This window comes from Micromonospora sp. NPDC000316 (genome assembly GCF_042898885.1).
GTDB lineage: Bacteria > Actinomycetota > Actinomycetes > Mycobacteriales > Micromonosporaceae > Micromonospora.
The window spans coordinates 1-57,671 of the sequence record NZ_JBIAZG010000022.1 but is presented as its reverse complement, the minus strand read 5'-3'; the positions used below and the strand labels follow the sequence as shown (position 1 = coordinate 57,671).

Annotated in this window: 39 protein-coding genes, 6 pseudogenes and 1 riboswitch (1 of these 46 running past the window's edge); of the genes and pseudogenes, 20 read left to right on the top strand and 25 right to left on the bottom strand. The window is 68.0% G+C overall.

Features of this window, described 5'->3' with window-relative positions:
- Positions 1-1,448: the 3' portion of a hypothetical protein gene (locus ACFY2Q_RS27695; RefSeq protein WP_387135217.1), read on the top strand. 184 nt of this gene lie to the left of the window's left edge; only the last 1,448 of its 1,632 coding nucleotides appear in the window; its start codon lies beyond the left edge, outside the window; the stop codon is at positions 1,446-1,448.
- Between the two features lie 78 nt (positions 1,449-1,526).
- Here ACFY2Q_RS27695 and ACFY2Q_RS27690 read toward each other — a convergent pair.
- Positions 1,527-2,216 (bottom strand): annotated as a pseudogene (locus ACFY2Q_RS27690) (IS6 family transposase).
- A gap of 159 nt (positions 2,217-2,375) precedes the next feature.
- Here ACFY2Q_RS27690 and ACFY2Q_RS27685 point away from each other — a divergent pair.
- The gene (locus ACFY2Q_RS27685; RefSeq protein ID WP_387135215.1) at positions 2,376-6,383 is read left to right on the top strand and encodes a helix-turn-helix domain-containing protein; all 4,008 of its coding nucleotides are present in this window, start codon (positions 2,376-2,378) and stop codon (positions 6,381-6,383) included.
- Positions 6,384-6,799: 416 nt separating this feature from the next.
- Here the strand turns inward: ACFY2Q_RS27685 and ACFY2Q_RS27680 are convergent.
- Positions 6,800-7,060: pseudogene (locus ACFY2Q_RS27680) on the bottom strand (hypothetical protein); the annotation flags it as partial.
- A gap of 318 nt (positions 7,061-7,378) precedes the next feature.
- On the opposite strand from ACFY2Q_RS27680, the pseudogene ACFY2Q_RS27675 reads away from it, so the two are divergent.
- Positions 7,379-7,588: pseudogene (locus tag ACFY2Q_RS27675) on the top strand (transposase); the annotation flags it as partial.
- 48 nt (positions 7,589-7,636) lie between these two features.
- Here ACFY2Q_RS27675 and ACFY2Q_RS27670 read toward each other — a convergent pair.
- From ACFY2Q_RS27670 to ACFY2Q_RS27650, 5 genes are all read right to left on the bottom strand, one after another.
- Positions 7,637-7,897, bottom strand: coding sequence for a hypothetical protein (locus ACFY2Q_RS27670; RefSeq protein ID WP_387135212.1), 261 nt, complete (start codon positions 7,895-7,897; stop codon positions 7,637-7,639).
- Positions 7,897-8,658: an IS21-like element helper ATPase IstB gene (gene istB, locus ACFY2Q_RS27665; protein ID WP_013289162.1), complete on the bottom strand. Its 762-nt coding sequence runs from the start codon at positions 8,656-8,658 to the stop codon at positions 7,897-7,899. The genes ACFY2Q_RS27670 and istB overlap by 1 nt, the downstream gene beginning before the upstream one ends.
- Positions 8,655-10,082 carry an IS21 family transposase gene (gene istA / locus ACFY2Q_RS27660; RefSeq protein WP_387135209.1) on the bottom strand — a complete coding sequence of 476 codons (1,428 nt, stop codon included), beginning with the start codon at positions 10,080-10,082 and terminating at the stop codon, positions 8,655-8,657. The genes istB and istA overlap by 4 nt, the downstream gene beginning before the upstream one ends.
- Before the next feature lie 298 nt (positions 10,083-10,380).
- Complete coding sequence (locus ACFY2Q_RS27655; RefSeq protein WP_387135207.1) at positions 10,381-10,617, bottom strand: hypothetical protein; 237 nt, start codon at positions 10,615-10,617, stop codon at positions 10,381-10,383.
- A gap of 27 nt (positions 10,618-10,644) precedes the next feature.
- The gene (locus tag ACFY2Q_RS27650) at positions 10,645-11,856 is read right to left on the bottom strand and encodes an ISAs1 family transposase (RefSeq protein WP_387135204.1); all 1,212 of its coding nucleotides are present in this window, start codon (positions 11,854-11,856) and stop codon (positions 10,645-10,647) included.
- A 135-nt stretch (positions 11,857-11,991) separates the two neighbouring features.
- On the opposite strand from ACFY2Q_RS27650, the gene ACFY2Q_RS27645 reads away from it, so the two are divergent.
- Positions 11,992-12,531 (top strand): ATP-binding protein, encoded by a 540-nt coding sequence (locus tag ACFY2Q_RS27645; RefSeq protein WP_387135202.1) that lies wholly within the window; start codon positions 11,992-11,994, stop codon positions 12,529-12,531.
- 97 nt (positions 12,532-12,628) lie between these two features.
- Here ACFY2Q_RS27645 and ACFY2Q_RS27640 read toward each other — a convergent pair.
- Positions 12,629-13,127 (bottom strand): annotated as a pseudogene (locus ACFY2Q_RS27640) (transposase family protein); the annotation flags it as partial.
- Between the two features lie 518 nt (positions 13,128-13,645).
- On the opposite strand from ACFY2Q_RS27640, the gene ACFY2Q_RS27635 reads away from it, so the two are divergent.
- The 4 genes from ACFY2Q_RS27635 to ACFY2Q_RS27620 all read left to right on the top strand — a co-directional run bounded on the left by ACFY2Q_RS27635 (position 13,646) and on the right by ACFY2Q_RS27620 (position 17,596).
- Positions 13,646-14,131, top strand: a complete 486-nt coding sequence (locus tag ACFY2Q_RS27635) for a hypothetical protein (RefSeq protein WP_387135200.1) — start codon at positions 13,646-13,648, stop codon at positions 14,129-14,131.
- A gap of 728 nt (positions 14,132-14,859) precedes the next feature.
- Positions 14,860-15,228 (top strand): hypothetical protein, encoded by a 369-nt coding sequence (locus ACFY2Q_RS27630; RefSeq protein WP_387135198.1) that lies wholly within the window; start codon positions 14,860-14,862, stop codon positions 15,226-15,228.
- A gap of 1,019 nt (positions 15,229-16,247) precedes the next feature.
- The gene (locus tag ACFY2Q_RS27625) at positions 16,248-16,592 is read left to right on the top strand and encodes a hypothetical protein (RefSeq protein WP_387135195.1); all 345 of its coding nucleotides are present in this window, start codon (positions 16,248-16,250) and stop codon (positions 16,590-16,592) included.
- A 5-nt stretch (positions 16,593-16,597) separates the two neighbouring features.
- Positions 16,598-17,596, top strand: coding sequence for an IS3 family transposase (locus ACFY2Q_RS27620; protein ID WP_387135193.1), 999 nt, complete (start codon positions 16,598-16,600; stop codon positions 17,594-17,596).
- Between the two features lie 8 nt (positions 17,597-17,604).
- Here the strand turns inward: ACFY2Q_RS27620 and ACFY2Q_RS27615 are convergent, their stop codons facing one another.
- Complete coding sequence (locus tag ACFY2Q_RS27615) at positions 17,605-17,877, bottom strand: hypothetical protein (protein ID WP_387135191.1); 273 nt, start codon at positions 17,875-17,877, stop codon at positions 17,605-17,607.
- Between the two features lie 127 nt (positions 17,878-18,004).
- Here ACFY2Q_RS27615 and ACFY2Q_RS27610 point away from each other — a divergent pair, with 127 nt between their 5' ends.
- On the top strand, positions 18,005-18,826 hold the full coding sequence (locus tag ACFY2Q_RS27610; protein ID WP_387135188.1) for a transposase family protein: 822 nt from the start codon (positions 18,005-18,007) through the stop codon (positions 18,824-18,826).
- A gap of 136 nt (positions 18,827-18,962) precedes the next feature.
- Here ACFY2Q_RS27610 and ACFY2Q_RS27605 read toward each other — a convergent pair whose 3' ends face one another.
- From ACFY2Q_RS27605 to ACFY2Q_RS27570, 8 genes are all read right to left on the bottom strand, one after another.
- A complete protein-coding gene (locus ACFY2Q_RS27605; protein ID WP_387135186.1) occupies positions 18,963-19,454 on the bottom strand; it encodes a hemerythrin domain-containing protein in 492 nt (163 codons plus the stop codon).
- Between the two features lie 834 nt (positions 19,455-20,288).
- Positions 20,289-21,497 (bottom strand): iron-containing alcohol dehydrogenase, encoded by a 1,209-nt coding sequence (locus ACFY2Q_RS27600; RefSeq protein ID WP_387135184.1) that lies wholly within the window; start codon positions 21,495-21,497, stop codon positions 20,289-20,291.
- A gap of 125 nt (positions 21,498-21,622) precedes the next feature.
- The gene (locus ACFY2Q_RS27595) at positions 21,623-23,083 is read right to left on the bottom strand and encodes an NAD-dependent succinate-semialdehyde dehydrogenase (protein ID WP_387135181.1); all 1,461 of its coding nucleotides are present in this window, start codon (positions 23,081-23,083) and stop codon (positions 21,623-21,625) included.
- A gap of 299 nt (positions 23,084-23,382) precedes the next feature.
- Positions 23,383-24,459 (bottom strand): ABC transporter ATP-binding protein, encoded by a 1,077-nt coding sequence (locus ACFY2Q_RS27590; RefSeq protein WP_387135179.1) that lies wholly within the window; start codon positions 24,457-24,459, stop codon positions 23,383-23,385.
- Complete coding sequence (locus tag ACFY2Q_RS27585; RefSeq protein WP_387135177.1) at positions 24,459-25,526, bottom strand: ABC transporter ATP-binding protein; 1,068 nt, start codon at positions 25,524-25,526, stop codon at positions 24,459-24,461. Before ACFY2Q_RS27585 ends, ACFY2Q_RS27590 begins: the two co-directional genes overlap by 1 nt.
- The gene (locus ACFY2Q_RS27580; RefSeq protein WP_387135174.1) at positions 25,526-26,437 is read right to left on the bottom strand and encodes a carbohydrate ABC transporter permease; all 912 of its coding nucleotides are present in this window, start codon (positions 26,435-26,437) and stop codon (positions 25,526-25,528) included. The genes ACFY2Q_RS27585 and ACFY2Q_RS27580 overlap by 1 nt, the downstream gene beginning before the upstream one ends.
- A complete protein-coding gene (locus tag ACFY2Q_RS27575; protein WP_387135172.1) occupies positions 26,437-27,345 on the bottom strand; it encodes a carbohydrate ABC transporter permease in 909 nt (302 codons plus the stop codon). The genes ACFY2Q_RS27580 and ACFY2Q_RS27575 overlap by 1 nt, the downstream gene beginning before the upstream one ends.
- 38 nt (positions 27,346-27,383) lie before the next feature.
- Positions 27,384-28,769 (bottom strand): extracellular solute-binding protein, encoded by a 1,386-nt coding sequence (locus ACFY2Q_RS27570; protein WP_387135169.1) that lies wholly within the window; start codon positions 28,767-28,769, stop codon positions 27,384-27,386.
- Between the two features lie 437 nt (positions 28,770-29,206).
- Here ACFY2Q_RS27570 and ACFY2Q_RS27565 point away from each other — a divergent pair, with 437 nt between their 5' ends.
- The 5 genes from ACFY2Q_RS27565 (at position 29,207) to ACFY2Q_RS27545 (ending at position 35,077) form a co-directional block, all read left to right on the top strand.
- Complete coding sequence (locus ACFY2Q_RS27565) at positions 29,207-29,950, top strand: GntR family transcriptional regulator (RefSeq protein ID WP_387135166.1); 744 nt, start codon at positions 29,207-29,209, stop codon at positions 29,948-29,950.
- Between the two features lie 87 nt (positions 29,951-30,037).
- Positions 30,038-30,607, top strand: coding sequence for a DJ-1/PfpI family protein (locus ACFY2Q_RS27560; protein WP_387135163.1), 570 nt, complete (start codon positions 30,038-30,040; stop codon positions 30,605-30,607).
- Between the two features lie 19 nt (positions 30,608-30,626).
- Entirely contained in the window at positions 30,627-31,451 is an 825-nt protein-coding gene (locus ACFY2Q_RS27555; RefSeq protein ID WP_387135160.1) for an alpha/beta fold hydrolase, read from the top strand.
- 154 nt (positions 31,452-31,605) lie between these two features.
- Entirely contained in the window at positions 31,606-34,557 is a 2,952-nt protein-coding gene (locus ACFY2Q_RS27550) for an immunoglobulin-like domain-containing protein (protein WP_387135158.1), read from the top strand.
- A gap of 304 nt (positions 34,558-34,861) precedes the next feature.
- On the top strand, positions 34,862-35,077 hold the full coding sequence (locus ACFY2Q_RS27545; RefSeq protein WP_387135155.1) for a hypothetical protein: 216 nt from the start codon (positions 34,862-34,864) through the stop codon (positions 35,075-35,077).
- A gap of 140 nt (positions 35,078-35,217) precedes the next feature.
- Here the strand turns inward: ACFY2Q_RS27545 and bluB are convergent, their stop codons facing one another.
- Complete coding sequence (bluB, locus tag ACFY2Q_RS27540; protein ID WP_387135153.1) at positions 35,218-35,853, bottom strand: 5,6-dimethylbenzimidazole synthase; 636 nt, start codon at positions 35,851-35,853, stop codon at positions 35,218-35,220.
- A 29-nt stretch (positions 35,854-35,882) separates the two neighbouring features.
- Positions 35,883-36,083: riboswitch (cobalamin riboswitch) on the bottom strand.
- 305 nt (positions 36,084-36,388) lie between these two features.
- A pseudogene (locus tag ACFY2Q_RS27535) lies at positions 36,389-37,573 on the bottom strand (PLP-dependent aminotransferase family protein); the annotation flags it as partial.
- Positions 37,574-37,671: 98 nt separating this feature from the next.
- Between ACFY2Q_RS27535 and ACFY2Q_RS27530 the strand changes: the two are divergent.
- From ACFY2Q_RS27530 to ACFY2Q_RS27520, 3 genes and pseudogenes are all read left to right on the top strand, one after another.
- Positions 37,672-38,290, top strand: a pseudogene (locus tag ACFY2Q_RS27530) (disulfide bond formation protein DsbA).
- Positions 38,206-39,564, top strand: coding sequence for an MFS transporter (locus ACFY2Q_RS27525; RefSeq protein WP_387135150.1), 1,359 nt, complete (start codon positions 38,206-38,208; stop codon positions 39,562-39,564). The pseudogene ACFY2Q_RS27530 and the gene ACFY2Q_RS27525 overlap by 85 nt, the downstream one beginning before the upstream one ends.
- Positions 39,561-40,037: a cupin domain-containing protein gene (locus ACFY2Q_RS27520; RefSeq protein WP_387135148.1), complete on the top strand. Its 477-nt coding sequence runs from the start codon at positions 39,561-39,563 to the stop codon at positions 40,035-40,037. The genes ACFY2Q_RS27525 and ACFY2Q_RS27520 overlap by 4 nt, the downstream gene beginning before the upstream one ends.
- Positions 40,038-40,073: 36 nt before the next feature.
- Here the strand turns inward: ACFY2Q_RS27520 and ACFY2Q_RS27515 are convergent, their stop codons facing one another.
- Positions 40,074-41,333 (bottom strand): glycoside hydrolase domain-containing protein, encoded by a 1,260-nt coding sequence (locus ACFY2Q_RS27515; RefSeq protein ID WP_387135146.1) that lies wholly within the window; start codon positions 41,331-41,333, stop codon positions 40,074-40,076.
- A gap of 322 nt (positions 41,334-41,655) precedes the next feature.
- On the opposite strand from ACFY2Q_RS27515, the gene ACFY2Q_RS27510 reads away from it, so the two are divergent.
- The gene (locus ACFY2Q_RS27510) at positions 41,656-43,182 is read left to right on the top strand and encodes a class I SAM-dependent methyltransferase (protein ID WP_387135143.1); all 1,527 of its coding nucleotides are present in this window, start codon (positions 41,656-41,658) and stop codon (positions 43,180-43,182) included.
- A gap of 72 nt (positions 43,183-43,254) precedes the next feature.
- On the opposite strand, the gene ACFY2Q_RS27505 is transcribed toward ACFY2Q_RS27510, so the two are convergent.
- From ACFY2Q_RS27505 to ACFY2Q_RS27495, 3 genes are all read right to left on the bottom strand, one after another.
- A complete protein-coding gene (locus ACFY2Q_RS27505) occupies positions 43,255-49,440 on the bottom strand; it encodes a S8 family serine peptidase (RefSeq protein WP_387135140.1) in 6,186 nt (2,061 codons plus the stop codon).
- Between the two features lie 15 nt (positions 49,441-49,455).
- Positions 49,456-49,611 (bottom strand): hypothetical protein, encoded by a 156-nt coding sequence (locus tag ACFY2Q_RS27500; protein ID WP_387135137.1) that lies wholly within the window; start codon positions 49,609-49,611, stop codon positions 49,456-49,458.
- 81 nt (positions 49,612-49,692) lie between these two features.
- Complete coding sequence (locus ACFY2Q_RS27495; RefSeq protein WP_387135135.1) at positions 49,693-52,605, bottom strand: ATP-binding protein; 2,913 nt, start codon at positions 52,603-52,605, stop codon at positions 49,693-49,695.
- A 179-nt stretch (positions 52,606-52,784) separates the two neighbouring features.
- Between ACFY2Q_RS27495 and ACFY2Q_RS27490 the strand changes: the two genes are divergently transcribed.
- Together ACFY2Q_RS27490 and ACFY2Q_RS27485 are read left to right on the top strand one after the other, a co-directional pair.
- Entirely contained in the window at positions 52,785-54,032 is a 1,248-nt protein-coding gene (locus ACFY2Q_RS27490; protein WP_387135132.1) for an FAD-dependent oxidoreductase, read from the top strand.
- A gap of 8 nt (positions 54,033-54,040) precedes the next feature.
- Positions 54,041-54,529 carry a MarR family winged helix-turn-helix transcriptional regulator gene (locus tag ACFY2Q_RS27485; protein ID WP_387135130.1) on the top strand — a complete coding sequence of 163 codons (489 nt, stop codon included), beginning with the start codon at positions 54,041-54,043 and terminating at the stop codon, positions 54,527-54,529.
- A gap of 117 nt (positions 54,530-54,646) precedes the next feature.
- Here the strand turns inward: ACFY2Q_RS27485 and ACFY2Q_RS27480 are convergent, their stop codons facing one another.
- Together ACFY2Q_RS27480 and ACFY2Q_RS27475 are read right to left on the bottom strand one after the other, a co-directional pair.
- Entirely contained in the window at positions 54,647-55,945 is a 1,299-nt protein-coding gene (locus ACFY2Q_RS27480) for a ricin-type beta-trefoil lectin domain protein (protein ID WP_387135128.1), read from the bottom strand.
- Between the two features lie 181 nt (positions 55,946-56,126).
- The coding region (locus tag ACFY2Q_RS27475; protein WP_387135125.1) for a non-reducing end alpha-L-arabinofuranosidase family hydrolase at positions 56,127-57,671 on the bottom strand (1,545 nt) is incomplete at its 5' end.

Genomic DNA, 57,671 nt, shown 5'->3' with positions numbered 1-57,671 from the left:
AGCGGTACGAACCGGGCGAGCTGGTGCGCCTCATCCACGGCACCCTAGCCCAAGAAATTCTGCAACCAGGCGCGGGTACGTACGTGTCGACCACGCCCGCCCGCGGACGCCGGAGCCTGCTGGTCAACGTGCTCAAGAGATTCCTGTTCGCCGTCGCCCTAGTCGTACTCCTCTTCCTGTGGTCGGAAAAGCAAAGCGACTCGTCCGGCGCTTCCAAATGGGAGGTAAGTACCCTCACCGTGTTCCTGATCGTCGCCTTCGGGTCATGGCTCGGTCTTTTCCTCCGATCGCTGGGGCGGGTCCTCGTAGGCCTCTGGAGGGGAGCGGACGCTCCGTTCCCGTGGCCGATGACCCCGGCAAAGGAGCTGCGGCGGCTGGCCCAGGCCGAGTTGGCGTATCTGCACTTCACCGAAACCACCCAGGCCAAGAACGGCGTCCGGCTGAAACTGGGGCTGTTCACGCTGTCCGGTGAGGACCAAGTTAGCGTCGCCGAACGAACCGCGACCGAAGCCGACGGTGTGGAACGGTTGCGTCGCTTTCTGCGCGCGGTGGTCCGCGTGACCGGCAGCCAGGTGATCATCTGCGTCGACGAGCTCGACAAGATGGACATGCCCGAGGACGTGGTCGCCGTCGTGAACGGCATCAAGGATCTCTTTCACATCCGGTCGGTACACGTCCTGGTGTCGGTCTCCACCGATGCCATGCACAGTTTCGCCGCCCGCGGGGTGGTCGTGCGCGACGTCTTCGACTCGGCGTTCGACGAGGTCGTCGAGGTCAGCCGCCTGACGTACCAGGAGTCGGCGGAACTGCTCGCGTTGCGTGCCACCGACTTCTCCGTCCCCGCCATGTACTTCTGCCATGCCTGGTCCGGCGGACACCCCCGGGATTTGATCCGGGCGGCACGTGCGTGCGTCACATATCGGGCCAAGCAGGGAGAGGATGGCGGGAAGAGCCGGCGCGTCCCCCTCGCCGAGGTGGTCGATGCGGTCCTGGCCGACGACGTGTCCGCCATGCTCCGGGCGGTGATCGAAAAACTGCGGTCGGAGAGCACGACCACGACCCTCGTACCGGACGTCATCGCCTTTCGAGACCTGTTGGACGAGCAGGATGGACCCCTGCACCTCCGGCTCCGGGCCGCGATGAACGTCGCGGACCTTCCGGTCATCGAAGGTCCGGCGTCCGAGGCGACCATGCTGGTGCAAACCCTGTCGCCGTATCTACGTTTGGCCGCCCTGATAAGCGAGTTCTTTGCTCCCGCGCGCCCACCATCTGACTGGCGGTTCGATTCGGCGCCGGGCGCGCCCGCCAAATCAGTCCGGAACGCGATCGACGACCTCGCCGGCGCGCGGGTGGCGATGTCCGGCCATCCCTTGGAGGCCGAGCGCGCGACTGGGCGGGCGGCCGCAGCGGTGGCGGCCACGTCACCACCGACCGCGACGGTGCGGTAACCCGTCGGGTGGGCAACATCAAAGGCGCCGTTGCGTTATCGGATCGGCGGATTGTTGAGCCGGGTGTCGGGTCCGTGGTCAGATCGCTTGGGCGAGTTCGGCGAACGCCGCAGCGACCCGCAGAGGGGGCGGGGCGTCGACGGCGAGTTCGTAGTGGCCACGGCGGAGGTTCTGTATGAAGGCGTGGCCGGCGATGATCACCTGTGCTGCCTTGTCCGTCCGTAGCCCGCGCATCGGTCTCAACCGCTGTTTCAGCTGGCTGTGATCAGCCTCTATCGGATTGTTGGCGTACTGCTCGACGTGGTGCCACACGGACGGGATCAGCTCGTCGAGCACGCCGGGGTAGACCGCGGCGGCATCGGTGACCACCTCCACGGGTGTCACCTTCAACGTCGACAGCGCCCGTCGGAAGAACCGCCGGGCCCCGCCAGCGTCCCGGCGGGCCGAGACCAGCACGTCAATGACCTACCCGTCCTGGTCGACCGCCCAGTACACGTACCGCCAAACACCGTTCACCTTGACGTACGTCTCATCAACGAACCACCTGTCGCCTGGCGAGTGCCGGCAGAAGCGAGCGGTGTCGGCCAACAGCGGCGTGAACCGCTGCACCCACCGGAACACCGTGACGTGATCGACCTCCACGCCACGTTCGACCAGCAGCTCCTCCACATCGCGATAGGACAGGTTGAACCGCAGATACCAGCGCACCGCGACGACGATCACCTCTGGCGGGAACCGGAACCCGGCGAACGCCGACTTCGGTGGCAGCCACGGGTCAGGCTGGCTCGATGACTTCACTGCTCAAGTCTGCCTCGATCTTGCCGACGCTCAATGCAACAGAGCCATCCAACAACCCACTCTCCAATGTATTCTGTTCGTCACCGAGAGTGGCCGTTCGTGGTCACGTCGGGTTCGACGGGAGACAGCATGCCCAGCAAGCCGGTACCCCACGACAGGTCGAGCATCAGCGTGGTGGACGCGATCGCGACCCGCCAGCAGTTCGCTGAGGCCCTGACCCAACTGCGGGAACGCGCCGGCCTGACGATTCGGGACGTGGCGAAGGCGGCCGGCATTCCCTACAGCACCGTGGGTGGTTACATGTCCGGTCGGCATCTGCCACCGGTGTCAGATGTCCATGCCCTGGCGGCCATCCTTCGACCCTGCGGCGTGGCCGAGAGTGCCGAGGTGGAACGGTGGCGGCTGGCGCTGTCGCGGGTTCGACGCCTGCCGGGACCGCGACCGGCGGGCACCCCAGCGCCGTACAAGGGGCTATCAAGTTACGAGCCCGGCGACAGCGAGTGGTTCTTCGGTCGTGAGGAACTCACCGCAACAGTGGTCGACGTTTTGGCGGGGCGGTGGGCCACGGGTAGCGGCCCTGTTGCGGTCCTCGGTCCGTCGGGTTGCGGCAAGTCCTCGCTGCTTCGCGCCGGAGTAACCCCGCTTCTGCGTGCCGGCGGCCTTCACGCCGCAGCAGCTCCACGCGAGGACAAGCCCAGTACTGGCGCTACCCAACCATGGAACGTGCTCCTGTTCACGCCCGGCAAGAACCCCATGAATGCGTTCGCGACCGCGCTGGCAGCCGTAACAGATATGAATGCCGAGGAGATCGGCGCGAGTCTGCGCGGCGATGCCCGTGGATACTTCGAGTCATTACACGACGCTGTCGGTGCCGGGCCTAGCGGCGGCCAAGCGGGCGTCGCCGTGGTGGTGGACCAGTTCGAGGAAGTGTTCACCGAGTGCGGTGACGATGGAGAGCGTCGGGTGTTCTTCGCCGCCCTGCATGCCTGCGCCACAACCGCGTCCGCGCATAGCCAGCTCCGCCCTGCATCGGCCGTGCTCATCGGGTTGCGCGCCGACTTCTACCATCGGGCGCTGCTCGAGCCACAGCTGGTGCCGGTCCTACAGCAAGCCCAGGTGCCGGTCGGGCCGATGAGCGAGACCGAGCTTCGGCAGGCGATCCTCGGTCCGGCGCACAAGGCCGGGCTGGAAGTCGAAGAAGGGCTGGTGGAGCTGCTGCTGCGCGACTTGGCCCCACCCGCGGGTGCGGTAGCCAGGGACGGCGCGCACGAAGCCGGTGCACTGCCCGTGCTGTCGCACACGTTGCGGGCTATGTGGGAGCAGGCGACACGTCAGCGTATGACGGTGGCCGACTATCAGGCAGTTGGCGGCGTCCGAGGCGCCGTGGCCCTCACCGCCGACAACCTGCTTGACTCGCTGTCCGATCCGGACCGCCGACTCGCACAACGGCTGTTCGTCGGGCTGGTACGCGTGCAGGAGGACGGTCCGAACACCCGGCGTCGCCTCACCCTGGCCGAACTCGACCGCTTGGCCGAGCCCGCGCCGCGTGACGACCTACGCGCTGTGATGGACCGTTTCGTCACGCAGCGACTGATAGCGCTCGACGCGGATGCGGTCCAGCTCGCGCACGAGACGCTGGTCGTGGCGTGGCCTCGGCTCCGGATGTGGATCGAGGCCAATCGGCGGGGACTGCTGATCCGCCAGCAGGTCGGCGATTCCGCGCAGCAGTGGCACAGCGAGGGCCGCGACCCGTCCTTGCTCTACCGCGGAAGCCGCTTGTCGGCGGTTCAGGAGCTGACCGAGGCCCGTGACGACGCGGGTCTGGACAATCTCGCGCGAGTGTTCCTCCGGGAGAGCGGACGCCGGGAGCGCCAACGCGTCCGAACGCTGTACCAAACGGTGGCGGCGCTCGCCACGCTGCTCCTCGTCGCGCTCGGCGGCGGCGCAGTCGCGATCGCGCAGAGCAGCGAAGCGCTGCGGCAGCGGGCTCTGGCGACTGACGAACGTAACGCTGCACTGTCACGGCTGATGGCCATTCGCGCCGATCGCCTCCGCAGCACGGATCCGGCGCTGGCCGGGCAGTTGGCCCTGGCCGCGTACCAGATCATGCCAACCACCGAGGCACGATCGAGCCTGCTCGACTCGTCGGCGACCCCGGCCGTGACCCGGATGCTCGGTGCCGGCGGCCCCCTACAGGCGATCGCGGTCGCGCCCGATCGCGGCCTGCTCGCCGGCGGTGGCACAGATGGGCGGTTACGGCTCTGGAACCTCACTGACCCGAACCACCCGGTGGCCATCACCGACGGTCTGCCCAGCACCGTGGGCGCCATCAACACGATCGCATTCCATCCGCACCAGCGGCTGCTGCTCGCCGGCGGTAGCGAGGGAGTGCAGTTCTACGACACCTTGATGCCTGGCGAGCCAATCGCCCTCGGTGCGAGGCTCGGCGTCGGGGTCACCACCCTTTCCTTCAGCGCAGGCGGCGCGCTGCTTGCGGCCACCACTACCGATGGCGCCATCCGCCTGTGGAACCTGAGCGAACCGGCTCACCCGCTCGAACTTGGCACGCCCATCGCAGGACCGGCAGATGGTTTCCCCGCGGCGGCCCTCAGCCCCGACGGCAGAGTCCTCGCAGCCGCAGGAGCCGACCGGCGCGTCTACCTTTGGGACATCCGCGAGCCCGCCGCGCCGGCGCCGCTCGGCAAGCCGCTCGCCGGACCTGAGCTGTCCATATTCGGGATCGCATTCAGCCCGGACGGCCGTACATTCGCCGCGGCCAGCGCCGACCGGCACGTGTACCTGTGGGACCTCACCGAACCCTCACGGCCGAGCCAGTTCGCTCAGCCGCTGTCCGGACCCGCCAACTGGGTACACACCGTCACCTTCAGCCCAGACGGCCGGACGGTCGCAGCCGGCAGCTCCGACGGACACGCATGGCTATGGCAGCTCGACAACGGCGCCGCGGTCGCGACCCTGCCACACCCAGGCCCCGTGACCGAACTGGTCTTCGAGCGGAACGGCCGCAGCCTGTACTCCGGTGCCAGCGACGGAGTGGTACGCCGTTGGGCGGTGCCCGGTCCCACCCTGTCCACCGCAACAAATGCCGTGCACGACCTGGCCTGGCCCGGCGACGTGCTTGCGGCCGCCAGCGGCGACCGGGCCGTCTACCTGTGGGACGCTGGGGATCCGCAGCGGGCCATGCTTGCCACTGAACCACTCACCAGCCCTCGCGCGGACAGCTTTCTCGTCGGCACGACCGCTATTAGCCCCGACGGACGGGCGCTCGTCGCAGCCGGATTCGACGGCACCGTATGGGGCTGGGACCTCAGCAACCCCAGCCGACCGTCCCCATTGAACGCGCCACTGACCGGACTCTCCCGTTTCGCCGAATCGCTCGCATTCAGCCCTGACAGCCGCCTGCTCGCCGCCGGCGGCAGCGACGGCACCATCGCCCTCTGGGACATGACCGGCCCGCAACAACCCACCCTTCTAACCACACTCGATGACGCCACCGGCAACGTCTACTCGGTCGCATTCAGCCCTGATGGCCGCCTGCTCGCCGCCGGCGGTTTCGACACCGTCGTGCGGCTATGGGATATCAGCAACCCGGCGGATCCTGCGCGTATTGGTGATCCCCTGGCTGGGGCGAACAACTTCGTCTACTCCATCGCGTTCCATCCCACCGGCGGCGCCCTCGCCGTCAGCAGCGCCGACGGGACAGTTCGGCTTTGGAGCCTTGCCGACCCCGCCCAACCCGCACCTGGCCCGATACTCATCGGGCCCAACGGCTACGTAGTCGGCATCGCGTTCAGTCCGGACGGAACCCGCCTCGCCGCCAGCAGCACCGACCACACGGTTTGGCTTTGGGGCACCAGCGACCTCACGAACCCGACCGTCTACGCGATCCTGACCGGCCCCGAAGGACCAGTCCAGGACGTCGCCTTTCACCGCGATGGCCGCAGCCTGGCTGCTAGTAGCCAGGACACCAAAGTCCGTATCTGGCAAACAAGGCCGGGAGACATTGCTGAACGCTTGTGTTCAGTCGTCGGCGACCCGGTCACGCCTGAGGAATGGCAACAACATGCACCGGACCTGCCATATCGCCAGCCATGCCTTGGGCCACGGCCAGTTGAATGAATTTCAAACTTCACCCATGTCATCGCGGCCATTACCTGTCATCAGGTCGCACTGGCGAATCGACAGTCTGTACACATGGCGTTCGGTACGTGTGGACCCTGGCACTCGGCGATGTTGTTTTGGCCGAACGTCACCATCGAGGCGCGCTGCAGCCGCTCTGAGTTGACGAAGTTGCGGGCGTCGTTGACCACGAAAATGCTGCGGAGCATGGCGCGGGCAAGGGACCGTACGGCATTTCTGCCTTTGACCGAGCATTCTGTCTCTATTTTTAAGCCGCCTGCTGGCCGTTCGTCCACGTCGGACCATCGCTTTGAGCCCGCCGGCGCCAGGTAACCAGCCCTCCGGCCTGAGTTGTAGCGATCTGGCGATCTTGTGCTCTACGGCAAGACTCCAGGGCTCCAGCCCCAGCCCTCGCGTCAAGCTTCCACGCGGACTCCACCACACCAAGATCCTGCGACGTCATCCAGGCCAACCCGTTGCACGAGATTTTCCACCGTCCCGGGCGCCACGCAGCGGCACTGCAGCTTCCAGGTCTTGAGCGTGGCGATCGCTCGCTCTCCGCGGGCGCGGATCTTCGCGTGCGCCCGGTTCACGGCCTTCTGCCTGCGGGACAGCTTCGGCCGGAAGCGGCGCCGCTTGAACGGGGTGCGCACGCTGCCGTAGGCGCCCTGGTAGCCCTAATGGGTGCAGAGCGGGTCGGGCTCTTGCCGCGACTCCTTTGGTATCCCCGGCGTTCGACGCCTCGCGATAAGGCGGGAGCTGCTGCGTGGCTCGGCCCGCTCTGCGGGAGCGGGTCCGTTTGGATCTGTTCGTGGTTCGAGCCCGCCAGCACGGAGCATCCCTCGGTTATTCGGGGCCAGGAGCCCTCGACGTGAGACGGGGAGCCGTGCCGGTCGCTGGGATCAAGGACGGCTCATCGGATGTCAGGCGATCGAGCCTTTCCATTAGGGCGCCGCGCGATCCCGGTCAGGGCACGGACCAGCCCAACTTCCGGCATGGAGGACATATTGAAGGTCACCTGCGGTATCGACTGGGCCGAGAAACACCACGACATCGCGCTCGTCGACGACAACGGCACTCTGGTAGCGAAGGCCCGCATCACCGAGTCCGTCGAAGGCTTCCAGACGCTTCTGGCGATGCTGGTCGAAGCCGGCGACGACGGCGACTGCCCGATCCCGGTCGCGATCGAAACCCCGCGTGGTGTCGGGGTACTCGTTGGAGTGCAGAGGTGAGTACGGCTGATCTTGCAGAGGTCAGGTGTCGTGCTGGGCGCCTTGTTCGTCACGGTGGGTTGCGTTTTGCAGGCGCAGGCGGGTGAGGCCGAGCATGTCGATCAGCCATCCGGGCCCGCCGGTGATGCCGCGGGCGCGTAGGAGGGTGTCGACCTCGTGGTGGGTCTCCGGGCCGGTGTGGGCGAGGAAGTCCTCGCAGATCTCAAGCAGGAGTGGCAGGAGATCGCCGTGGTTGGTGTCGCTGGTGGCCGTGGGGTCGTCCGGGATGGCCCGGGTGGGCATCAGGCGACGTTCTCGATGGCGGTGAGGCGGTTCTTGAGTCGGTAGCTGGGGCCGTTGATGGGGACGACGTCGCAATGGTGCAGGAGCCGGTCGAGGATGGCGGTGGCCAGGACCTCGTCGCCGAAGACTTGGCCCCATTCGCCGAAGCCTTTGTTCGAGGTGAGCAGGGTGGAGCCCTTCTCGTAGCGTTTCGAGATCACCTGGAAGACGAGGTTGGCCTCGGGGCGTTCGAGGGGTTGGTAGCCCACCTCGTCGATGACCAGGACGGTGGGGCGTAGGTATGTCTGCAGCTTGCGGGCCAGCCGGCCGATCGCATCAGCGGCGGTGAGATGGCGGACCATGTCATCGAGGGTGGTGAAGTAGACGGTGAATCCGGCTCGGCAGGCGGCGACCGCGAGGGACACGGCGATGTGGGTCTTGCCGACGCCGGGTGGGCCGAGGAGAGCGACGTTGGCTTTGGCCTGCACGAACGCGAGCGTGGCGAGGTCACGGACCTTGCGGGGGTCCAGGTCGGGTTGGAAGCTGAAGTCGTAGTCGTCGAGGGTCTTGTGGTGCGGCAGCTTCGACAGGCGTAGCCCGGCGCGGAAGCGGCGTTCGTCGCGGACGGCGAGCTCCTCTTCCAGGACGAGGTCGAGGAACTCCAGGTAGCCCATGGCCTCGGTGTCGGCCCGGCCGGTGAGTTCCCGCAGCGTCTTGGCCAGGTGAGGCAGGCCCAGTTTGGTGGCGCTGGCGTGGATGCGGTTGGTGACCAGCTCACTCACTTCGAGACGTCCTTCAGGTGTGGGCGGTTGGTGAACGGGCTGGCCTGGGCGATCTGTTCATAGACCGACAGCGGCCGGGCCTCGACGGCGATCTGGGCGGCGGCGGCCCGGTTGAGCAGGGCTTGCAGCGGTCCCGGGCCGCTTGCATGGCGGTCCGGTCGGCGTGTGGTTGGCTGCCCGCCGGCGGGGTCGCCGGTGGTGACGGCACGGGTGTGTCCGTCGGGCAGACCGTCCCAGTGGCTCTCGTCGACGACGCGGGCGCCGCGGCCCACGGCCCGCTGGTGCGTGGCCAACAGCGTGGCGCCGTCCAGGCCGGGCACGGTGGCGTGGATGGTGATCGTGGCGGCGGTCGCTCGGATCTCCACGAGTTGGCGGTGGCGGACCCGGCGGGCCGGCACGGAGTAGAGGTTGCCGGCGTAGGCGACCAGGCAGTCCTTGCCGACGTGCCGCAGATGCCGGTCGGCGACCACATACGCCCTAGCCGGGATGGGTCGCAGCGCGGCGTGGTCACGGACCGCCCGCACGCCGATGATCTCACCGTGGGTGCGATGCCGCACGGCCCGCCGCTGCGGCACCCAGGCCACGAACGTGGCGTCGAGCTCGGCCAGCGACGAGAACGCCCGCCCGGCCAGGACATGATCACGGACGATGGTGACCTGCCGTTCGACCCGCCCTTTGCCAGTCGGCCGATATGCGGCCAGCACATCGATGTCGAAGTCGTAGTGCCCGGCGAACGCGACCGCTTCCGGGTGCAGCGGCACCGCCTGACCCGGGGCGACGTGCCGACGGACCACGGTCTTGGTCCGGTCGTAGACGATCGCCCCGGGAACCCCACCGAAGTGCGCGAACGCCCGCCGGTGACACTCCCAGAACGCGGCCAGGTCCTGACTGGTGGTGAAGCAGCAGAACGGATCCCGCGAGTACGACAGCACCATGTGAAACGAGTACACCTTCGGAATCCCGACATGGGCCAGGACGCCGCCCTCATCGCCCCAGTCCACCTGCGCCTGCGCACCCGGAACGACCTCGAACCGACGGTGCAGCCCGGCCAGCTGATCAGGGCTGATCCCCAACTCCGCGGCGATCCGCGGCCGGGCCTGCTGCAGATACAACTTCACCCGCTGGTAGTTACCGGTGAACCCGTACTGCTCGACAAGACGTTCATGGATCACCGTGCCCTTGAGCAGCAACTCCGCCCGCAGCCACGCATCGACCACATGCGCGAACACGTCGATCAACTGCCCACGAGCCGGCCGCACCCGAACAGGCGGCGCCACCTCGCCGCCACCAGCAGCCAGGTACTTCTTCACCGTCCGCCAGTTCAGGCCCGTCTCACGAGCGATCTCCGAGACACTCGCACCAGCCTCGTGCAACGCCCGGAACCGACGCACATCCAACCACCGCTGCTCATCCAACGCCCCCACCGCCAGCCGCCCCACGCCGGTCCGATCACGACCCGAGCAGCCTCACCCTCAGTCACCCGCTGACGACGGACAAACAGTGCGCACCTCTGCAAGATCAGCTGTACCTAGCTCTGCACTCCAGGCCGTACCCCGACAAAGCCATGCGATCTCGGTCGTGCTCTGCCCTGGCGAGCGGGTGCTGGCCAGGACATCGGCAATTCAATCGATCACGTCCGACGACCACGGAGCGTCGCGGCATCGAGCTTTCCGGGCACGGCCAGGGGCAAGTGGCCGCGCCGATGACACACGAGGGGCACCGTCAGGAGACGGCGTAGTCGTCATTTAGGGCCGGGATGTAGTGAATCTGCAGCTGGCCGGCATTCGCCGACCGGCTCTGAACGAAGTCGACGCTGCCCGCCAGGCTGCCGCCGAGGCTCTCGCGGAGGCTGACGCTCTTCAGATTGGGCAAGCTGGCGAGGCCGTCGATGTCCAGCAATTGGTCACAGTGGTCCGCGACCACGTGCTCGAGATCGAGCATCGCCTCGGCGAAGTCCAAGTCTCGGACCCCACTTCCGGAGCAGGGCTATTGCGTTGTCGGGTAACTGCTGGTCACGGCGGTGATCAGGTCGTGTGATCGGCGGTTGGCTTGGCGGGTGGCCCGGGCGATGTTGGTCGCGCCGGTGGTGCGGTGCCAGCCGATCGCGGTGTTACGCAGCGTTGCGATGACGGCGGGCCCGTTGCCTGTCCGGGCCTGGTGGAGGTCTTCACGAAACGTCACGTCGCGCACGTGATGGATCTTGTTTTCGATGTGCCAGTGTCGGCGGATCCAGCTCTGCAGGTCGACCGGCTGGGCTTGGCTGGCGGGTAGTGACACGGTCAGGTAGGCGGTTTCGCGGCTGGTCCTACCAGCGACGATGCGGGTTCGGGTGATGCGCACGGCCTGTTGGGCGTGTGGGAATCCGATGCCGCCGGGGGTGGCGACGGTGACGGCTTTGACGGTGCGGGTCTCACGGTGGCCGTGACCACGGTCGCGGGTCCGGTAACCGATCGGGATCTGTGCCCAGGGAAGCCGTTTGAGCTGCTTGAACAGAGTCGGCTGGTTGGCCTTCACCTGCACGAGCAGGTGGGCTCGGCGGGCGGTGACCTCGTCGGCGTGACCGGTCTGGGTGTGCAGGGCATCGGCGATGAACAGCACCCCGGCCAGGGAACCGAGCACCTGTTCGACGGCGTCGAGCAACGGCGCGAACGACGTGATCTCATTGCTCTTCGCGTCCACGGTGACCTGGGCGAGCACGATCCCGGTGGTGGTGTCCAGTGCGGACAGCAGATGCACCTGGCGGCCGCCGCCGATGCGGGCGCCGCGCAGTGTCTTGCCGTCGATGGCGATCACCGTGCGGTACCGCCTCGGCCTGGTCACCTCGACAGGAGTGCGGGTACGCAGCCAGCCGGCCAGTGCGTTGCCGAGCAGCGTGTCGTCCAGGCGCGTCAGCAGCCGCCAGACAGTGCTACCGACCGGCACTCCTGCGGTGAACCCGAGCTGGTCCTGGGCCTGTTCGTCCAGGTCGTGCAGCCAATCCGTGATCGCGGCGAACGACGACGCCCCGGCCATGACGGCACAGACCGCCACCGCCAGTAGCGGGGTCAGCGGGTAACGCACGCCCCGTGGGTCGCGTGGATCAGGAACAGCGGCGAGCGCGTGCAGCAGCCCGCCGCGTTCACCGTCGGTGACGGGCGCGGCCTCGGCGATGGAGGCGGGTGCTGCTACGGCCAGTGCAGCGATGAGAGAGGATGCCATCGGCGGGTGGGGTCTTCCTCGGAGTCATGAAGCGTCGTAACTCCATGATCACCGATGCGGCCTCACCCGCTTCTAGCGCCTCCACAGAGGCCGAGTTCGTCTCGAAACTCCTGGTCAACGGCCCTCTGGTCGACTATGCAATCGCCCTGCGCCAACCCCGCCGTCAACCCCGCCACCATCAACACCCTGGCCTCCTGCGCCTGGGTCCGCGCCGGCGAACCCCTCTGCCTCATCGGCGACTCCGGCACCGGCAAATCACACCTGCTCATCGCACTCGGCTCCGCCGCCGCGATCGCCGGGTTCCGCGTCCGCTACGTCCTCGCCGCGAAACTCGTCAACGAACTCGTCGAAGCCGCCGACGAGAAACAACTCAACAAAACCATCGCCCGCTACGGACGCGTCGACCTGCTCTGCATCGACGAACTCGGCTACATGGAACTCGACCGTCAAGGCGCCGAACTGCTCTTCCAAGTCCTCACCGAACGCGAAGAGAAAAGCAGCGTCGCCATCGCCTCCAACGAATCATTCTCCGGCTGGACGAAAACCTTCACCGACCCACGACTCTGCGCAGCAATCGTCGACCGGCTCACCTTCGGCGCCAACATCATCGAAACCGGCACCGACTCCTACCGCCTCGCCCACGCCCGCCAACAACGCCAAACCACCCCCGCCTGACCCAGGTGGGGCCAGATCAAGCCGTCACAACCCACCCCGAACAACCCCCACCGGGGCCAAATCAAGCCGTCACGGCGGGGCCAACTCAAACCGTCAGAGCCAGGGCATCGATGATGCCGTGACCGCGGGCGGCGGTCAGGTCGTGTACGGAACCGGCAGTGCCGGTGATGCCCACACGAGCCGGCCGGCGGCGTCAGAGATGACCTGCACGTTCACGCCGTGGCGTTTGTGCATGCCGCTGTAGTAGGGCCTCTGCTCGGCGACCCGGTCGATCGAGATCAGCGTGCCGTCCAGAATCGCGTACGCCAGCAGCCGGACGCGTCGCATCGCGGTGTCCAGGTCGTCGGCCGCCGAACTGAGCAGCGCTATCGCCTCCTGGACGTAGCACCAGGCGGTGACGACGCCGATCTCGAACCCGGCCGCGAGTCGGTGTAGGTGTCGCCGTTGCGCAGATGGGTCAGAGCGAGCAGCGCCTGCCTGCCGGGCTCAAGGCGCCGCCACCGGGATCGGCGCTGCTTACGGTGGCAGCGGATGCGTTCGGCGAGGTGGTTCAGGGTGCGGCTGGACAACGGAATCGTGGCGGGGTAGGACAGCATGGCGAGGCTCCCGGTCGGGGCTTCGAGTCTTGGTCGACAGCTGTCCTACCTGGAGCCTCGCACCCATCGATCACCGGGCCCGCCACGCCCGCCCCGAGCCGCAAGATCAGCTTGGAAAAGGCTCAGTAAACGTGTGCGGGGTTGTACGAACATTCGGCTGCGGCTGTACTTGCGGCGCCTGCTTGAGTCCAATGGGCGGTGCGGCCACGCGCACTCAGATCGTCGCAACGGCACCCCATGACGGATCGAGCGGAATGGGCGGAGGGAGGAGCGAAGTACAGGTCAGAGGTGTTCGGTAGGCACCATGCGGATGTGGGCTGGTCCAGATTAAGGCTCGTCGCCGACGCGCTGAGGCAGTTTCGCCGTGAGCCGCTCGCTCCACAGCGCCCGTTGGGGCTGTGGCTCCCTGTCGCTTCCTCTGGCACGGCTAACCAAAGGCGGCGCGCAAGAATCGCTAAAAGGAAAGCGGGTGGCGGCAGAAAGGGATGCCACAAGGCTGAGCTCACCCAATTGTACGAATGTTCGACATGGTGGGAACAGGGATGGTCGGCCGACCACGTTTGTCGGAGTTTCGAAGCAAAGCCGAGTCAAGAGGGGAACTTCACAAGATGTTGCAAAGGTTTACTCGCACCGGCAGCCGCGTGACCGCCAAGCGCGCGCTCGCAGCAACCGCGGCGATCGCCGCCACAATCCTTGGGAGCCAACTGATCAAACCGCCGGCGGCGCTCGCTGCGCCTTGCTCCACCACCTCCTGTGTCTACAACTACAGCGCCAGCACGGTGTCGATGACCTGCGTGGGCGGGACCGGGTGCACCACCGGATCGAGGATACTCGTCTCCAACCGCAAACAGGTTGCCATGGTGTGCTGGATCGACTCGCCGCCGCCCTACACCGGCAACTACAGCAGCAGCCGCTGGTTCCAGGTCTTCAACGCTCCGTACGTCGGAAATTGGGTGGTGCATTCGTCCTACGTCTACAACCAGACGAACGTTGCCGGCTGTTGACCAATCTCACCGCCGGTCGCATCGCTGCCACCTGTTGGCTGGCGCAAGGACGCCGACGAAGGGGCGATTGAGGGCGCCGATGTTGCCAGCATGGTGAAGCCCCGCTGGATGGCCCCCGCGAGGCTTCGCCGGTGAGGGTGTGGGGGATGGTCGCCTCGCAGCGGGGTGACCCACACTCGCCTCATCGCGCCCATCCGAGCACTACGCGATCAGTTCACCGTCACCGTCAGGTAGGTACGCCGGGCATCCTTCTGACGATCGGGTAACCCGTTCCGTCGGGCGCGGCATCTTCGGACTGTCGCTGGCCATGTCCATTTTTTAGCGTCCGCTGACACAACAAGGATCTTTCAACGTCCGCTAGCAGGTCGTATGACATATCAGCCTCACGCCAGTGCCGGTCGAGTGCACCTAAAGCGTGGCGGAAGGTGTACGGGGTTGTGCGGACTCCAGCGGCATCCTGTACCTGGGTATCCCGCAGGAGTCCAATAGGTGGAGAGACGGCCCTATGGCCTCAGTCGTCTCGACGGCAGCCGACCACAGCCAGAATTTAGACGTCTCCAAAACAATTTCTTTGACTACTCTAAATCGAAATGTACCTTCGTTCTAGGCGATCACAGCCTCCCTGAGTCAACCAACGGAAGGAACAAACCACCATGACCATGAATGCTGCGGCGCCCCAGGCACCTACCTCGGCGCGACGATCGCGGTCAAGGACGGGTATCTCGGCGGTGCTGTCCGCACTCGTAGTTGCGACTGCCGTCCTGTTCGGATTCGCGCAGCCCGCGTCCGCCAGCGCGGGCCGCTGCAACTACGGAGGCGCTGCCGACCGCTGCGTGTATGTGAAGGGCAGCGGCCTGTATGTGAACTACATCGATGCCGACATCTACTTCGTGACCGGCCAATACCTCGAGATCGAGATCTGGGGAGACGGGATCTACTACCGCGGTCACGGGGATGTTGGGTGGCCGTCGGATATGACACACAAGCGCCTCAACATCAACAAGAACCTCGCCAACCACAGTTGGGTTTGCGTGACCGCCCGAACGGCTAGCGGCGCCCAAGTCACACCAGCTGCCTGCGTCGAGATCCACAACTGACCATTCCGTGCGGCTCCACGACGCTCTCCCGCATGCCTACGTCGTTGCAAGTCGATGGCCTCGCACCCAGTTCGGGCGGAGGAAGCCAATTAGGAGCCGAGGCCGCCCAACGCTGAGGGCTGACCACACGCTCCACCAAGGAGGACATGTGCTTGCATCCCTGCGGCGTCCGTTTGCTCGGCACCTTGCAATCCTCGCTTCAGCATTTATAGGGGTGATTGCCGCGGTTGGAAGCCCCGCCCAAGCGGTCAGTAGCTACATAGGATCGAACTCCGACGGCGCAAACGTCCGGACGTGCGCAAGCACGACCTGCAGCTCTCTGGGATACCTCGGCAACAACACCGGTGTCACGATGCACTGCTGGGTCGACAACCAGTGGGTCCACCCGCCGAACTCCGATTACGCCTCCAACCGCTGGTTCTGGAGCGCGACGCCAGTCGGTACCGGCTACATCCACTCATCACTGGTAGAGAACCAGACCGTCGTCGGGCACTGCTGACAAGATCGGCACACCGCAACGGGACGAGAGAAACGGCATCTCGGTGCCGCCGCTAACACCATTGGCAGTTACCGACCCTGCCGGTCAGGCAAGGTCCACGGGCCCGAAAGCCCGTGGACCTTGCCGACTCCCAGTCGGGTCGTGCCCGAATCTGAACTCCTCCACGATTTTCGTAACCTGATCTTGGGCCGGATGGCGGTTGGGATCGACGCACGATCTTGTCGACCTCGCCAGGGCGGGGCTCGAGCGCGGCGCGTACCTGACGCTGCTTCCGGGCGCCGGAGACCTGTCACAACCTGTGCCGCAGACCCAATGGAGATTCACCCCGGCCGACCTCGAGGCCCTCTTGGTCAAGATGGTGTGAGACACCCCGTGTGAGTGGGGTGCTGACCTACTGAGGGCGGGATCGGAGATCCTTGTGTATGTGTCCACTTCATCTGGCAAGCAGCCGGCGTCCGGCGGCGGGGACCCGGCGCCAAAGCCGTCACGGCGGGTTTTCAGCCCGGAGTACAAGCTCGCGATGGTCGCCGAGTACGAGAACGCCGCGAACGGAGAGAAAGGTGCGATCCTGCGCCGGGAAGGTTTGTACTCGTCGCACATCATCGAATGGACACGGGCTCGCGACGCCGGGCAACTCGGCCAGGCAGGGGCTCCGGTCACGGATTCCGGTACTGCGGCGGCGGAGTCGCGCGTGAAGAAGTCCGCAGAACAGGTCGAACTGGAGAAGCTACGCCGGCAGAACGAGAAGCTGCAGGCGGACCTGAAGAAGACCCGCATGGCGTTGGACATCATGGGAAAAGCGCACGCGCTCTTGGAAGAACTCTCCGAGAGCGCGGACAACGACAACCGGCCGAAGAGATCCTGACCACCGTGTTCGGCGAGTTACGCGACGCGGACATCTCGGTGCAGCGGGCGTGCGTGCTGACCGGGACCTCGCGGGCGACCTACTACCGGCGGGCGAAGCCGGTCGGACCGCGGCACGGGCCGTGGCTGCCACGGACCCCGCCGCCGCAGGCGCTCAGCACGGCCGAACGCGACCGGGTGCTGGCTCTGCTGAACTCGCCGACCTACGCCGACCTGGCGATCCCGCAGGTCTGGGCCCGGGAACTCGACGCGGGCCGCTACCACTGCTCAATGTCCACGATGTATCGCATCGCCCGTGCCGCTGGGCAGAGCCGGGAACGACGCCGGCTGGCGACCCATCCACCCCGGGTGCGTCCGGAGCTGGTCGCGACCGGGCCGGGTCAGGTGTGGTCCTGGGACATCACCGCGTTGAAGGGACCTGTCAAAGGCCTCTGGTACCGGTGTTACGTCGTTATCGACATCTACTCGCGTTACGTCACCGGCTGGCTCGTCGCGGCCGGGGAGGACGCGGTCGTCGCCCGCGACTTCCTGGCGGACGCGATCAGCCGTAACGGGATCGAGCCGCACACCATCCACGCCGACCGTGGCGGCGCCATGGTGTCGAAGCCGGTATCGGAGATGCTCGTCGACCTCGGTGTCCTACGGTCGCATTCCCGACCCCGGACCTCGAATGACAACCCGTACTCCGAAGCTCAGTTCAAGACCATGAAGTACGTGCCGGACTTCCCGGAAAGGTTCGGGTCCCTCGCTGACGCGAGAGCCTTCTGCGACGGGTTCTTCACCGCCTACAATCACGAGCATCGGCACTCCGGGATCGGCTGGCACACCCCGGCGTCGGTGCACTACGGCACCGCCGAGCAGATCCGTGAGCAACGCCAACGCGCCCTCGACGCGGCCCACGCCACCCACCCGGACCGGTTCAACCGCCGGCCGCACGCACCGAAACTGCCCGACCACGCCTGGATCAACCAGCCGACCCAGCAGGAACAGACCGTCTCAGTTTGACTTGACAACTACCGCGGGGAGGGGACGGGGTGTTCCCGCTCGATACGCCCGCGGAGGGTGTCTTGGTCGGCGTGGAGGACGAAGTGCCTTACCGGGATGGCGTGATGGGCGAGGCCTGTGCTGATCTCGCGCCAGTATTGCTCGACCAGGACAGTCATGGGCATCACCAGAGTGCCTCCGGTGTAGTCGAGCACGCGGCGGGCGGTCTCGACGACGAGCTGCCGCCACGGCGGCCAGTGCTGGAAGTTGTCCGTCTCGGGCAGCCCCGGCGTGATGTCCATTAGTGAGCCATTTTCATCGTGATGGTGCAGGTCACGGGCAGTGCGGGTGGCCGATGTCGACATAGGACGAGACTCCCGGTAAGACAGCAATCGACCAAGATCAGATGCCCCAACCGGGAGCCTCGCTGTGCTGTCTTACCCTGCCGCGATTCCGTTGTCCACCCGCAGCCTGAACCACCTCGCCGGTCTCATCCGAGCCCGCCGTGACCAGCGGCGATCCCGATGGCGGCGCCTCGACCCCGGCCGGCAGGCCCTGCTCGCCCTGGCCCACCTGCGTAACGGTGACACCCTGACCCGCCTGGCCGCCGGGTTCGAGATCGGTGTCACGACGGCCTGGCGCTACGTCCGAGAGGCCATCGACCTGCTCGCCGTCACCGCCGACGACCTGACCACGGCGATGACCAGGATCCGCCTGCTGGCCTACGCGATCCTCGACGGCACGCTGATCCCGATCGACCGGGTCAGCGACCAGAAGCCCTACTACTCCGGCAAGCATCGCCGTCACGGCGTCAACGTGCAGGTCATCGCCGATCCGGCAGGCAGACTGATCTGGGCTTCGCCCGCACTGCCCGGCTCAGTCCATGACCTGACCGCAGCCCGCACCCACGCCATCATCGACGCACTGACCAACGCGAACGTGATGACCCTCGCCGACAAGGCCTACCAGGGCGCCCGCGGCAGCATCCGAACCCCGTTCAAACGCCACCGTTACCGGCCGAAACTCTCTCGCTGGCAGAAGAAGGCCAACCGCGCTCACGCCCGAATCCGTGCCATCGGCGAGCGCGCCAACGCCACCCTCAAGACTTGGAAAGTCCTGACCAGGCTGCGCTGCAGCCCACACCGGGCGACCCCGATCGTGCAGGCCATCCTCGTCCTACATCACGTCGGGGGCTGTGGCCGGAGGGGCTGGGCGTCGCCTGGACCGTGTCGGGCTCCAGTTGATGCCTGACACATCGGCTTCACTTGGAAGTGACAGTTGGCCGGCTCTATCCGGGCCCTGGCTGTCACAGGGCGCAACTGGAGCGCCGCCCGCGGTTGGGAATACGATCCTCGATGCCGGTCAAGACGCGCAGTCAGCGACCACGTCAGTGCACGTCATCGCGGAACCTGAACACCATGTCGGACCAGCCTGTGTCAGGCATCCCACCATCGAGCGCCTCGCTGATGGTTCGTTCCTCATAGTTGAAATGCGACTCCATGATCGACGCGAGTCCGTCAAGATCACGGCCGATCGCTTCCAACGCCGGACCGTGAGATCTGGTGGCGTTGTCAGCGAGTTCGGTTACTCGCGACAGGATCGATGCGATCATCCCGTGGTCCTCGACGAGGTTGGCGACGGTCCCCGCGAGGTCGGGGCGCTCCCGCAGTAGTTCGGCGAACATCCCCGTGTCCTCGCCCTGATGATGCGACGTCAGTGCGGCGCAGAACGCCAGGCAATGGGTTACGAGTACGTCGTCGTCCGGTTGATGCTGCCCCAGGCCCGCCTGGAGCTCGTTGATTTGGCGACGCAGTTCTTGATGTGCCTGCGCGAGTTGCAGGCTGAACGCGACTGCGCGGTCGCGGTCGTGGGAAGTCATTGATGGCGGCCCTTCGGTTCCACACCTCGATGCCTGACGCTGTCCGCCACCGGCACGGGATGCTGCCTCTATTCGATCTAAAACGCGGCGGAGCCGCAAGCTCGACCGGCCGCCGACGCGCATCCTCATTGCCGCCACCAGTGCCGCCCTACCACGAACTGGCCCTGCTCCGACGCCCGCCAGCACGCACCCGGCCGAGCAATCCGCCCGCGACGCGACCACCGTTGCCCAAGCGGGTGCCTTCGCGCGCCAACGCCAATGGCGTGCAGTGATTTGCCCGGGCCAAGTAACTGCGTCAGTGCGTGCGGCGCCGGGCCCTACGTCCTGTGTCCTACATGTCCAAGACGGGAGCGGCGCCACGCTCTAAGTGCCTCGGGGAGCTGACCAGGCGCACCATCCGTCACTGAGGCTCAACGGCCCATGCCACCGCCGTCGACTCATCCATCGCGGTCGCCATCAAGGGCTTGAACGTGTGGTCGGCAAAGGCTCGGGCGGGCGGTATGAACCAGCCGGCGCGCGCTGTACAGGCACTTCGGTGTGTGACCTCTTCGGCGGAGCCGAAGAGCACTATCACAGCTAGACTTGCGTGAGCTTCAGAGTTGCGCTGAGCGTCATCGGCGGTGGGGCAATGGGTGGTGTCGCCCCACGACACGAACCCCCATGCCTGCGTAGGCGGGTCGCGATGAGTAGGAGCACGTCGCTCTCTTGTTGACGGGAGACCCCGACGGTCGGTGGGACCCTGGCGACGTCCTGTCGGCCTGATCTGCCGGTTGCGGGTGTCGAAGACGTAATCGTGGAAGGTCGGTCACCATCTCTGTTCGGAGTCAGGATGTGTCAGGTCCGGTCCCCGGTCCAGGCCGTTTCGAGGATCGCGGTCAGGCTGGCGGTGTCGGTCGGGCCTGGATGGTTCTGGATCAAGCGGGTGACGCCACTGGCCATCTCCGCGAAGCGCGGGAGGTCGGCGCGTGCCACGCCGATGTCCGCCAGGGTGGGAGGGATGCCGATGTCGGCAAGGAGCTCGCGGAGCCAGGTGAGGAACGTGTCTGCGGCCTCGGCATCCGAGGCGTCGGCCACGTCCAGCCCGCACACCCCGGCGAGGATGGCCAACCGGTCGCCGATGGCCTCCTTGGCCGCATCCAGCGCGTAGGGCAGTAGTAGCCCGACGCCCAGGCCGTGCGCCGTGTGCGTGGCTGCGCCGATGGGGTACTGGAGAGCGTGTGGGGCCGCGTTGCCCGCGTGGGAAAACGCGAGCCCGGCGAGCACGGACCCGTAGGACATGTCCGCGCGTGCGTCCGTGTCGCCTCCGTCCCGGACAGCGCGGCGCAAGCTACGGGCTATCCGCTCCGCGGCCAGGAGCGCGTAGTGGTCGGTGATGGGGTTGCGGCCGAGGAAGACCTGCTCGACCGGGTCGCGCGGTCCGTGGGCCCGGGGTCGCGCGGTGTAGCTCTCCACCGCGTGACAGAACGCGTCGATGCCGGAGTGGGCGGTGACGGTCGCAGGGCAGGTGTAGGTGAGTTCGGGGTCGACGATGGCGAAGTCGGGCACGATGTGGACGCTGGAAACCCCCACCTTCAGCTCGCGGTCCGGGTCGGTCAACACCGAGACGGGTGTGAGCTCGGAGCCGGTGCCTGACGTCGTCGGGACCGCGACGAGGGGCATCGTCGGCCCCGGCACCTTCGACTCGCCGTAGAAGTCGCGCGGCGTCCCACCGTGGCGCCGGATGACGCCGACGATTTTGGCGAGGTCGATCACCGTGCCACCCCCGATGGCGAGGATCACGTCGGCGTCCACCTCGGCGGCGGCCGAGACGGCCAGGGCGACGTCGGTGAGTGGCACGTCTGAGGTCGCGTCGGAAAACACCTCGACGACCTCGACCTTCTCCCGCACGGCGGCCACGATCTCGGCCACGCCCGGCTGCCTGAGAAGAACCTGGTCGGTCACGATGAGGACTCGCGAGCCACTCTCGGCCACCACTCGTGGGATGTTCTGCGCGACCCCTTCGCCCACTATCAGCTGGCGTGGTCCGCGGACGGTCTCAAGCATGTCGGTGCCTCTCCGGAACGTCGGCGGCGGTGTGCTGGGTGGGTGTCAGGTCGCCTGCGGGACCGGGACGGCGTCGGCGAGGTTGGCCGCCCGGGTGGAGCGGACGTCTGCCGGCTGCAGGCCGGTCACGGTAGGTCGATCGCCGCGTAGGTGACGTCGAGGTATTCGAGGATGCCCTCGTGCGACCCCTCCTTGCCGATGCCGGACTGCTTCACGCCTCCGAACGGAGCGGACGGGTCCGATATCAGGCCACGGTTGATGCCGATCATTCCCGTGGCCAGCCCTTCGGTGAACCGGAGCGCCCGCCGCAGGTCACGGGTGAAGACGTATCCGACCAGGCCGTGCTCGGTGTCGTTGGCCTTCGCCAGCACCTCGTCGTCGGACGTGAACGAGATGATCGGCGCCACCGGGCCGAAGATCTCCTCCCGCAGCATCCGCGCGTCGTCGGGTACGTCGACGAGGACGGTGGGCGGGTAGAAGTGGCCCGGCCCGTCCGGTCGCTCGCCGCCCACCAACACCCGGGCGCCACGTTCGACCGCGTCGGCGACGAGCGCGTCGATCTTGGTGACCGAAGCCTCGTCGATCAACGCCCCGACGTCCACGCCGTCGTCGAGACCATGGCCCACCGAGAGCGCGCCCATCCGCTCGGCGAAGCGCGCCGTGAACTCCTCGCGCACCGGCTCCTCGACGTAGATCCGGTTGGCCGCGATGCACGACTCCCCGATGTTGCGCATCTTGGCCACCATGGCGCCGTCGAGGGCGACGTCCAGGTCGGCGTCGGCACACACGATCAGGGCCGCGTTTCCGCCCAGTTCCATTGAGGTACGCAGGACGTTGTCCGCAGCCTGTCGTAGCAGCACGCGCCCGACCTCGGTCGACCCGGTGAACGAAAGCTTGCGGGTCCGACTGTCGGCCAGCAATGCGGAGACCACCTCACCGGCACGCTTGGTGGTCACCACGTTGACGACGCCCGGGGGAACGCCGACCTCCTCCATGACGCGAGCCAGGAACAGCATGGTGAGTGGCGTCTGGGCGGCTGGCTTGGTGATCGTCGTGCAGCCCGCAGCCAACGCAGGAGCGATCTTGCGGGCGCCCATGGCCAACGGAAAGTTCCAGGGCGTCACGAAGACGCACGGTCCGACCGGCTTCGGCACGGTGAGGATGCGGTATCCACCTGCGGGAGCGGTGCTGTAGCGCCCCTCGACGCGTACCGCCTCCTCGGCGAACCAACGGAAGAACTCGGCGCCGTACGCCACCTCTGCCCGAGCCTCGGCGAGCGGCTTGCCCATCTCGAGCGTTATCAGCCGGGCGACCTCCTCGGATCGCTCGGTCAGTGCCCGGTACGTCGCGGTCAACAACTCTGACCGCTTCCGCGGTGGGGTCGCCGCCCACTCCGCCATCGCCCTGCTCGCCGCGTCCAGAGCGGCGAGCCCGTCAACGACGCCGGCATCGGCCACCTCGGCGATGGTCTTGCCGGTGGCCGGGTCCTCGACGGCAAAGGTGGCTCCGCTTGCGGCGTCACGCCAGGCGTCGCCGATCCGGAGCCGCCGGTGCTCGGGGGCCAGGACGTTCATCGGGTCACTCATCGCGCCACCTCCTGTGATCTTCGTTTTGATGTCCGGGTGCCTCAGCGATCGCGCTGCGCGCGCCGACGGGCCGGTCACGGGCCCTCGTCGGGGGCGAGGTTGCCGAGCGGCTCGAACCTGCCCTCTGCAGAGCGACGCCCCGCGCCATCGATGGCCTTCTCGGGCCACGGCCGATTCAGCGTCCTCACGCGGCGGCGCGGGGAGCGGCGAACCCGGCCGAGGCTGTACGCACCGGTGACGGTCCGCCGAAGCACGGCTGCCACGTCCGGGCGCGTGTGGCCGTCGCTGCCAGGCGGCGGCTACCGCCCTGCCTCGGACAGCGACAGTCCGGTGCCCGCATCGAACAGGTGCGCGCGGTCCAGGTCGACAGTGACAAGCAGCCGCTCGCCCGGCGCACCGGTGACGGTGGGCCGTGCCTTGACCTTGAGCATCTCCGTCCCCACTCGAACGTCGACCACCGTCCGGTCACCGAGCGGCTCCAGCGCGTAGAGTTCCCCCGACAACGAGGCGCTCCCAGGCTGCTCGACGGACAGGTCCTCCGCGCGCAGACCCAGCAGCAGCGCACGACCGTCCTCAGCCGTGGCCCAGCGTGGCCGCGGCAGCGTCCAGCCTCCCGCACCGACCAGACGATCTCCCTCGGCGTGGCAGGCGAGCAGGCTGATCGGCGGGCTCCCGACGAATCCTGCGACCCACTGGTTGGCGGGACGCTCGTACACCTCGGTCGGCGTTCCGACCTGTTGCACCTTTCCCTCCTTGAGGACCGCTACCTGGTCGGCCATGGACAGGGCCTCGACCTGGTCGTTTGTCACGTAGACGAAGGTTGCTCCGAGACTGCGGTGGATGCGGGTGAGTTCGGTGCGCATCTCGACGCGGAGCTTGAGGTCGAGGTTCGTCAGCGGCTCGTCCATGAGAAACGCGCGCGGGCGACGGACCAGCGCCCGGGCCAGGGCGACGCGCTGCATCTCACCGCCCGACAACTGCGCGGGACGACGCTGCAGCAGACGTTCGATGTGCAGCAGACTCGACATCTGCTCGACGGCAGCGGCGATCTCGCTCGCAGAACAGCGGCGTGCCCGCAGCGGCGATGCGATGTTCTCGTACACCGTGTGTCGCGGGTAGAGGGCGTAGCTCTGGAAGACCATGGCCAGGTCGCGTGCGGCCGGGGTGTCACCTGTCGCGTCCCTGCCGTCCAGATGCACCGACCCGGCGTCGAGCTTCTCGAGGCCGGCGATGGCTCGCAGGGTCGTCGTCTTGCCTGCCCCGGAGGGCCCGAGCACGACGAAGAACGAGCCGTCCGGCACGTCCAGCGTCACCTCGTCCAGGGCCTGGACCTTTCCGAAGGACTTGCGCAGCCCTTGCGCTGCCACGGTTCCCATCAGGCCACCAGCTCTTCCGTGCTTGCGTCGTAGACCGCCGGGGTCCCGCCGGTGTGGCGCAGCCCGACCTTTGCGTCAGTGGCGAAACGGACGGTCGTTGGCATCCGAACCCGTACGTCGCGCTGGCCGCTGTGGTCGACCACGTAGATGATTTCGTCGCCCAGCCATTCCGCCGAGACCACGCGGGCCGGCACCGAACCGTCCGCCCCCGGCTCGGTGACCTCCAGCGCCTCCGGCCGGACGCCTGCCACCAGACGACGGTCGCGCGACAGGCCTGCCGGTGGCGTGAGGGCCAGTCCGCCCTGACCGCGCAGCTTCCCGTCCTCCACCTCCACCTCGATCAGATTCATTGGCGGTGAGCCGATGAACGCGGCGCAGAAGAGACTCGCCGGACGGTCGTAGACCTCAAGCGGCGTGCCGATCTGCTCGACGCGGCCCTTGTTGAGGATGGCGATCCGGTGACCGAGCGACATCGCCTCGACCTGGTCGTGGGTGACGTAGACCATCGTCGCCCCCAGCTCCCCCTGTAGGTGCTTGATCTCCGTGCGCATGTCCGCCCTCAGCTCCGCGTCCAGATTGGTGAGAGGTTCGTCCATGAGGAAGGCTCGCGGCCGTCGTACCAGGGCACGAGCGAGCGCGACGCGCTGCTGCTCCCCGCCGGACAGCTGGCGCGGTCGCCGGTTCAGCAGCGGTCCGAGCCGCATCAGCCGGGCGGCCTCTTCGACCCGCTTGTGCACCTCCGACTTGGGCAGTCCCTCGGCCCGCAGTGGGAACGCCAGATTGTCGCGGGTCCTCAGATGCGGGTAGAGGGCGTAGAACTGGAACACCATGGCGATGTCGCGCTCGGCGGGCGGCAGGTCGTTGACGAGCGTGTCGCCGATGCGGATGTCGCCCGTCGTCTGCCTCTCCAGACCGGCGATGGCCCGCAACGTCGTCGTCTTGCCGCAACCCGAGGGGCCGAGCATCACGAACAGCTCGCCATCGTCGATGGACAGGTCAACGCGATCAACCGCGACCGTTCCGTCCGGGTAGCGCTTGTGCAGGGCTGTCACCTCGATGCCTGCCATCAGCGTCGCACCGCCCCGAGCGTCACACCGGCGACGAGGTGCTTGCGCACCAGGTAGGCGAAGACGAGCACCGGTAGGGCGAACACCACGGAGGCGGCGGCCACGAGACCCCAGTCCGTAGTGGTACCGCCGATGAGGCCGGCGATGGCGGGTGGGGCCGTCCGCACGCTGTCGCTGGAGGTGAGGAAGATGGCGAACACGAACTCGTTCCACGAGAAGATGAGTGCGAAGACCGCTGTCGCGGCGATGCCGGGTAGGAGCAGGGGAAGGGTGTATTTCCAGAACGCCTGCAAGCGGGTGTAGCCGTCGAGCATGGCGGCGTCCTCGTACTCCGCGGGCACCTCGTCGACGAATCCCTTCATCATCCAGATCGTGAACGGGACGTTGAAGGCCGTGTAGATCAGGATCAGGCCGAGCTTGCTGTCGATGAGTCCGACTTGCCGGTACATGAGGAAGATCGGGACCACGACCACCACGGGCGGCATGAAGCGGGTGGACAGGATGAAGAACAGTTGGTCCTTCTTGGCCTTCACGCCGAAGCGTGAGTAGGCCCAGGCGGCCGGAACCCCCAGCACCGTGGCCAGCACCGTCGAGACCCCGGCGACCACTACGGAGTTGAGGAACGCGACGGACAGCGCCGAGCGGCCGCCGCCGGGGGCGACGAACACGTCCTTGAAGTGGTCCATCGTGACCGTGAAGCCGAAGAACTTGGCCGGGATGGCGTAGACGTCCCGGTTCTCCTTGATGGACGTCTCGATCATCCAGAGCACCGGAAAGAGCATCACGACGGCCAGGACGATCAGCAGCACGATCTCCAGCGCGGAGCGGCCCCGGCCGCCACTGCGGCGCGCGGGCGGCGTGTGACCCGGGGCAGGACCCGCTGACACTGCCTCGTCGACGGAGACTGCCATCAGTCCTCCTTGAGCTTGTTCAGGTAGCGCAGGTAGAGCTGCGTGAGGACGATGACGACGAGGACCATGAGGATCCCGTACGCCGAGGCGGTGCCGGTGTTGAAGCCGAGAAACGCGACCTTGTAGACGTGGAACGACAACGTCTCGGTGGAGACACCCGGGCCTCCGCTGGTGAGGATGTAGACGAGGTCGAACAGCCGGAAGGCTTCGATGGCCCGGAACAACACGGCGATGAGGAGCAGCGGCCACACCAGCGGAAGAGTGATGGTGCGGAACTTGAACCACTCGGACGCCCGGTCGATCGAGGCGGCTTCGTACAGGTACTTCGGCACCGCGGTGAGGCCCGCGAGTGCGATGAGCATGATGAACGGCGTCCACTGCCAGGTGTCGACCACGATCAGGGAGACCAATGCCGTTCGCTGCCGGGTGAGCCACTCCACCTGCCCCAGGCCGAGCGAGCCGAGCATGCTGTTGACCACGCCGAACTGCGCGTCGAGCATGAATCGCCAGAACAGACCGACCACGACCGGCGACAGCATCATCGGCACCAGGAACAGGGTGGTAAGCGCTCCTCGCCCGTGCGTGCGCCGTGAGATCAGGTACGCGATGCCGAAACCGAGCACTGTCTGGAGGCCGACCGCGCCGACCACGTAGATCAACGTCGTGAGGGCCCTCTGGTGGACCTGCGCCGACGTCAGGATGGCCGTGTAGTTGCCGAACCCGACGAAATTGGCGGGCCCTCCGCGGGTGGCCGAGTAGTCGGTGAAGGACAGGTACAGCGCCCACAGCAACGGGAACACCGACATGGCGAGCAACAGCAGCAGCGCGGGGGAGATGAACGCCACGGCGAGCTTGCGGTCGGTCAGCCGGCGGGGCCGCCCCGGTGCAGGTGGCGTCGCGGACGCCACCTGCCCTGGGTCGTCGGTCGTCAGAGGGACAGGGGCACTCACAGTCCGCCGCCACCCTTGCGGTTGCTGGAGTCGAGTACGCCCTGCTGCTCCTTGGCGATGTCGTCGAGCGCGTCCTTCGGCTTCTTCGCGCCGTTGAGGGCTGCGTTCACGTTTGTGTTCTCGATGTCGACGAGGCGCGCGTACTCGGGCACGTTCCACATGTCCCGCATCCGCGGAACCGAGTCGGCGTACACCTTGTTGAACGGCCCGGCGTTGAGGAACTCGGGCGACTGCAGAGCGTCCGTACGCGAAGGCACGCCACCGGCCGCCGCCCACTTCTTCTGGATGTCGGCCCGCTGGAACCACGTCATGAAGTTCAGGGCCTCCGCCTGGTTGGCCGCGGGGGAGTAGGCCGACACGTGCATCCCCATGCCGCCGAGAGGGACCAGGTTCGTCTTCTGGCTCGGCAGGGTGGCGAAGCCCAACTTGTCGAGAATCTGCTCCCGCGTGGTGCCGAGCGTCGACTGCTTCGGGTCGAGCAGGCCGCCGCTCGCGGCGATCCAGTTGAACGCGATGCACGCCTTGCCCTGGGCGACCGACGCGTTCACCTCGTCGATGAACCAGTTGCCGGAGCCCTTGGCGGTCAGCGGCTTCATCTTGTTGACCAGGACATCCATCGCCTCCTGGCCCGCAGCGTCATTCAGGACGCCCTCGATCTTGCGGTTCTTGGAGTCCCAGAGGTTGCCGCCGTAGACGCCGTTGACCGTGTTGTAGGTGACGGCCGCCGCGTCGGAGCCGTTGGCCTGGTGGAAAGACAGCCCGCTGACACCAGGGTTGTCCGCCTGGCACTTCTCGGCGACTGAGATCATCTGGTCCCAGGTCTGCGGCGGCTTGTCGCCGATCAGGTCCTTGCGATAGATCATCGTCCAGGTGTCGCCGAGCAGCGGAAGTCCGTACAGGCTGGCGTTCTCGTCGCGCTTGCCGGTCTCCGCCTGGGGGAACTGGCCGTAGGCCGCCAGGAGGTACGGGTTGTAGGCGTTGACGTCGATGTTCTTCTTGACGAAGTCGGTGATGTCGAGGATGTTGCCGTTCGTCACAGCCTCGCCGATGTGTTGCGAGTCCAGGATCGCGATGTCGAAGTCGGTCTTGCGCGCGGCGAACTGGGTGAACATCGCGTCGTGCCAGTTCGCGTTCGGCACGGTGTTGACCTTGATGGTCGCGTTCGGCCGCTCCTTCTTGTACTCCGCGTTCGCGAAGTCCTCCAGTGCGTGGGCCGGAGGCCAGTCGAACCAGATGAAGCTGAGCGTCAGCGGGTCCTTGCTGAGTTCCGGGATGGTCGCCGGCGCCTTGGGGGCGCTCGCCTTCCCGCCGTCGTCTTCGCCACCGCCGCAGCCCGCCACGGTCGTGGCCACCAGCAACATGGCCGCCGTCGCCAGCTGCACCTTTCGCCGAGGTGCGGAGGTTCGTCCACTTCGCTTCTGATATGGCATCTTCTTGCCTGCTTTCTGGATGGGGACTTCTAGAGCCTCGCTATGTGCTTCGCCGAGCAGTTGCGGGGTTGAACAGAGGTGTTGCCAGGCTGTCGCGGGGGCCGACCTGCGGACCGGCGTCACGAGTACGCCGCGATGTACCGGGTCTTCATGCCGTCGAGAGTCCGTCGGTCCAGCTGCGGCCGGTGACGCACCGGGCAGGACGTCGAGCATGCTCGCGGCAGCTCCATGCGATCGAAGTAGAGCGATGGAGCGCGGTTCCGCGACGGTGCGAGACGGCGGGCTTCCGTCGCTTTTCCTATACGATCGAGTGGAGGCGTCAGAATGCCGCAGTGTTGTGACTGATGTCAACAGGTTCGCGAAGGCGCAAGAGAGGACCTCACGTCACGATGGACGACGAAGCGATGACCGTGCGGGGCCGTAGGGCCGTGGCGGGCGGAATGCCGCCAGGAAGATCTGGCGGCCGGCTTGCCGACGAGGTGTACGACACGCTGCTCGGACAGCTGATGTCGCTACGGATCGAGCCTGGCTCCCGCGTCACGATCGACGTCCTGGCGCGAGAGCTGGGGGTCTCGCAGACGCCGATCCGAGACGCTCTGAACCGCATGGAGGCCGAGGGGCTGGTCGTGCGTGTGCCCCATGCCGGTTACCGCATTCCACCCCAGATCACTCGGCAGCGATTCGAGGACATGCTCGAGGTCCGCCTGCTCCTCGAGCCGGCAGCGGCCCGCAGATCCGCCGAACGCGCATCCTCGGAGCAGGTGGCCGGTCTGCGACGAATACTCGAGGAGATGGCGGAGCTGGAAGGGGGCAGAGGGCCTGCGGCCTACGGCGCCTTCGGGCTACGCGACGCCGCCTTTCACGATCTCGTCGCCCTGAGCGCGGAGAACCAGGTCATCCGTGAGGCGCTCGCTCGCCTGCACAGTCACGTACACCTCTTCCGGCTGCACCACGACGCCCAGGTCACTCACTTGGCCATGGCCGAGCACGAGGAGGTCGTGGCCGCGATCGCCGCGCGTGACCCGGACGCCGCCGCCTACGCGATGCGCCGGCACATCCTGCGGTCCGGCGAGCGATTCAGACGGTTGTTCGACGAGATCGAGGGCGCGGACGCAGTGGCGGTAGAGGCTTGACGGGCGGCGGGGGCAGCGGAATGCTAGCTCAATCGGATCGGATTGGATCGTATCCACCTCACCGCCACCAGATGCGAGGAGAAGCAGGTGCCCAGAGCGCTGCTCCTGACCGGCGACGCCGCCGAGGAACTCGACACCATGTATCCCTACTACCGCGTGCAGGAGGGTGGCTGGGACGTCGATGTCTCGTCACGGACGCTTCGTGACGTGCAACTGGTCATCCACGAGTTCGACCCCAACTCCGACGCCTACGTGGAGAAGAACGGCCGGAAGTTGCCGGTCGACGTGCCCTGGGCCGAGGTCGACGTCGAGCGCTATGACGCCCTCATCATCCCCGGGGGACGTGCCCCCGAGTGGATCCGGGTCGACGCCGACGTCAGGCGCATCACCGAGCACTTCTTCGCGCGCAACCTCCCCATCGCGCTTGTGTGCCACGGCGCGCAGGTCCCCGCGGTGTACGGGCTCCTGAAGGGTCGAAAGACGGCGTGCTTCCCTCCCATCACCGGTGACATGGAGAACGCGGGCGCGACGGTCATCGACGCACCCGACGTCGTTGACGGCAACCTCGTCTCCTGCCGGGGGTGGCCCGACATGCCGCAGTTCGGCCGGGCGATGATGGAACTCTTCTCGAAGTCCGTCGACTCGCCGTCGGCGTGAGGACACCTGGCCTGCCCCGGTGACGACACTTCGGACCGTCGCCGTCGACGGATCCCCCGTCCACGTCCTGGACAGCGGCACCGGGCCGGCGGTGTTGATGCTGCACGGCTCCGGACCCGGCACGACCGGGTCCGGAGCCTGGGCAACGACAATGCAGGCGCTGGGCACGTCCTGGCACCTGGTGGCTCCTGACCAGGCGGGGTTCGGCCGTACGCCAGTCCCGGAGGGCTCCAGGGGCGGGCTCCGGCTGTGGACGGAGCAGGCCGCGGGCCTGATGGATGCGCTCGGCATCGAGCACTACGCCGTGGTGGGGCACTCCATGGGCGGTGCCGTGGCGCTGGCGTTGGCGGCCACGCGCCCCCAGCAGGTCACACGTGTCGTGGCGGTCTCGACGATGGGCGCCCCCGGGGCGCCGCTGTCCGCCGACCTCGACGCGGTCTGGGCCGCTCCCGCCGGCCCACTCGGGGCACGGGACATGCTGAGTCGCCTCGTCCTCGACCAGGCGCTCGTGACCGATGCGGCCGTCAACGCCCGTGCGGCCGCGATGCGAGCGGGGGCTGCCGCATTCGCGTCGCTGTTCCCTCCGCCCAGGGCACGATGGGTCGACGAGCTCACCCTTTCGACGCAGACGCTTGCGGCGGTCCGCGCGCCCGTGCTGCTCGTGCACGGCGCCGAGGACCGAGTCACCCCACTCCGGACGGCAGCTCAGCCGCTGCTCGGACACCTGGCCGATGTCCGTCTGCACGTGTTCGGCCGATGCGGGCACGTGCCGGCGATCGAGCACCCGCAGGAGTTCCGGCAACTGCTGTCGTGCTTCCTCCGTCGACACCCCTCGACAGATTGATCTTTGCGCCCGGCGACCTCTGTGTTCTGCGAGGTTGCCGGGGCCTCGAGTTGTGACGCCACGTCTCGTTGACCTTGCACTACGTGGTGGTTAGCGTTAACAAACTCTTGTCCACATCAGAGAGTCCGCCACCACCAAGGAGGATCAATTGAGAGTGGGACAGCGAAAGTTACGTCCCTGGCTGAGTCTCAAGGGTAGAGGTGTCGCCGTCCTGGCACTGGGTGCGCTTCTCGCGGTCTCGATCGCGCCGACGCCCTCGCACGCTGCCGACGATCCGCTCAGCGAGGGCCTGGTGCACCGCTTCGCCCTCGACGAGACCAGCGGAACCACGCTTGCCAACTCGGGTAGCGCGGGCTCGACGGCCAACGCCACGCTTGTGAATCCGCAGAAGGCGACGTTGACCGGCGACGGAGTCAGGTTCAACCCCGACTCGTACGAGAGTGCCCTCGATGGTGCGTACGTGGCACTGCCGAACAACCTCACCGCCGGCATGTCGAACCTCACCATCGACTATGGCGTGTGGATCGATCCGGCGAACGTCGGCGAGCACCAGATGTGGAGCCTCGGCGCGAAGTCCGGCTCGTGCGACGCCGACACCGGCGCGCAGGGCTCCATCTTCGCGTCGAACACCCAGCGGTTCCGCGTCGCAGTGGGCTCGGCGAACCTCCAGCAGAACCGCGTCCGCATGACCGAGGGAGCGTGGACGCACGTCACGTACACCCAGTCGCTGAACTCGAACGGCACAAGCTGGACCGGCCGGCTCTACCTCGACGGCGTGCTGCACGCGACGTCCACGAACCTGACCACACCGCCATCGGTGAACGCTGCGGGAACCAACTGCAACTTCCTCGCCCGCTCGCAGACGTCGGGCCACTACTCATTCCGGGGAACGATTCGGGACTTCCGGGTCTACGACCGGGCAGTGAGCCCCGACGAGACACTCGCCCTGGCGCAACGGACCGTCTCCACAGGTGTCCGCGCCGACGCCGCAGCCATCGACCTCGGCCTGACCAGCGCGATCGTACGCGACATCGTGCTGCCCCAGGTGGGCTCGGTGGCGGGCTCGACAATCACCTGGACGAGTTCGGACCCGTCGGTCGTCGCGGTCCACACCCCGCCACCCCTCACCAGCGCCCGCAAGGTCCCGGTGACCGGCAGGATCACCCGACCCGCGCAGGGGCAGCCCGACGCGACAGCCACGCTCACGGCGACTGTCCGCAAGGGCGCCAACGAGGTCATCACCAGGGAGATACCCGTCGTGGTGAAGGCCGAGTTCGACAACGCGCAGGCGGTCGACCGTGACGCCTACGACCTGACCCTGTACGCCACGGACGACGTGCGCGGAAACATCAAACTTCCGACCGACGGCGAGTTCGGGTCCACGATCACCTGGAAGTCGACAAGCGACCTGATCACCCCGACGGGTGAGGTGACCCGCCCGGCCTTCGGCCGTGCGGATGTCGCCGCCACCCTGACGGCAACCATCACCAAGGGTTCGGCGTCGCAGACGAAGTCGTTCCCGGTGACGATCACCGCCATGCCCCGTTCCGAGGAGTACGAGCGGTACTTCATGGGGTACTTCAAGGGTGAGGGAATCGCCGACGGTGAGCAGATCATGTTCGCCACGTCCAACGGAAACACCGCCCTGGACTGGACCGGTCTGACCGGGGGCCGGCCGTCGCTCATCTCCCAGTTGGGCGACCAGGGCCTTCGTGACCCGCACATCGTCCGCTCGCCCGACGGCGACACGTTCTACATGATCGCTACCGACCTGAACTGGTACGACCAGGGCGGGTACGCCATCAACGACACCCAGTACATCGAGGTGTTCGAGTCGCATGACCTCGTCAACTGGACTCCTCAGCGGCACGTGAAGGTCGCGCCCGACGACGCGGGAAACGCCTTCGCACCCGAGTCGCTGTGGGTCGAGGAGATCGGCGCCTACGTCGTCTTCTGGGCACAGTCGCTGTGGGACAACCCCGTGAACCGCACGGGGCAGGGCAACGCGCAGATGTGGTACACCACGACGCGCGACTTCCAGACGTTCTCCGCTCCCCAGGTCTGGCAGGACCCGGCCCCGCTGTCGCGGATCGACACGACCGCGATCAAGGTCGGTGACTACTACTACCGGGTGACCAAGAACGAGGCGGGCAACCGAGGGTCGGACATCTTCTCGGAGAAGCACACCAACTTCTTGGACAGCAACGTCGACAACTGGACGACGCTCGCTCCGGCTCTGGGGCGTACGACGTGGGACCCCAACCAGGGTTACGAGGGGCCCGTCATCTTCAAGGCCAACCCTGGTGACACCGCCTGCCCGGGCCAGTTCTACCTCTGGGGTGACCGGTACACGAACGGTGGTGGATACCAGGCTGCGTGCCACGAGAACATCGAGGCACCGACCTGGAACCCCAAGGCGATCACGATGACCAACGCGGGCGTCGTACGTCCGCGTCACGGCACGGTGATCCCGCTGACCCTGCGCGAGTGGAACGACATCCGTGGGATCGCGAACAGCGACGTCACGACCACCACCGAGGTGGCTGTGGAGCCGTACGCGAGCGGATCCGAGTCGACCACTGTCACCGCAACTGTCAAGGCGGCTGACGGGTTCGAAACCGGCGGCCAGGTGCGGTTCAGCCTCGGCTCGTGGTCGACGCTCGCCCACCTGAGCGACGGTGCGGCCACTGTCACGCTGCCGGCGGGCCTGCCTGCGGGTGCCCGGACGGTCACGGTCGAGTACCTCGGCTTCGACTACCTGAAGGCGTCGCAAGGAACGGCCTCGTTCGTGGTGCCGTCCGGCCCGAATGCCGTCAAGGTCCATGCGAAGACGGCGCCGGCGTCGGTCGTCCGCGGGAAGACATTCACGCTGGACGTGACTGTCGAGCCAAAGGGCGGAAAGAAGGAGGCTCCGACCCCGACCGGCGAGGCCACTGTCACCTTCGCCGGCACCGTGCAGGTCGTGCCACTGGTGGACGGCAAGGCCGTCGTGACGCTGCAGACTGCCAATCTGCAGCGCGGGCAGTACCGGGTGCACGTTGCCTACTCCGGCAACCCGACCTACCAGAGTCACGCCGCCAACTACCAGAACCTGACGGTGCGGTAGCCAGCACAGGTACGCCGAGGCGCGCTGAATTGCGCCACGAAGTAGGAGCGGGCGAGATCGACCGATCTCGCCCGCTCGGCGTCATCGTCCAGGACGACGCGGTGCGTACGCGGGTCGAGCCGCTTCCAGCAGCCTCATCGCCGCGGCGCGCACTACGCGAACGACCGATCGAGGCTGAGAGACCGTCGATCGGACGGGCTCGGCGTTGCGATACCGTCATGGGTGCCCACACCGGCGCCGAGCAGCCCGCGTCCGTCGGCTGCCGATGGCCCGCAGGGCGCCCCACCAATCCAGGGAGATACCGATGCCGGAGCCTGAGCCCGTCCAGGACGACAACGCGGCGGATGCCGAATCCTCGGCCACCGCCGAGGCCGACCAGCCTGCCGTTCACGAAAATCGGGCTGCCCGGCGCGCGAAGGGCAAGGCCACGTCGCCTCAACCACATGGAAAGGGCCAGCACATCGCAGGCCGGGGCTCGGTGCAGAGCCCGCGCCAATGGGGCAACCGCCGAAGCGGCTGAGCTCTTGGTGGAGCCCGTTGTCAGCACCACTCGCTGATCACCACAGCCGCAGGGTGGCGGCGGTGAGGGCGCCTCGTCGGGGTTGTCGAGGCAGATCGCCGGGTGGCTGGCGGGGGAGCGCCAGCCACCCGGTCAGCCGATCAGCCAGTCGTCCAACGATCGTGGTGGATCATCGACGACACCGGTCGTCGCTGCTGCCAGCCGTGCCGCTCCAGGTCGGGCGTCTGCTCCAGGTGGGTGACCGGGCCGAGGCAGAGCCACGCCACCGGGCGGACGGTGGCCGGAATGCCGAGCAGGTCGCGCAGGAACGGCTCCCGATAGAACGAAACCCAACCGACTCCGAGTTGCTCGGCGGTCGCGGCCAGCCACAGGTTCTGGATCGCCAGGCAGACCGAGTAGAGGCCGGCGTCGGCGATCGCGTGACGACCGAGCACGGCCGGACCACCCCGCTCCGGGTCGTACGTAACCACTACCGACAACGTCGACTCGCGTACGCCATCGATCTTGATCCGGGCGAAGCGTTCCGCCGCCACGCCGTCGAGCGTGGCCGCGAAGGTGTCCCGTTCCCGTTCCCGTTCCACGTGTCGGTGGAATTCCTGCCGCAGCTCAGGATCGCGGACCAGGATGAAGTCCCAAGGTTGGGAAAGACCGACGCTCGGCGCGGCGTGCGCCGCCGCGAGGATCCGGTGCAACGTCTCGTCGGGGATCGGCGCCCCGGTGAACTGGGCACGTACGTCCCGGCGGCGGTGAATGGTCTCGTAGAGTCCGGTGTTCAAGGCAGGCTCCCGCTGCGCTCGTGCCCCTGACGGGGCCGATGACGCGAGGCCGGTCTTCGGACTCCCGGATCTGCGCTGGTCACCCGCCTTCCCAGCCCCTCAGGGCCAGTGGCTGCGTCTGGTACGCGTAGGTGGCAGCTCCCCGGTCACCGCGGCGGGCCCGTGCCGGACTCACACCGGCTTCCCGATTCTCCCCACTCGCGTGGGGCACCTCGCAACGTTTGTGCCACCGAGACCATAGCGGCCCGGACGAACGGGAGACGAATCGCGCCACGGATTTGGGATCCGCCCGACTCCCCGTCCCGCCCGAGAAGCAGCGGGCGAGCAGCCGGAGTCCCTCGGGCACCCGTTCCGTCTGAATGGCGCCGTAGCCGAGGATCAGTCCAGACGTCTGGCGGTCACCGGCATGGTAGGGGGCGAGTTCCTCGACGGCGACGCCGTGGTCGGCGGCCCGTTCGACGACCGTGGCCGGGTCGACGGATACGTCCGGCCGTAGTCGTGCGCACAGGTGCAGGCCGGCCGTGGACGGCACCGGGACGAGCCACTCGGCGAAGTCGTTCCGCAGCGCGGCGTCAATCAGGGCCCGCCGCTCGGCGTAGACCCGGGTGGCCTTTCGGATGTGCCGCGGCAGCTCGCCGGAGTCGATGAAGCGGGCCAGTGCGGCCTGGCTGGTGTGGTCGCCGTGCCAGTCGGTGAGCTGTTTCGCGGCGAGCAGCGCCGGTCGCAACGACGCCGGAGCGACGAGGAAACCGAGGCGCAGCATGGGGAGCAGGGTCTTCGAGAAGGTGCCGACGTAGACGACCTTGCCGGTCCGGTCGAGGGTCTGCAGCGGGTCCAGCGTCCGCGCCGAGAAGCGGAACTCGGTGTCGTAGTCGTCCTCGACGATGACGGCGTCCCGGTCAGCGACCCAGTCGAGCAGTGCCGCGCGGCGGGCCAGTGACATCGGCGTACCCAGCGGCAACTGGTGCGACGGGGTGACGTAGACCAGTCGCGTGTCGCCGGGCAGCGCAGCGACGTCCAACCCCTCGTCGTCCACCGGAACGGGCACCACCCGGGCCCCGAGGCTGTGGAACAGTCGCCGGGCTGGTGGATACCCGGGCTCCTCGACCGCTACCCGGTCGCCCGGCTCGATCATGACCCGGCCGACGAGGTCCAGGGCCTGCTGGGCACCGTGGGTGACGATCACGTCGTCGGCGCGGCCACGCACCGACCGGGCGAGACCGGCGTACCGGGCGATCGCGGCGCGCAGGTCGGGATGGCCGTCCGGTGCGCGGTAGCCGCGCCGCACGGTCGATGCGCGGAGTTCGCCGGCCACCAGCCGCCGCCACGTGCCGAGCGGGAACAGCTCGGCGTCGGGCGTGCCCAAGCGGAAGTCGTACGCGGGCTGCTGCGCGGCGACAGGAGTCGGCCCGGCGGACGCCCAGAGCGCTCGGGGGCGTACCCCGCCGGCCGGGGCCGGGCGGGGCCGGGCGCGGGCGACCGGCTCGTCGGTCACGAAGGTCCCCGCACCGACCCGGGCGACCACCAGGCCCTCGGCGGTCAGTCGCTCGTAGGCGACGGCGACCGTGTTCCGGGCGACGTCGAGCCGCAGTGCCAGCTCACGGGTGGGCGGCAGCCGTTCGCCGGGACGCAGCCGGCCGTCCAGGATCGCGTCCAGCAACTGCCGGTAGATCCTCGACGCGCGGTCCCCGGGGCCGACCAGGCTGACGTGGATGTCCACGGCGTGCACCCTACATTGGCCCAATCAACACGGCCAGAATCGGCACTTCTGCACGCCAATTCCCGGGTCTTGAATGACTACGGGAAGGGGAGTCTTCGATGACTGTCGTTGACATGTGGTTCGATCCGAAGTGTCCGTGGGCCTGGAACACCTCCCGCTGGCTGCTCGAGGTCGAGCGGGTCCGGACCGTGGAGGTGCGCTTCCACGTGATGAGTCTGTGGCTGCTCAACCAGGGCCGCGACGGCCTGGAGCCGTGGTACGAGCGGTGGCTGTCGAACACCCTCGGCCCGGTCCGGGTGCTGACCGCCGCCGAGCAGAAGTACGGCACCCCGGTGCTGCGGGACCTGTACACCGCGCTCGGCAACCGCATCCACCACGACAAGACGCCGATCGGGCCCGACCTGTACCGCGACGCGCTGGCCGAACTGCACCTGGACCCCGCCCTCGCCGAGGCCGCCGACGTGAACGACCACGACGACGCGCTCCGGTTGAGCCACCACAACGGGCTCGACCCGGTGGGGGAGGACCTCGGCACGCCGGCGATCCAGGTGCCCGGGCCGGACGGCACGGTCACCGCGTTCTTCGGCCCGGTGGTGAGCCTCGGTGCCGCGCGGCGAGGACGCCGGCCGGCTGTGGGACGGGGTGCTGCTGGTCTCCGGCACGGCCGGCTTCTACGAACTCAAGCGCGGACGTACCGGTGGACCACGGGTCGACTGACCCACCACGAGACGAGGAGCGCTGTGCCCCGGATCATCCCGCCCGCCGGCCCGCCGCGGGTGCTGGCTCTCGCCCAGCTCGCCAACTCGCTCGGCGATGGAGCGTTCTACGCCTGTTCGGCGTTGTTCTTCATCCGGGTGGTTGGCCTGTCCCCGACCCAGATCGGGATCGCCCTCACCGTGGGCTGGTCGGCAGGCATCCTGGCCGGGGTACCCGCCGGCCAACTGGCCGACCGCCATGGGCCACGTCGGATGGCGACGATCTTCGCGGTGGGCACCGCCGGTGCCCTGAGCGTCTTTCTCGTGGTCCGCTCGTTTCCGCTCTTCGTGCTTCTCACCTGCGGCTACGCGTGCTGCCAGGCCGGACTCACGGCCAGCCGGCAGGCGCTGCTGGCCGGGCTGGTCGAGCCGGAACGGCGAATGACGGTACGGGCGCATCTGCAGGCGACGCTCAACGCCGGGCTGGCCGTCGGTGCGGGGCTGGGCGCGCTGGCGCTCCTGGTGGACACCGTGCCGGCGTACCTCGCGGTCTTCGTCCTGGACGCGGTGAGTTTCCTGGCCGCCGCCGCGGTGGTGCGCCGGCTACCCGAGGTGGCGCCGACGGACGCGGCGCGGCCGGCGCAGCGGCGGCTGGCCGTGCTGCGGGACCGTCCGTACGCCCTGATTATGATCTTGAACGCGGTCATGTATCTGAACATGCCGTTGCTCAGCCTGGCGCTGCCCCTGTGGATCGCCGAGCGCACCGACGCGCCCACGTCGATGAGCGCCGTGCTGCTCGCCGTGAACATGACCTGCGTGGTGCTGTTGCAGGTCCGGGTGGCCCGCCGGGTCACCGACCCCCGCACCGCGGGTCGAGCCAGCGGGCATGCCGGCTGGGTACTGCTCGTCGCCTGCGCCGGATACGCCGTGTCCCCGATGGTCGACGGGGCGTGGGCGGCGTCCGCGGTGCTCCTCGCCGCCGCCGCGGTGCAGGTGCTCGGGGAGATGGTGCAGGCCAGCAGTAGTTGGGAGTTGGGCTTCGCACTGGCGCCGCCCGACCGGCAGGGCCAGTACCAGGGCTTCTTCGGCATGGCGCCACAGATCGCGCGGATGCTCGGGCCGGTCCTGCTCACGACGCTGCTGATGGGTCTGGGGACAATCGGCTGGCTGATGCTCGGCGGGCTGTTCCTGGCCGCAGGCCTGGCCATGGGTCCGGCGGTACGCCTGGCGGGCCACGGCCGACCGAGGCACCGACAGAGGGCTATCTACAAACTGGTTGGGGAGGAATCGTTATGACGTACACGGCGGATTTTGGCGCGGGCAGCGCGGTGCTGCACCCCGAGGCCGCGCAGGAGCGGGCGGTGATGGGGTCCGGCACGGTCGGCCGCTTCGTCGCCCCAGGGACCGCCACCGAGGGCCGCTTCGGCCTCTACGAGTGGCGAATGCCGGCCAGGGCGGGCGGCGCCGAGGCGCACTTTCACCGAACCTTCTCCGAGTCCTTCTACGTCGTCTCCGGCACCGTACGGCTCTACGACGGGTCGGATTGGGTCGACGGGCATCCCGGTGACTTCCTCTACGTGCCCGAGGGTGGCGTGCACGGCTTCAGCAACGACAGCGACGCCGAGGCCGTGATGCTGATCCTGTTCGCGCCCGGCGCGCCGCGCGAGACCTACTTCCGCGAACTCGCCGAAATCGCCGCCACCGGCCGGACCCTGTCCGAAGAGGAGTGGACCGACCTGTACGCCCGCCACGACCAGTACCGAGCCTGAGGTCCGCCCCGCTCGGCAGGCACCCGACGCGAGAGTTCAGGCCCGCGTGATCCGTACCGCGTCGGCGATCACGAGCCCGGTGCCACCGGTCCAGCGGCTCACGCCGACGGTGTTGCCTGTGCCAGCGGCCAGGGTGAACACACCGATCGAGACCCATCGGCCGCCATTGGTCCGCTGGTTGACGGACACCGACCTGTTTCCGGTGGTGGTCGCCACCAGATACGGCGTCTGATCGTTGTAGCCGGCGTCGGCCGGATACCAGACCGAGATCTCGTAGTTTCCGGTTGCCGGAATCGTCGACCGGAACCAGGCGACGTCGCTGGACGGCACCGGGTTCGCGAACCGGTAGTCGGTGCCGTACCGCTGGCCGGAGTAGGTCGAGGTGCCCCATGCGGTGCTCGCCGTGAACCCGCCCGACGTGCTGTTGTCGATGGTCGTGGTCCACTGCTGCGGCGGGGTCTGCGTGACCCTCAGGTCGAGGTAGTTGCGGTCGATCTTCATCGTCACACCGCCCCACGTCTCGGTGACGTCGCCGGCGTACTGGTGCACCCGCTGCTGGTTCGCGTAGTAGGCGTCGGGGCAGTAGCTGCCGGCCTGCGTGTCGGCCACCCCGTTCCACCAACCGATCCAGATCTGGTCGAGTCGCGTGTAGCTCGGGTTGCCGTACGCGTCGCAGACGTCCTTGATGCCGGACGAGCCGCTGGAGTACATGCCGGCGAGGTAGCCGCGTGTGTGCAGTTGCTCGACCCAGCCGGACAGGAACGACAGCACGGCGGCCCGGCACGACGCGTTTGACGGGTACTGCTCGATGTCGTTGTAGACGGTGCTCGCACCGCCGATGCCCAGGGCCTGGGCGGCGTTCGCGGATCTGTTCGCCGCGGAGACGCCCTGTGACCGGGCGGTGGCGGGGTCGGCGGACATCTTCGGGGCGCGGGTGCCGCACGGTGCCTGGTAGCCCAGCTCGACGGGGAGCAGTCGCCATCCGTTGTTCGTCTGGTTGGCCACCCACGTCGCCGTGAGGTTGGGCTGGGAGCAGCTACGGCTGTCTCCACTGATGTAGATGCCGATCGCGCTGTAGGGCGAGCTGGCCCGCCACGTGTCCATGGCGGCCTGTGACGGCGCCGTGCAGGTGTCGAACCCGCGGCCGGTGAAGGTGCCGGGCTGCGGGCCGGTGGCCAGCGGCACCCCGGCAGTCGGTGCTGGTGCGGTTGTCGCGGCTCCCGCGACCAGGTCGGCCGGTGCCACGATCCCTGCGGCAACGGTGAAACCCACAAGCCACCCGGCGAAGACCCGCACATCGCCTCCACATGAAGAAAACCTTGGCCGTTGTCGGCCCGCGCGACGGATTTCTACCACGAATCGACGAATGACAATAGAGGGGTCTGAGGTCCCGGCGGCCGGAGAGGCTGTGTCGACTCGCTTGTCGAACCGGGCCTCGGTCGGCGATCCCACCGGCGGAGCGGCCATTCACCGGGCCGCGGCGGCGAGCCGTCACCGCGTACAGTCCCGGCTGCGCCACGGACGGCCACCGCTGGGGCGGGCACCTGCCTCGGTGACACCCGGCACCGACCCGTTACCATCGCGGGCCGTACCTCGGCAGGAACAACGTGGGGTGATCATGGCTGGCCCGTCCACCCGCTTCGTGCTCTTTCCTGGACGCCATCACCTGCTGACCCGCTTCCAGGCTGACTACCTGCGGCGGCTCGCCGAGGACGGCGCTACCACGATCGTCTGGGCGGTGACCTCCGCCAACCACGAGAACACCAAGCGTAATCCGGTCCCGTACCACCGCCGGGAGGCCGCGATCGAGCGATTCAGTGTGCTGAGCGGACTGCGTTCGATGGTCGTGCCGATCTTCGACACCGCGTACACCGACGACTTCGCCGAGGTGACCCTCAAGAACATCGCGGTGGCCACCGGACTCGAACTCGCTCCTGCGGACACCCTGGTGGCCTGCTCGACTCCGGAGGTCGCCAAGCTGTACGAGCAGCTCGGTTTCACCATCGCGCAGGTCGAGGCCGACCCCGGGCTGCAGATCACGCCGGAACGGCCGTGGGATGTCCTGCTGCGCCTGGCCGCGGGCGACGACACGTGGCGCGAGCTGACGCACCCGGCGACGATCGACGTCTTCGAGCGTTACCGCCTGGTCGACGAGATCCGGATGGTGGTCAACGATCCGCTCGTCGGCGACGAGGGGGGCCTTACCGTCACCCGCGACTACCGGACCTACGTGGAGGCCTTCGCCGGTGCCGCCGAGCGCAAGTGGGACGCCGTCCGTCAGTACGTGCAACCCGGCCGTATCGTCGATATCGGCTGCGGCGCCGGGGCGGTCCTGGAGTTGGCCGATCGGGAACCCGGCCTGCACGAGAGCGACCTCATCGGCGTCGAGGTCGCCCGACACCTCTATCAGGAGTGCCTGCACAAGAAGGCGCAGGGCGTGTTCCGCAACGCCAACGTGTACTTCTTCCACCGGAACGTCCTCGGTGGCGCGGTCCTGAAGGAGCGCTCGGTGGACACCACCCTCACCTTCGCGTTGACCCACGAGATCTGGTCGTACGGGCGGCAGCGGGAGTCACTGTTGCAGTTCGCCCGCCGCATCCACGACCACACGGTGCCCGGTGGCGTCTGGATCAACAGCGACGTGTGCGGCCCGGACGACCCCCACCGGCCGGTGATCCTGCGACTCGTGACAGATGACGGCGAAAACCGGGCGTCGCCGCGCCGGGATCTCGCCAGCCTCGACTCCGCCGAGGTCAGGCGGTACGTCGGCGGACTGTCGACGCGGGCGCGGCTGGACCAGTTCGCTGTCGACTTCGCGTTCCCCTTCGACTACGAGGCCCTGCCCGACGGCTCGGTACGCCTTGAACTGGGCGCCGCGATGGACTACCTGACCCGCAAGGACTACATCGACAGTTGGCTCTCCGAGACGAAGGAGCAGTTCTGTGGCCTCAGTTTCGTCGATTGGACAACGCTGCTGACCGAAGCGGGCTTCGAGATCGCTCCTGCCTCCACCGCCGTCCGCAACGATTGGGTGATCGACAACCGGATCGCGCCTGTCGCCTCTCTCGCCGACCTCGACGGCCGGCCCCTCGACTGGCCGACGACCCACATCCTCACCGTCGCCCACCGACCCTGGAACGACTGAGCGGCCAGAGCCTCCACGGCGATGGTTCCCGTGGAGGCTCTGGCCGCTCTCGGCGGACAGCTGGCGGCTATCTCACAGGCGTGGGTCCTGCTGGACCTTCAGCGCGTTGAGGATCGGGTCGCCCTCGCCCTTCTCGCGGTTGAACTCGATCGTCAGATCCCCGCCGGTGTGCTCGACGGTGACCGCGTTCGTGTCGGCGGTCAACGCACCCACCTTCGCCTGCACGTCGTGGTCGTAGAGCGCGACCTTGCCGTCGACAAGAACATCGAAGGCACGCTTGCCGACCTTGACCTTCTCGATCTCCGCGAAGTCCAGACCGATCCGGTACGTCCCGGCGGGCGCGTTCTTGAACACGTAGCTGAACGTCTCGCCGGTCCGCTGGGTGCGGAACAGCGCGTCGTCCTGCGTACCGGCGATGTCGGCCTTGGTGGTGCGCGCCTTGCCGCCGACGTAGCCCCACGGCTGCTTGCCGAGTGCCTGGTCGGGCGACCAGACGAAGCCGTCGGTGCCGACGTAGCCGGATCCTCCGACGTCGACGCCCTTCCAGTAGGCCGAGGTCGCCAGGCGGACCGGCTTGAGCTGGGTCTCGCCCTTGCCTGCGTTGGACGCCACCAGAACGTCTCCGACGAGCACGCCGGGCTTGACGCCGGCGTTGTCGGCCGTCGCCGCGACGGTGGTGGACTGGCCGACCGCGAGCGTGACAGTGCCGGTCGCGGCCGGGCCCGTGAGGGTCAGCCACGGAAGGTCAGCGGCCTGGTGCCCGCCGTCGCTTGTGCGCTCCTGCTCGCTGAGGCGCACCTCGAGCGGGGCGGAGCCGGTGTTTGTCACTGTCACGTTGGCCGTCGCCTTCTGGCCCTTGTCGAGGAGCCAGTCGAGGTCGCCTCCGGCGATGGTGGCGATGCCCGTGGTCAACGCCGTGTCGACCACCTCGGCCTGGTCCTTCTTGGCGATGGTCACCTGGCGGCTGGCGGTGACGTAGTTCGGCGACGACACCTCCACGGTGTTCTCGCCGACCAGCGCCTGGGCCTTCCACCGGCCCAACACGTCGGCAGTGATGACCCGCTCACCGGCCGGCCCCTTGAGCGTGACGATCGCGCCCTCGATCGGCTTGCCGTCGTTCTTGTCGGTGACCGTGCCCTCGATCGTGCCCGAGGCCGGCAGGGTGTACTCCAGCCCCAGGCCGGCCTTCAGGACGGGCTGGTTGAAGGAGTGCTGGCTCGCGGGGTTGCGCGTCAGGCTCTCCACGCCGACAGTCGCCGACGACCCTCGGGTGAGGGGGTTGTCGCCGCCGACGCCGTCGCCGTACCCGATCTGGATCCGTCCGTCCGCGATCAGGGTGACCGAGAAGCTCACGCGTGCCGTCCGGTCGTTGTAGAAGGCGACGTTGCGCCACTCGATGACCTGTGCCGCCAGCCCGTCCACAGCGGTCGTGCCGAAGTAGATGCCGGCCTCGTCGTCGACGATGAGGTCGTCCCAGAGCGGATAGATCGCGTCGATCGGACTGGACGACGGCAGTGCGGTGTTGTTGCCCAGCGAGCTGGCGCGGTCAAAGGCCAGCGTGCCGTTCGTCGTCACGCACACGCCGTCCCAGGCCGTGTCGTAGAACGGGAACAGGAAGTTGGAGTCGAACCACCGCACGCCGCAGGAGTCATCGCCGTGCCAGCCGGACTCCTCGGTGCCCTGACGGTAGAGCCCTTCGGTCACCTTCACCGAGTACGAGCGGCCGGCGGGGGCCACCGGCACGGGACCCGGCTCCGGCTGCTCGGGCTGGGGCTCCGGCTCCGCCGCGTCCGTCCGCGGGTCGAGCGTCACCCGCAGCGCGGCGATGGTCGGAGGCTTCAAGCCCTTCGAGCCGCGCAGTTCCACTGTCAGCGGACCACCCTCGTGCTTTACGACGGTGGTACGCCAGTCGGCGGCGTTCGGCCCCACGGCCGCAGCCGCGTCGTACGCGTAGTCGGTCAGCGTTCCGTCCACGAGCACGTCGAACACCCGCTTGCCCTTGGCCGCCTTGTCGATCTCGGCGAACCCGAAGTCGATCGCGTAGGTGCCCTTGGGTGCGTCGGGGAAGCGGTAGAACAACTGCTTGTCAGGCGTGGTGCGCTGCGACTGGAACAGGGCGTCGTCAGTCGTGCCGGCGATCGCGGTCTTCGTGGAGTCGACCTTCGTCTTCCCCTCGTAGCCCCACGCCGCCTTGCCGGCGGCCTGGTCGCCGGACCAGGTGTAGCCGGAGCCGTCGGTGAACTTCGCACCGCCGGCGTTGACGCCGACCTGGTACTTCGTGGTCGTGAGCGTCACCGGGACGTAGGTCTTGGACTGGCGTCCGGAGTCGGACCGCACCACGATGTTCGCGCCGAGCACGCCCGGCTTGACGCCCTTCGAGGAGATCGAGACCTTGACGGTCGTCGACTGACCCGGGGCGAGGGTGCCGCCCTTCGAGGAGAGTGACAGCCACGGCAGGTCGGTGATCAGGTCGTCCTCGACGTCGACAAGCACGACGTCATCGGCGATCTGGTCCGCCGCCCACAGCGCCCCGGTCGAGTCGGTTTCGAGGCCGCCGCCCTGGCCCACCTTCTGACCCGGGAACCACCACGCGTTGACAAGCGAGCAGTCGACGGGGTCGACCTGCAGCAGGCGGGTGGGCCGGTCCGAGGTGAGGTCGGTGTACCAGATGGTGTCGGACGCCTGGTTGTAGGCCAGGCCCATCACCTCGGGCAGCGGCGGGGTGCAGTAGGACAGCAGCGCACCCGGCTTGTCGTGCGACGTGCCGGCGACGGTGCCGATCGAGCCGTTGGCCCGGCCGCCGACGTAGAAAACGTCCCGGATCGGGTTGTAGGCGAGCCCGGTCAGTGGCAGCGTGGACCAGTCACCCTTGACCTGCCGGGTCTCCTTGCCCGTGTTGCGGTCGAAGCAGTGGATGTAGCTGGCCGGTGCGTCCTCCATCTGGCACATGTCACCGGTCTTGGTGTCGAGCGCCATGTCGAACGCACGGTACGCCGGGTTCCACGACGCGTCGAAGACCTTCCCGGTCGGCTTGCCCGTCACCGTGTAGGCGGTGTTGGTCCGCTTGTTGTAGTCGTGGACCCACACGTCGCCGTCGTACCCGATGCCGGTCGGCTCCTTGTCCTCGATCTTGCCGGGGATGGGGATCCGGGTGATGACGTCTCCGCCGGAGGTCGTGCCGACCCTGCCGGCCGCCTGCGCTTCGGCGGCCTTCGCCGCTGCGGCCTTGCCGTCGACGTTCGACGGCTTCATGCCGCTCGCACCTGCCTTCCAGGCGGCGAGGTCGATCGCGCTGGCCGCGCCCTTTCCGGTGCGCGCGGTGGCGCCGTCGGCGTCCAGGTCGGGGTGGCGCGCGGCCTCACCCAGGCTGTACGTGAGCGGGGCGGACCCGGTGTTGGTAAGCGTCAGCGAGCCCACACCGTTCTGGTCGGTGCCCAGCAGCGCGTCCAGACCGTCGGCCTTCAGACCGGCGACACCCGTGATCAGGCGAGCGTCGATCGTGGCTTTCGCGTAGAGCTTGCCGAGGGAGAAGGGGTACGCGGCGGTCGTGTAGTTCGGCGCGTCGACAGTCATCGTGTAGTCGCCGACCGGAAGCTGGCGATGCACGATGCCCGTCCCGTTGGTCGTGACGGTCTCGACGAGCCCGGCCTTGGTCGTGAACGAGACCTTCGCCCCGGCCACGGGCAGCCCGTCGTTGCGGTCGACGACAGTCGCGTCGAGGTACCCGAAGTCCGGCATGTCGTAGGTGACGATCATCCCGTCGCGCAGCACCGGGGCGCTCTCGGAGAACCGGATGCCGTCGATGCCGGCCCAGCCCTGGATGCCGGTGATGGCGTGCCCGCCGGCGGTCAGCGGGTCGTCGGATCCGACGCCGTCGCCGTACCCGAAGATCACCGTGCCCGAGCGGGTGAGCGTGGCCGAGAAGCTGACCGGCTCGGTGTACTCCGACCGGATCGGATAGGCCCACAGCTTGGCCTTGCGGTACTCGATGACGAACGCGTCCTCGCCGCCGACCTTGGTGGCTGCGGTGAAGATGCCACCGCCGGGGGCGAACTCGACGGGGGAGTTGACGTAGAACGGGAAGATGCCCGCACCGCCGCTACCGGGTCCGGTGCTGGTGTCCGGGGAGATCACGCCGCGCAGGCCGACGCCGAGGGTGTCGTGGCTGCCGTTGTAGAGCGCGATCGGGAACGGCAGCTTCACTGTGGCCCACACGCCGCTGGTGATCGTGACAGGGTCGGTGCCGCGCAGGTATTCGCCCTCGGAGACGGCACAGCTGTAGCCGCCCTTGTCGACGACGAGCCCGACCGGGATCTCGCGCGACTCGTTCTGCGCGCCCACGGTCAGCGGGAGCGTCGTGGGCGAGAAGCAGGCGTTGGGCTTGACGTTCAGTGTGTACGAGCCCTCGGGGACACCGGTGATCTGGTAAGCGCCGTTGGCGTCGGTGCGTACCGGCTTCAGCGGTGTGTCCTTGACCGACACGTCGGCGTTCGGGACGGGCTTCTTCTTGTCGTCGACGACCCGGCCGCTGATGTCGTGCTTCGCGGCGGCCGTGAGCGGCAGCTTGACGGAGGTGTCCTGGCCGAGGGTGATCGTGACGTTCGCGGTCGCGGTCAGGTAGCCGAAGACCTTGGTGGTGAGCTTGTAGTCACCGACCGGCAGGTTCGTCGTGAACCGGCCGTCCTTGTCGGTGCCGATCGACCGGCTGAACGGTCCGCTGATCGTCACCTCGGCAGCGGGGACCGGAGCGCCGTTGGCGGTGACGACACCGGTGAGGGTGCCGCCCTTGCGGGGCGCAAGTTCGAGCAGGCGGACAAGGTCGAGCCGACCCTCGCCGTACTTGTTGTTGACCTCGGCGGTGCCGCCGCACTCGGTGTCGTCGACGTCGACTGCCGACTCGCCGAGCAGACGGCGGGTCTCCTCGACCTGCCCGATGAGGGTCGGGTCGTAGCTCCACAGCGCCGCGACGGCGCCGGCGACGTGAGGTGCCGCCATCGAGGTGCCGGACATCTCGACGTAGCTGTTGCCCGGGTACGACGACAGGACGCCGTCGCCGGGAGCGGAGATCTCGGGCTTGATCCGGCCACCCTCACCCTCGCCCTTGCGGGAGAACAACGAGAGTGTGCCGTCCGATCCGTAGGCGCCGACGGAGTAAGCGCTCTCGGCGGAACCGGGCGAGGAGACGGTGTCGCAGGCCGCGTACGGCACGGTGTTGCCCGACGACCAGACGCTGAAGATCCCGGCGGCGGTCCACGCCTCGTCGATGGCCTGGAAGAAGTCGTCGAAGTCGTGCTCGACGGTCTGGCCCCACGAGTTGTTGATGACGTGCGGGCGCTTGGACGGGTCGGGGTTGTTCCCCTGGGTGTCGGTCGGGGCGAGCAGCCACCAGCCGGAGCGCAGCAGCGACTCGACGCCGGTGCTGTCGCAGCAGCCGTTCGTCGCGATCCACTGCGCGTCCGGGGCGACGCCGACGTGGTTAATGCCGTCGTCGCCGACCATTGTGCCCATGGTGTGCGTGCCGTGGCCGTTGTCGTCGCACGGCACCCCCGTGCACGTGCCCCGGCTGGCCATCCAGTTGTAGTTGTGGTCGACCGTGCCGTCGGGCTTCGTGCCGCGGTACTGGTGCATCAGGGCCGGGTGGTCGAACTGGACGCCCGAGTCGAGGTTGGAGACGGTGATGCCCGCACCTGTGGCGCCCATGGCCCATGCCTCGGGGGCGCGGATGGCCTCCAGACCCCACGTGGCGGCGTCTGCCTCGGCGGCCTTCTGCGCGGCGGGACGGGCAGCCCGCTCAGCCGGGCTCTTCTCGTCCACGGGCTTGACCAGCGCGACCTGCGGCGTCGCGTGGATCTCGGCGACCTGCACCTTCGACGCCACGTTGAGCGCGAGCTTCTCGGTGCCGCCCTTGACGAGCACCGTGTTGGCGATCGGGTAGGAGGTATACGTGACGCCTGCCCGGTCGAGTTCGGGGGAGACGGATGCCAGGGAGGTCTTGGCTGCCGCGGTCAGCGCGTCCTGGACGAACGTGCCGCGAGCGGCCCAGTCGGCGATCTTCTTCGCCGGGGCGAGGTCGGCCTTGGTGTCGAACGTGATCCAGAAGTCGGAAGTCGGCTCGGTGCGGAAGCGGTCCTTCAGGTTCGAGGTGATCTTGTTGGCTGGGGCACCGGGATCCGGCTCGGCAGCGGACGCCGGTAATGGCTGGATCATGCTCAGACCGACCGCTACGGCCAGCGAGGCGGCGAGGGTTGTGAGTCTCATGCGGGGTCCTTCGACCTACAGGGGCTGATAGGGGTCGTGGCTCTGGTGGTCGTCGGAGGCGTCGGAGGCCTCGGAGGCTTCGCGGGCGCTGACGCGTGGCTCGCTCGGCGGCTCGACGGGTGGTTGGGGCTCGATGGCGGAGTCGTCACGCGTGGCAGGTCGCTCAGACACGCATTCCCCTACGGCTATGGATCATGAAGCCATGCTCGGGGGAGCCGAGGGACCTTAGCTATCCAGCGGATACGTCAATTTTCACGCCGGGTCGCTGAGGGAGTCCTCTTCTGCGAACACTCCGGCCTCCACTGCCTTGACCGCCAGCGCGGTCCGGGAGGTCACCTTCAACTTGCGCATCGCCGCACGTAGCTGCTGGTCCACCGTGGCCGGTGACTTGGCCAGGATCCGGCTGATCTCCCGGTTCGTCTTGCCGGCGACAACCAGTTGGACCACGTCGAGCTCGCGAGGTGAGAGCTGGTCGCCGTACCCTCGTCGGCCGCCGCGCCACAGTCGCGGAACCTCGGCGCCGTGTTCGCGAAGCCGCTGTGCGACACGATCGGCATCGCCGCGGGCTCCGATCCTGAACAACTGCTCGTACTGTGCGGCAAGTAGCTCACGGCCCTGAGCGACCTGGCCCTGCGCTTCGATCTGGCCCTGCGCGATGAGCGCCTCGGCTTGACGCTCGCGGGCGAGCATGGCGTCGTAGGGGCGCGGCAGCGCGTTCCAGGCGCGCGCCGCCCGGTTCCAGGCCGTCGCGGCCCGGGCGTGGTCTCCGGCTGCGGCGACCAGCAGGGCACGGCACACGGCGAGCGCGGCGCGAGGCGCCGGCGCCGTACGACCACGCAGCCCTCTGGCGAACTGGTCGCCCAGGCGTGTCGCGGCCGTCAGGTCACCCGCGGCGAGGTGCGCCTCGATCCGGGCGGGAACGAGGTCCGTCGCCCAGACCCAGATGCCCTTTGTCAGCACCGTGTCCATCGGCTCGTTCGTGATCTGCAGCGCCCGGCCGCTGTTTCCGTCCGTCAGCCACAGCCGGGCCAGCGCGGCGGCGGCCTCCATCGTGTCGTCGGCCGCGCCGAGACGGGCAGACTCCTCCAGGACCAGCCGGAACTGCTCCTCCGCAGCGCGCCGCCGTCCGGCTGCGGCTGCCAGCCGGGCCGCGAGGCGAATGCTGCCGAGGTAGTGCGCCGGCCGATCTCGATCGGCATCGGCGAGTGCCGCGCTTCGCTCCGCGAGGCCCTCCCACCGGCCGGTGAGCCACGCCAGGTTGGCCTGTTCGAGTTCGACATTGTGGTGCAGCCGGGACGCCTGCTCGGCCTCGGCAAGGCGCAGGGCCACGTCGAGGTGTTGTTCCGCGTCGGCGTACCGACCCCAGATCAGTGCGCCGGTCCCGACGTTCGCGTGGATGCGGGCCACGTCGAGACGCTCCGCCGAGTTCGTGCCGTCGATGGGCAGGTCGGCGACGACGTCCCAGGCCTCTTCTTCGCCGAGCATGAGCAACGCGGCGGCGCGGTTGCCGGCCAGGTTCAGCCGTTCAGCGGGCGATTCGAATTCGGCGGTGAGCTCGGCGGCGCGGTCCAGCCACCGCCGGTGGGTCGACGCCGGCCACGGCCCCGCATAGGCCCATCCGAGATAGGTCATCGCCCGAGCCGCCTCGACCGGGTCATGGTCGAGGTTGGCCACCGCCTGCTCGAGTTCGCGGAGTGCGGCCTGTGCCTCACCCCCGGTGATCAGGAGCCGACCCAGGGGGTTGCGGATCTCGGCCTGCTGGCGGGCGGAGAGACCGGGAGTCTCCAACACCGAGCGCAGGGTACGGATCACGCGGTGGTAGACCTCGTCGACCGGTTCACGGCGGCCCAGCGCGGCCACTCCGGCGATGCGCGCGACCCGTGCCCGATCCACCGGCGGCAGCCTGGACCACGACAACAGATCGACGAGCAGGTCGACCGCCTTTGTGTGGTCACCCGAGGCCATGGCCAGCTCGGCGCTCTGCTCGGCGTACCGCGCCCAGGACTGCGTTTCGCCGGCCTCACGGAAGTGGTGGGCGAGGCGTGCCACGGGCGGCGGATGGGTGCCCTCCAAGGCCCGGCCGGCCAGCAGGTGGAAATGTCTGCGGTCGGTCAACGGAATCGCCTCGTAGACAGCCATGGCGGCCAGCACATGCCGGAAGCGCCACCGGCCGCGGTCGTCTCCGTCCAGGACGCCGGCGCCGGCCGACTCCGCGACGGCGTCTCGGCACGCGTGTGGTGACAGGCCGGCGGTCAGCGCGATCGTGGCCAACGATGACCGCTCCGCCAACGTAGCCGCGGCTCGTAACACCTGCTGCGCCGTGGGCGACAGGCGACCCACCCGCTCCCGGGTCGAGTCGCGCACCGTCGGTGGCACCTGCAGCTCACGCAGCTTCAGGCGGACCCACTGGCCGTCGCGGAAGACGAGGTCGGCACGGTCGCACATGAGGCGAACCGACTCCTCCAGGGCCAGGGGAACGCCACCGGTCCGCTCGTGCATGAACGTCGTGAACTCCTGCGATATCGGCTTGCCGTCGAGCATCGAGGACACCAGTGCCGCCGTGTCGTCGGGTCGCATGGGCGCCAGGGCGATCCTCAACTGGGTCACGCCAGCGGGCAGCCGGGACGTCAGCCGCAGCAACAACGATCCGTCGTCGACCTCCTCGGGCCGATAGGAGATGACGAGGCTCGGCCCGCCCGACTGCTGCCGGGAGGTGACGAACAACAGGAACTCAAGGGTCACCTCGTCGGCCCAGTGCGCGTCCTCGAGCACGAGAACGTCGACACGCAGAGCCCGCAGCAGCTCGTCAAGGGCGCGGAACAGGCGATGGCGTGCCGCCTTCGCATCGCCCAGGGGCGTCAACGCGGGCGGCAGGTCCGAGGACCATTCAGGGAACAGGGGCCGCAACGCACCCGCAAGATCGGTGAGCCGCAGTCGCGACACCGGGCCGTCGATCCCCCGGAACGCGTCGACGATCGGCCCCAACGTCAGCGACTCGCGAAGCGGTGGGCACACCGACACCAGGGCAGTGCCCTGGTCGGGCGTGGCCAGCCACTCCCGCAGCAGTCGGCTCTTCCCGATCCCCGCCTCGCCCTCCACCAGCACGATCGCCGGTGGTCGGGCCACGGCGGCCCGGAGGGCCGCGATCTCCCGATCACGTCCCACGAACTGCGGCGTTGAGACGGTCGGTGCGGTCCTGTCGTCCTCGGGCGAGGGGTCGAGCATGCGTGATGATCTCGCTTTTTCCTGCTCGGACACAAGACCGTCAGGCGGCTCGCGTTGCGGGACCCTCGGCTGCGGTGCTGCGGCCTTGCCCTAATCATCTTAGTGATTAAGATAACTGCATGGGCGTATCGACTGACATCTCCGTGGCGATCGCCGGTGCCGGTCTCTCCGGCCTCTGCCTCGCCCAGCACCTGCTGCGCGCCGGCATCGACGTGCACGTCTACGAGCGCGACCCGGGCCCCTTCGTCCGGCGGCAGGGCTACCGGATCATCCTCGACCGGTACGGGCTGGAGGCGCTGCGCGAGAGCCTGCCCCGCCCGCTCTACAACCTCGCGCTCACCACCGGTGACGAGCCCGGCGGGCAGCTACGTTTCACCGACAGTCGGCTGCGGGACGCATTCAGCATCACCTTCAAGGACGATCCGTACGCGACCCGCCAGGTCGACCGGCTGACCCTGCGGTCGATCCTGCAGTCCGGGTTGCACCAACGCATCCACTACGGCAAGCAGGCCGTCGCGGTGGAGAACGGCGGGCCCGCCGGGCTGCGGCTGCGGTTCGCCGACGGCGGGGCCGCCCCGGCCACCGTCGTCGTGGGCGCGGACGGCGTCGGCTCGGCGCTGCGCGCGCAGCTCATGCCGGACGCGGACCCGGCGAACACCCCAATGGCGGGCATCTACGGCCGGTCGCCCCTGGAGCGCAACGGTCAGAGCGTCATCCCGGACGCGCTGCGTACCAGCGGGGTCCTTGCCATCGGCGACCGGCCGGGCCGCGCCTTCTTCTTCACCTCCATGCGGTTCGGAGAAAATCCGCAGGAGGCGTTCGCGCGCCTGGCCCCGGGCAGCTATGCGCCCACCGGCTACGACTACGTCATGTGGGGCCTGCTGCTGCGGCAGGAGGAGGTGCCCATCGGCATCCGCGGCGACCTGCTGGCGCTGTGGAGACAGGCCAGCCTGATGAGTGGGGACTTCCACCCGCTCGTCCGGCGACTGGTCGGCACCGCCGAACTGGACGCCACGGTTCTCAACCTCTTCGCCACCGGCCAACGCCCGCAGCGGTGGGCGGTGCCCCGGGCAACGATGATGGGCGACGCCGTGCACGTCATGCCGCCGTTCGGTGCCCACGGTGGCAACACCGCGCTGCGCGACGCCGCCCTGCTCGGCAGGAAACTTGTCGAGGCCCGGGCGAGCGGCGCGCCGGTGGAGGAGGCTATCGCCCGCTACCAGGACGAGATGGTGCCGTACGCCTTCCGCGCCGTCGACACCGCCGCGCGGCTGATGCGCCGCCTCACCGGAGAGGCGGCAGCGCCGCACTGGGTGCTGACCCGCGTGTTACCTCGACTGCACCGGGTCACCGTGCCGGAGGCATGATTGCGTGCATGTCCCAGGACCCGGCCCGCACCTCCGCGATCGGCGATCTGATGCGCGCCGGGCGGGAGATGTCGCGGCTGTCGATGGTGTTCCGGTACGCCATCGCGGAGCGGCTGGGCCTCACCGTGAGCGACTTGGAGTGCCTGGACCACCTGGCGGACGTCGGGTCCGCCACCGCGGGGCAGGTCGCCGAGCGGACCAACCTCACCACCGGGGCGGTGACAAGCATGCTCCGCCGGCTCCAGCAGGCGGGGTACGTGACCGCCGAGCGCGACCCGGCGGACCGTCGCCGGGTGATCGTCAGCCTGCGGCCGGAGCGGATCGCGGAGCTGAGGCGACCGTACGAGCGGTTCGCCGAGGGGACGGCGCGACTCATCGAGGGCTACAGCGCCGAGGAGGTCGCTCTGCTGGTCCGTCACTATGACCACATGCAGGCGATGTACCACGCCGAACTGGACCGCCTCCGCTGCGGCGACACCGCGCAGCGGTCGGCCTGAGGCACCGTCGCGTGCCGCGCTGGGCAGGTGTGCGCCGCGATGTGGTGATCAGGCCGTACGAGTGGGCGGGCCCGGCGTCACGCCGAGCCCGCCCGTTTCAGTCAGCCCTTCCGGTCGTCACGCCCGGGCGACGAGCCGGAACTGCTGGTTGGTCTGGCCGTGGCAGTCGTAGAGCTGGACCTGGGCGCCGTTGGCGGTGCTCCAGACGTCAAGGCATCGTCCGGATTGGACGCTGCTGATGGTGCCGTTGGAGTTGACGTTCCACTGTTGGTTGGTCTGGCTGTGGCAGCTGTAGATCTGTACCGCCGCGCCGTTGCCGGTGCCCGCGGCGTCGAGGCACATGTTGCCGTACACCTGGAGTTGTTTTCCTGAGGTGTAGGTCCAGGTCTGGTTGGTCTGCCTGTTGCAGTCGTAGAGCTGTACCCGGGTGCCGTTGTTACGGGAGGCGTTGGGTACGTCGAGGCACCGGCCGGACTGCGTGCCGACGATCTCGCCGGCCGAGGCGGGCGGGACGCTCGGCGACACGGTGGGGGTCGGCCCCGGCGTGGTGGGCGTCGGGGTGGTCGGCGTCGTGGGCAGCAGCGGACAGGTGCTGCGGTAGGTGACCACGCCGCTGGAGTCCAGCAGCGGGCAGAGGAACTGGCTGTACCGGGCGTCGTTGTCGACGAACATCTTGACGAACGGCAGCATGGTCCGGACCATCACCGGGTTGGGCCGCCCGACCATGAATCCGTGGTCCGCGCCGGCGACCTCCAGGTAGACGCTCTCCGTCGTGGACGGGATGCTGTTGTACAGGCCAGTGGCGTAGGACGGAGTGACAACCGTGTCCGCCTGCCCAGACAAGATCATCGTGGGCACACGGTCGTTGGCGAGGTTCGACGACGGCGAGTACGGCGCGATGCCGACCACTGCCTTCAACGACGGACGCCGCATGGCGGCACTCAACGCGCCACCGCCGCCCATGGAGTGACCGGCGACCGCCAACCTGCTGGGATCGACCCGGTCGCGCACCGGGCTCTGCTGCGTGAGGTAGTCCAACGCGGCGAGCAACTGGGTGCCTCGGGCCGTGTCGAAGTCGTTGCGGCTGTTGGTCTCGATGCCGATCACGACGAAGCCGTGGGAGGCCAGCCAAGGACCCATCCAGGCCAGTTCGGCGGAGAACAACGCCGTGTAACCCGGCGAGATGGCGATGGCCCCGAAGGTGCCCTGGCTGGTGTCGGTCGGGTAGTAGATCCGGCCGCCGTTGAAGCCGTACCCGGTCGGGACGCTCACCGACGTGTTGGCGAAGGGGCCGTTCACGGCGGTGACGCTGCTCGGGGTGGGGTCCGGGCCTCGCTGGTACGGGTTGTCGGCGGCCGATGCCGATCCGGTCGTCACGGTCAGGGTGAACATCCCGACCACGGCTGCGATCCCCACCGCGGCGAGTTTCAGCACCCGTCCCCGAAAGCGGGCGGGCACTCGGTCGGCATGGGTGTTCCCCGAGGGTGGGGGGTGGTGTCCGTTTCCTCGCACTGTCGGTGCCTCCTGGTGGTGGATAAGTGCGGGACGGGCGGGCTCGGTTCGTGCCGAGCCCGCCCGTCCCGGCGGTGTCCGGTCGTCAGCGTTGCAGCGTCAGCAGACCCGGCCGGTACGGCAGAAGGCCGTAGTCGCCGCCGGAGCTGGGAGAACGCCCCTGGTAGAGCAGTTGCAGGTTGCAGGCGTCAACGGTCATCGTCTGATCGGCGTTGCTGCGGATCAGCTCGCCGTGACTGATGTCGTTGGTCCAGGTGGCACCACTGTTCGCCTTGCCGGCGAACGGGTTGCTCTCCGACGCGGCCTGCGGCGTCCACGTGCCACCCAGGCTGGTGGCCGTGAACGAGCGGAAGTAACGCCCGTTCGCGCCGATCGCCTCGACGAGCATGAGGTACCGGTTCTGGCCCTGGAGCTTGTAGACCTGAACGCCCTCGAACAGGTTGTTCGTCGAGTCGGTCATGATCGTCGTGTAGTTCGACCCGAAGCTGCCCGGGAAGTTCCCGATGGGCATGCTGGCCCGGTAGATCCTGCCGTTGTCCCCGGCGAAGAACAGGTACATGTTCTGGTCGTCACCGATGACTGCCTGGTCGATCGGGCCGGTGCTGGAGTTGGAGATGCTTCCGGTGAACAGCGTCTGCGCCGATGACCAGCTGTTCACGTTTGTCGGATCGGTCGACGTGCGGTACGAGAACGCCGTCGGACCCCACTGATAGGCCAACACCCAGACGTTGCGCGGCGCGAAGTAGAACAGTGACGGTGCCACCGCAGCGAACGGCATCTGGTTCTGCGACGCCGACCCCATCTGGTTCCAGTTGGAGAAGAGACCGAAGTTCATCGAGCCCCACGTCGTGCCGGTGTCGTGCGTCGTGGCGTAGACCAACTGCTGGCCGTTGTACGGCGCGTGGGTGAAGTCCTTCAGCGACACCCAACCCGACCTCGGCTGAGCCAGCGCGCCAGTCGACGACCAGCGGTACGACGACGGAAGATCACAGGCACCCGGCGTCGGGGTCACCGTTGGCGTCGGGGTCGGCGTCGGCGTGGAACCGCCGCCGAGGGACGCGAGCCGGAACTGTTGGTTGGTCTGTCCGTTGCAGTCGTAGAGCTGGACTTGGGCGCCGTTGGCGGTGCTCCAGACGTCGAGGCATCGTCCGGATTGGACGCTGCTGATGGTGCCGTTGGAGTTGACGTTCCACTGTTGGTTGGTTTGGCTGTGGCAGCTGTAGATCTGTACTGCCGTGCCGTTGCCGGTTCCTGCGGCGTCGAGGCACATGTTGCCGTACACCTGGAGTTGTTTTCCTGAGGTGTAGGTCCATGCCTGGTTGGTCTGCCTGTTGCAGTCGTAGAGCTGCACGCGAGTGCCGTTGGTGGTCGACGCGTTGGGTACGTCGATACACCTGCCGGATTGGCTGCCGACGATCTCACTGGCCGAGCCGCCCGGCGGGACCGTGGGAGTCGGGCCCGGCGTGGTGGGGGTCGGGCCCGGGGTGGTGGGGGTGGGGGTGGTGCCGGGGGTGGCGCTGTTCAGGGCGTCGAGGGTGGAGTTGTAGGCGGCTTTCTTGTTGCCGTTGCATTCGAAGAGCAGTGGGGTGCCGCTGGAGCGCCACGAGTCGCAGTCGCGTACGCCCCAGAC

Bases quoted from the DNA above. Each gene is read 5' to 3' on its own strand.
- ACFY2Q_RS27685 (WP_387135215.1), top strand. From the start codon at position 2,376: ATGCCCAGCAAGCCGGTACCCCACGACAGGTCGAGCATCAGCGTGGTG.
- ACFY2Q_RS27670 (WP_387135212.1), bottom strand. From the start codon at position 7,897: ATGCCCACCCGGGCCATCCCGGACGACCCCACGGCCACCAGCGACACC.
- ACFY2Q_RS27650 (WP_387135204.1), bottom strand. From the start codon at position 11,856: ATGGCATCCTCTCTCATCGCTGCACTGGCCGTAGCAGCACCCGCCTCC.
- ACFY2Q_RS27645 (WP_387135202.1), top strand. From the start codon at position 11,992: ATGCAATCGCCCTGCGCCAACCCCGCCGTCAACCCCGCCACCATCAAC.
- ACFY2Q_RS27635 (WP_387135200.1), top strand. From the start codon at position 13,646: ATGTTCGACATGGTGGGAACAGGGATGGTCGGCCGACCACGTTTGTCG.
- ACFY2Q_RS27625 (WP_387135195.1), top strand. From the start codon at position 16,248: ATGGTCGCCGAGTACGAGAACGCCGCGAACGGAGAGAAAGGTGCGATC.
- ACFY2Q_RS27615 (WP_387135191.1), bottom strand. From the start codon at position 17,877: ATGGACATCACGCCGGGGCTGCCCGAGACGGACAACTTCCAGCACTGG.
- ACFY2Q_RS27605 (WP_387135186.1), bottom strand. From the start codon at position 19,454: ATGACTTCCCACGACCGCGACCGCGCAGTCGCGTTCAGCCTGCAACTC.
- ACFY2Q_RS27600 (WP_387135184.1), bottom strand. From the start codon at position 21,497: ATGCTTGAGACCGTCCGCGGACCACGCCAGCTGATAGTGGGCGAAGGG.
- ACFY2Q_RS27595 (WP_387135181.1), bottom strand. From the start codon at position 23,083: ATGAGTGACCCGATGAACGTCCTGGCCCCCGAGCACCGGCGGCTCCGG.
- ACFY2Q_RS27590 (WP_387135179.1), bottom strand. From the start codon at position 24,459: ATGGGAACCGTGGCAGCGCAAGGGCTGCGCAAGTCCTTCGGAAAGGTC.
- ACFY2Q_RS27585 (WP_387135177.1), bottom strand. From the start codon at position 25,526: ATGGCAGGCATCGAGGTGACAGCCCTGCACAAGCGCTACCCGGACGGA.
- ACFY2Q_RS27580 (WP_387135174.1), bottom strand. From the start codon at position 26,437: ATGGCAGTCTCCGTCGACGAGGCAGTGTCAGCGGGTCCTGCCCCGGGT.
- ACFY2Q_RS27565 (WP_387135166.1), top strand. From the start codon at position 29,207: ATGGACGACGAAGCGATGACCGTGCGGGGCCGTAGGGCCGTGGCGGGC.
- ACFY2Q_RS27545 (WP_387135155.1), top strand. From the start codon at position 34,862: ATGCCGGAGCCTGAGCCCGTCCAGGACGACAACGCGGCGGATGCCGAA.
- ACFY2Q_RS27520 (WP_387135148.1), top strand. From the start codon at position 39,561: ATGACGTACACGGCGGATTTTGGCGCGGGCAGCGCGGTGCTGCACCCC.
- ACFY2Q_RS27510 (WP_387135143.1), top strand. From the start codon at position 41,656: ATGGCTGGCCCGTCCACCCGCTTCGTGCTCTTTCCTGGACGCCATCAC.
- ACFY2Q_RS27505 (WP_387135140.1), bottom strand. From the start codon at position 49,440: ATGAGACTCACAACCCTCGCCGCCTCGCTGGCCGTAGCGGTCGGTCTG.
- ACFY2Q_RS27490 (WP_387135132.1), top strand. From the start codon at position 52,785: ATGGGCGTATCGACTGACATCTCCGTGGCGATCGCCGGTGCCGGTCTC.
- ACFY2Q_RS27485 (WP_387135130.1), top strand. From the start codon at position 54,041: ATGTCCCAGGACCCGGCCCGCACCTCCGCGATCGGCGATCTGATGCGC.